The sequence below is a fragment of the Massilia sp. DWR3-1-1 genome (assembly GCF_049898325.1).
GTDB lineage: Bacteria > Pseudomonadota > Gammaproteobacteria > Burkholderiales > Burkholderiaceae_D > JAFCUW01.
Genome location: NZ_JAFCXL010000001.1, coordinates 1 through 56,384, shown reverse-complemented (window position 1 = coordinate 56,384; position 56,384 = coordinate 1). Strand labels below are relative to the sequence as shown.

General features: G+C 66.1%; 51 protein-coding genes and 1 pseudogene (1 of these 52 running past the window's edge). 26 read left to right on the top strand and 26 right to left on the bottom strand.

All coding sequences use genetic code 11. The features are described 5' to 3' along the window. A protein-coding gene (locus ACP7EY_RS00260) for a symmetrical bis(5'-nucleosyl)-tetraphosphatase (RefSeq protein WP_426189264.1) crosses the window boundary here: on the bottom strand, positions 1–835 show its 5' portion. Its footprint begins 23 nt before the window's first position; 835 of the gene's 858 nt are visible here — the first part of the coding sequence; it begins with the start codon at positions 833–835; the stop codon falls past the left edge of the window. 87 nt (positions 836–922) lie between these two features. Here ACP7EY_RS00260 and rfbC point away from each other — a divergent pair, with 87 nt between their 5' ends. From rfbC to ACP7EY_RS00225, 7 genes are all read left to right on the top strand, one after another. Then, positions 923–1,468 (top strand): dTDP-4-dehydrorhamnose 3,5-epimerase, encoded by a 546-nt coding sequence (gene rfbC / locus ACP7EY_RS00255; protein ID WP_426189262.1) that lies wholly within the window; start codon positions 923–925, stop codon positions 1,466–1,468. Positions 1,469–1,670: 202 nt separating this feature from the next. After that, entirely contained in the window at positions 1,671–2,765 is a 1,095-nt protein-coding gene (locus tag ACP7EY_RS00250) for an MraY family glycosyltransferase (RefSeq protein ID WP_426189260.1), read from the top strand. 160 nt (positions 2,766–2,925) lie between these two features. Further along, the gene (locus tag ACP7EY_RS00245; protein ID WP_426189258.1) at positions 2,926–3,237 is read left to right on the top strand and encodes an H-NS family nucleoid-associated regulatory protein; all 312 of its coding nucleotides are present in this window, start codon (positions 2,926–2,928) and stop codon (positions 3,235–3,237) included. A gap of 289 nt (positions 3,238–3,526) precedes the next feature. Beyond that, positions 3,527–4,906, top strand: coding sequence for a phosphomannomutase/phosphoglucomutase (locus tag ACP7EY_RS00240; RefSeq protein ID WP_426189256.1), 1,380 nt, complete (start codon positions 3,527–3,529; stop codon positions 4,904–4,906). Between the two features lie 11 nt (positions 4,907–4,917). After that, on the top strand, positions 4,918–5,898 hold the full coding sequence (gene waaC / locus ACP7EY_RS00235) for a lipopolysaccharide heptosyltransferase I (protein ID WP_426189254.1): 981 nt from the start codon (positions 4,918–4,920) through the stop codon (positions 5,896–5,898). Further along, positions 5,895–7,190 (top strand): lipid IV(A) 3-deoxy-D-manno-octulosonic acid transferase, encoded by a 1,296-nt coding sequence (gene waaA, locus ACP7EY_RS00230; protein ID WP_426189252.1) that lies wholly within the window; start codon positions 5,895–5,897, stop codon positions 7,188–7,190. Before waaC ends, waaA begins: the two co-directional genes overlap by 4 nt. 53 nt (positions 7,191–7,243) lie before the next feature. Next, positions 7,244–7,783: a YcxB family protein gene (locus ACP7EY_RS00225; RefSeq protein WP_426189250.1), complete on the top strand. Its 540-nt coding sequence runs from the start codon at positions 7,244–7,246 to the stop codon at positions 7,781–7,783. A 24-nt stretch (positions 7,784–7,807) separates the two neighbouring features. Here the strand turns inward: ACP7EY_RS00225 and ACP7EY_RS00220 are convergent, their stop codons facing one another. From ACP7EY_RS00220 to ACP7EY_RS00190, 7 genes are all read right to left on the bottom strand, one after another. Then, entirely contained in the window at positions 7,808–8,743 is a 936-nt protein-coding gene (locus ACP7EY_RS00220; protein ID WP_426190014.1) for a M48 family metallopeptidase, read from the bottom strand. A 14-nt stretch (positions 8,744–8,757) separates the two neighbouring features. Beyond that, positions 8,758–9,498, bottom strand: a complete 741-nt coding sequence (locus ACP7EY_RS00215) for a lysophospholipid acyltransferase family protein (RefSeq protein WP_426189248.1) — start codon at positions 9,496–9,498, stop codon at positions 8,758–8,760. 21 nt (positions 9,499–9,519) lie between these two features. Continuing rightward, the gene (gene gmhB, locus ACP7EY_RS00210) at positions 9,520–10,074 is read right to left on the bottom strand and encodes a D-glycero-beta-D-manno-heptose 1,7-bisphosphate 7-phosphatase (RefSeq protein ID WP_426189246.1); all 555 of its coding nucleotides are present in this window, start codon (positions 10,072–10,074) and stop codon (positions 9,520–9,522) included. Positions 10,075–10,096: 22 nt separating this feature from the next. Then, entirely contained in the window at positions 10,097–12,184 is a 2,088-nt protein-coding gene (glyS, locus tag ACP7EY_RS00205; protein ID WP_426189244.1) for a glycine--tRNA ligase subunit beta, read from the bottom strand. A 15-nt stretch (positions 12,185–12,199) separates the two neighbouring features. Then, the gene (gene glyQ / locus ACP7EY_RS00200) at positions 12,200–13,126 is read right to left on the bottom strand and encodes a glycine--tRNA ligase subunit alpha (RefSeq protein ID WP_426189242.1); all 927 of its coding nucleotides are present in this window, start codon (positions 13,124–13,126) and stop codon (positions 12,200–12,202) included. A gap of 98 nt (positions 13,127–13,224) precedes the next feature. Beyond that, a complete protein-coding gene (gene lnt / locus ACP7EY_RS00195) occupies positions 13,225–14,787 on the bottom strand; it encodes an apolipoprotein N-acyltransferase (RefSeq protein WP_426189240.1) in 1,563 nt (520 codons plus the stop codon). Next, complete coding sequence (locus tag ACP7EY_RS00190; protein WP_426189238.1) at positions 14,787–15,665, bottom strand: HlyC/CorC family transporter; 879 nt, start codon at positions 15,663–15,665, stop codon at positions 14,787–14,789. The genes lnt and ACP7EY_RS00190 overlap by 1 nt, the downstream gene beginning before the upstream one ends. Positions 15,666–15,807: 142 nt before the next feature. Between ACP7EY_RS00190 and ACP7EY_RS00185 the strand changes: the two genes are divergently transcribed. Further along, complete coding sequence (locus tag ACP7EY_RS00185) at positions 15,808–16,290, top strand: (2Fe-2S)-binding protein (protein ID WP_426189237.1); 483 nt, start codon at positions 15,808–15,810, stop codon at positions 16,288–16,290. Further along, complete coding sequence (locus tag ACP7EY_RS00180; protein WP_426189235.1) at positions 16,287–18,503, top strand: molybdopterin cofactor-binding domain-containing protein; 2,217 nt, start codon at positions 16,287–16,289, stop codon at positions 18,501–18,503. The genes ACP7EY_RS00185 and ACP7EY_RS00180 overlap by 4 nt, the downstream gene beginning before the upstream one ends. Before the next feature lie 4 nt (positions 18,504–18,507). Here ACP7EY_RS00180 and ACP7EY_RS00175 read toward each other — a convergent pair whose 3' ends face one another. The 4 genes from ACP7EY_RS00175 to miaB form a co-directional block, all read right to left on the bottom strand. Next, on the bottom strand, positions 18,508–19,116 hold the full coding sequence (locus tag ACP7EY_RS00175; protein ID WP_426189233.1) for an NAD(P)-binding protein: 609 nt from the start codon (positions 19,114–19,116) through the stop codon (positions 18,508–18,510). 147 nt (positions 19,117–19,263) lie between these two features. After that, complete coding sequence (gene ybeY / locus ACP7EY_RS00170; protein ID WP_426189231.1) at positions 19,264–19,737, bottom strand: rRNA maturation RNase YbeY; 474 nt, start codon at positions 19,735–19,737, stop codon at positions 19,264–19,266. Continuing rightward, a complete protein-coding gene (locus tag ACP7EY_RS00165; RefSeq protein WP_426189229.1) occupies positions 19,721–20,773 on the bottom strand; it encodes a PhoH family protein in 1,053 nt (350 codons plus the stop codon). Before ACP7EY_RS00165 ends, ybeY begins: the two co-directional genes overlap by 17 nt. Further along, the gene (miaB, locus tag ACP7EY_RS00160) at positions 20,770–22,137 is read right to left on the bottom strand and encodes a tRNA (N6-isopentenyl adenosine(37)-C2)-methylthiotransferase MiaB (RefSeq protein WP_426189227.1); all 1,368 of its coding nucleotides are present in this window, start codon (positions 22,135–22,137) and stop codon (positions 20,770–20,772) included. Before miaB ends, ACP7EY_RS00165 begins: the two co-directional genes overlap by 4 nt. 629 nt (positions 22,138–22,766) lie before the next feature. Between miaB and ACP7EY_RS00155 the strand changes: the two genes are divergently transcribed. Next, a complete protein-coding gene (locus ACP7EY_RS00155; protein ID WP_426189225.1) occupies positions 22,767–23,108 on the top strand; it encodes a hypothetical protein in 342 nt (113 codons plus the stop codon). A gap of 133 nt (positions 23,109–23,241) precedes the next feature. On the opposite strand, the gene ACP7EY_RS00150 is transcribed toward ACP7EY_RS00155, so the two are convergent. Next, positions 23,242–24,090, bottom strand: a complete 849-nt coding sequence (locus ACP7EY_RS00150) for an HDOD domain-containing protein (protein WP_426189223.1) — start codon at positions 24,088–24,090, stop codon at positions 23,242–23,244. Further along, entirely contained in the window at positions 24,087–24,428 is a 342-nt protein-coding gene (locus tag ACP7EY_RS00145; protein ID WP_426189222.1) for a hypothetical protein, read from the bottom strand. The genes ACP7EY_RS00150 and ACP7EY_RS00145 overlap by 4 nt, the downstream gene beginning before the upstream one ends. Positions 24,429–24,634: 206 nt before the next feature. Between ACP7EY_RS00145 and ACP7EY_RS00140 the strand changes: the two genes are divergently transcribed. The 7 genes from ACP7EY_RS00140 (at position 24,635) to ACP7EY_RS00110 (ending at position 33,453) form a co-directional block, all read left to right on the top strand. Beyond that, positions 24,635–26,221, top strand: coding sequence for a sensor histidine kinase (locus ACP7EY_RS00140; RefSeq protein WP_426189220.1), 1,587 nt, complete (start codon positions 24,635–24,637; stop codon positions 26,219–26,221). 133 nt (positions 26,222–26,354) lie between these two features. Continuing rightward, a complete protein-coding gene (gene gstA / locus ACP7EY_RS00135; protein ID WP_426189219.1) occupies positions 26,355–26,963 on the top strand; it encodes a glutathione transferase GstA in 609 nt (202 codons plus the stop codon). Positions 26,964–27,436: 473 nt separating this feature from the next. Then, positions 27,437–29,398, top strand: a complete 1,962-nt coding sequence (locus ACP7EY_RS00130) for an AAA family ATPase (RefSeq protein ID WP_426189217.1) — start codon at positions 27,437–27,439, stop codon at positions 29,396–29,398. Positions 29,399–29,468: 70 nt separating this feature from the next. Further along, positions 29,469–30,662: a lipid-transfer protein gene (locus ACP7EY_RS00125; RefSeq protein ID WP_426189215.1), complete on the top strand. Its 1,194-nt coding sequence runs from the start codon at positions 29,469–29,471 to the stop codon at positions 30,660–30,662. A 109-nt stretch (positions 30,663–30,771) separates the two neighbouring features. Then, positions 30,772–31,092, top strand: a complete 321-nt coding sequence (locus ACP7EY_RS00120) for a hypothetical protein (protein WP_426189213.1) — start codon at positions 30,772–30,774, stop codon at positions 31,090–31,092. After that, positions 31,058–32,380 (top strand): DUF445 domain-containing protein, encoded by a 1,323-nt coding sequence (locus tag ACP7EY_RS00115; RefSeq protein WP_426189211.1) that lies wholly within the window; start codon positions 31,058–31,060, stop codon positions 32,378–32,380. Before ACP7EY_RS00120 ends, ACP7EY_RS00115 begins: the two co-directional genes overlap by 35 nt. Before the next feature lie 176 nt (positions 32,381–32,556). Beyond that, a complete protein-coding gene (locus ACP7EY_RS00110; RefSeq protein WP_426189209.1) occupies positions 32,557–33,453 on the top strand; it encodes a PilZ domain-containing protein in 897 nt (298 codons plus the stop codon). 15 nt (positions 33,454–33,468) lie between these two features. Here ACP7EY_RS00110 and ACP7EY_RS00105 read toward each other — a convergent pair whose 3' ends face one another. The 6 genes from ACP7EY_RS00105 to ACP7EY_RS00080 form a co-directional block, all read right to left on the bottom strand. Continuing rightward, on the bottom strand, positions 33,469–35,007 hold the full coding sequence (locus ACP7EY_RS00105; protein ID WP_426189207.1) for a tetratricopeptide repeat protein: 1,539 nt from the start codon (positions 35,005–35,007) through the stop codon (positions 33,469–33,471). Between the two features lie 87 nt (positions 35,008–35,094). Next, entirely contained in the window at positions 35,095–36,099 is a 1,005-nt protein-coding gene (locus ACP7EY_RS00100) for a hypothetical protein (protein WP_426189205.1), read from the bottom strand. Positions 36,100–36,179: 80 nt separating this feature from the next. Then, positions 36,180–37,454, bottom strand: coding sequence for a glycerate kinase type-2 family protein (locus ACP7EY_RS00095; protein WP_426189203.1), 1,275 nt, complete (start codon positions 37,452–37,454; stop codon positions 36,180–36,182). Between the two features lie 76 nt (positions 37,455–37,530). Next, positions 37,531–38,613 (bottom strand): porin, encoded by a 1,083-nt coding sequence (locus ACP7EY_RS00090; RefSeq protein ID WP_426189201.1) that lies wholly within the window; start codon positions 38,611–38,613, stop codon positions 37,531–37,533. A 135-nt stretch (positions 38,614–38,748) separates the two neighbouring features. Continuing rightward, a complete protein-coding gene (locus ACP7EY_RS00085) occupies positions 38,749–39,903 on the bottom strand; it encodes a branched-chain amino acid ABC transporter substrate-binding protein (protein WP_426189199.1) in 1,155 nt (384 codons plus the stop codon). Positions 39,904–40,021: 118 nt separating this feature from the next. After that, positions 40,022–40,918 carry a LysR family transcriptional regulator ArgP gene (locus ACP7EY_RS00080; protein ID WP_426189197.1) on the bottom strand — a complete coding sequence of 299 codons (897 nt, stop codon included), beginning with the start codon at positions 40,916–40,918 and terminating at the stop codon, positions 40,022–40,024. A gap of 73 nt (positions 40,919–40,991) precedes the next feature. On the opposite strand from ACP7EY_RS00080, the gene ACP7EY_RS00075 reads away from it, so the two are divergent. The 5 genes from ACP7EY_RS00075 to ACP7EY_RS00055 all read left to right on the top strand — a co-directional run bounded on the left by ACP7EY_RS00075 (position 40,992) and on the right by ACP7EY_RS00055 (position 49,880). Next, positions 40,992–41,633 (top strand): LysE/ArgO family amino acid transporter, encoded by a 642-nt coding sequence (locus tag ACP7EY_RS00075; protein WP_426189195.1) that lies wholly within the window; start codon positions 40,992–40,994, stop codon positions 41,631–41,633. A gap of 212 nt (positions 41,634–41,845) precedes the next feature. After that, entirely contained in the window at positions 41,846–42,700 is an 855-nt protein-coding gene (locus tag ACP7EY_RS00070; protein WP_426189194.1) for a DUF3494 domain-containing protein, read from the top strand. 171 nt (positions 42,701–42,871) lie between these two features. Beyond that, a complete protein-coding gene (locus ACP7EY_RS00065; RefSeq protein WP_426189192.1) occupies positions 42,872–44,404 on the top strand; it encodes a CHAD domain-containing protein in 1,533 nt (510 codons plus the stop codon). 160 nt (positions 44,405–44,564) lie between these two features. Continuing rightward, a complete protein-coding gene (locus ACP7EY_RS00060; RefSeq protein WP_426189190.1) occupies positions 44,565–47,270 on the top strand; it encodes a bifunctional diguanylate cyclase/phosphodiesterase in 2,706 nt (901 codons plus the stop codon). Positions 47,271–47,603: 333 nt separating this feature from the next. Next, positions 47,604–49,880, top strand: coding sequence for a TonB-dependent receptor (locus tag ACP7EY_RS00055; protein WP_426189188.1), 2,277 nt, complete (start codon positions 47,604–47,606; stop codon positions 49,878–49,880). Here the strand turns inward: ACP7EY_RS00055 and ACP7EY_RS00050 are convergent. Beyond that, positions 49,877–50,077 carry a hypothetical protein gene (locus tag ACP7EY_RS00050; RefSeq protein WP_426189186.1) on the bottom strand — a complete coding sequence of 67 codons (201 nt, stop codon included), beginning with the start codon at positions 50,075–50,077 and terminating at the stop codon, positions 49,877–49,879. The genes ACP7EY_RS00055 and ACP7EY_RS00050 overlap by 4 nt on opposite strands. Between ACP7EY_RS00050 and ACP7EY_RS00045 the strand changes: the two genes are divergently transcribed. Then, positions 50,076–50,462 carry a hypothetical protein gene (locus tag ACP7EY_RS00045; RefSeq protein ID WP_426189185.1) on the top strand — a complete coding sequence of 129 codons (387 nt, stop codon included), beginning with the start codon at positions 50,076–50,078 and terminating at the stop codon, positions 50,460–50,462. The two genes, ACP7EY_RS00050 and ACP7EY_RS00045, sit on opposite strands and share 2 nt — an antisense overlap. On the opposite strand, the gene ACP7EY_RS00040 is transcribed toward ACP7EY_RS00045, so the two are convergent. Then, positions 50,393–51,316, bottom strand: a complete 924-nt coding sequence (locus ACP7EY_RS00040; RefSeq protein ID WP_426189183.1) for a CysB family HTH-type transcriptional regulator — start codon at positions 51,314–51,316, stop codon at positions 50,393–50,395. The two genes, ACP7EY_RS00045 and ACP7EY_RS00040, sit on opposite strands and share 70 nt — an antisense overlap. 343 nt (positions 51,317–51,659) lie before the next feature. Here ACP7EY_RS00040 and ACP7EY_RS00035 point away from each other — a divergent pair, with 343 nt between their 5' ends. From ACP7EY_RS00035 to ACP7EY_RS00025, 3 genes are all read left to right on the top strand, one after another. Continuing rightward, positions 51,660–51,830, top strand: a complete 171-nt coding sequence (locus tag ACP7EY_RS00035; RefSeq protein ID WP_426189181.1) for a hypothetical protein — start codon at positions 51,660–51,662, stop codon at positions 51,828–51,830. Positions 51,831–51,840: 10 nt separating this feature from the next. Further along, positions 51,841–52,236: a hypothetical protein gene (locus tag ACP7EY_RS00030; protein WP_426189179.1), complete on the top strand. Its 396-nt coding sequence runs from the start codon at positions 51,841–51,843 to the stop codon at positions 52,234–52,236. Positions 52,237–52,605: 369 nt separating this feature from the next. After that, a complete protein-coding gene (locus tag ACP7EY_RS00025) occupies positions 52,606–53,016 on the top strand; it encodes a hypothetical protein (RefSeq protein WP_426190046.1) in 411 nt (136 codons plus the stop codon). A 119-nt stretch (positions 53,017–53,135) separates the two neighbouring features. On the opposite strand, the pseudogene ACP7EY_RS00020 reads toward ACP7EY_RS00025, so the two are convergent. From ACP7EY_RS00020 to ACP7EY_RS00005, 4 genes and pseudogenes are all read right to left on the bottom strand, one after another. Further along, positions 53,136–53,456, bottom strand: a pseudogene (locus ACP7EY_RS00020) (carboxylesterase family protein); the annotation flags it as partial. 100 nt (positions 53,457–53,556) lie between these two features. Continuing rightward, positions 53,557–54,891, bottom strand: coding sequence for a hypothetical protein (locus ACP7EY_RS00015; RefSeq protein WP_426189178.1), 1,335 nt, complete (start codon positions 54,889–54,891; stop codon positions 53,557–53,559). Between the two features lie 76 nt (positions 54,892–54,967). Continuing rightward, a complete protein-coding gene (locus ACP7EY_RS00010) occupies positions 54,968–55,225 on the bottom strand; it encodes a hypothetical protein (RefSeq protein ID WP_426189176.1) in 258 nt (85 codons plus the stop codon). Positions 55,226–55,584: 359 nt separating this feature from the next. Continuing rightward, positions 55,585–55,881, bottom strand: a complete 297-nt coding sequence (locus ACP7EY_RS00005; protein ID WP_426189174.1) for a hypothetical protein — start codon at positions 55,879–55,881, stop codon at positions 55,585–55,587. Positions 55,882–56,384: the final 503 nt, after the last annotated feature.

Here is a 56,384-nt window from a genome sequence, read left to right as displayed (position 1 = left end):
CGTGCTGGTACTCGGGGCAATCGACCTGCAGCAGGCGGCGGTCCTCCAGGCACACCGCGCTCAGCTTGCCTCCCCACACGCAGCCGCTGTCGAGTCCCACCACATCCGCGCGCATCAGCAGGCCCAGCGCCGACCAGTGGCCGAACACCACCGTCACATCGCGCGTGCGCCGCTGCGCCAGTTCGAACCACGGCAGCAGGCCCGATCCGGCCGGCGCGCCGGCGCTTTCCTTGTGGCCGAACACCATGGCGCCATCGGGCGTGCAAAAGCGCATGCGGGTGAGGGCGTTGACGATGCAGCGCAGGCGCGCCTCGCCGCGCAGGGCGTCGTCCCAGCGCGCGGGGGTGTCGCCGTACATGTGCGCCAGCAAATCGCGCCAGAGCGGCCCCTGCAGCACCGCTTCGACTTCGCGCGACAGCGCGATGGTCTGTTCGGCACTCCATTCGGGAAGCACGCCCGCATGAAACAGCAAGTGGGCGCCGCGCCGCAGCGCCAGCGGGCGCCGGCGCAGCCAGTCCAGCAAGACCTCGCGGTCGGGCGCGCCGAGGATGGCGTCGAAGGTGTCGCCGCGCGACGCGCGCTGCACGCCGGCGGCCACCGCCAGCAGGTGCAGGTCGTGGTTGCCCAGCAGGGCCTCGACGCGGCCGCCGCTGGCCTCGCACAGGGCCATCACGCGGCGCAGCGCGCCCAGCGAATCGGGGCCGCGGTTGACCAGGTCGCCGACAAACACGATGGCGCGGTCCGGATCGCCGTCCTGCTCCTGGTCGATCCGTTCGAGCAGCACACCCATTTCATGCAGGCAACCTTGCAGGTCGCCAATTGCGAAAGTTTTCATTACATATTTAGTCAAAATGGGTCCCAAGTTTCACATAGAATTGCGCTATGGTTGGTGGTTTTTTTAACGTGCGTACAAGGAAAATACATGAAAGCGACTCCCACCGCGATCCCGGAAGTGTTGATCGTCGAGCCGAAGGTATATGGCGATGAGCGGGGCTTTTTCTACGAGAGTTTCAATGCGCGCCAGTTTGCCGAACTGGTCGGCCAGCCGGCGCTGTTTGTGCAGGACGACCATTTTCGCTCGGCGCGCGACGTCGTGCGCGGCTTGCACTACCAGGTCGGACTGGCGCAGGCGAAGCTCGTGCGGGTGATCGCCGGCGCGATTTACGCCGTGGTGGTCGATTTACGCAGGCAATCGCCGTTTTTCGGTCGCTGGGTGGCGGTTTCCCTGTCGGCGGAAAACCGGCGGCAACTGTGGATACCGGCCGGTTTTGCCTTCGGCTCGGTGGTGACGAGCGACTTTGCCGAATGCCTGGTGAAATCGACCGATTACTGGACGCCTCAAAATGAGCGCACTATTTTATGGAGCGATGCGGCGCTGGCGATCGAATGGCCGCTGCGCGGCGCGGCGGTGGTGTCGGCGAAGGATAATCAGGGCGTTGTTCTTGCCAATGCGGAAGTATTTCGCTGATTTCGCTTATATCTCCTCGTTGCACCCCTGTGCGGCGGCGTCGTTGCCGGCGCCAACCGTTCCGCGCGCGCCTCGCCGATGCCGCCACCCCTCCCATTGCGCCACCCGGTGGCGCTTCACCCTGGAATAGATCGACGGCAGCGCGCGCGGGCCGCGTTAATACACCGCTGCATCACTCACGTATTATCTTAGAAAAATAAAAATGTTTTCCTTCCTCGTCAGTTTTTTTTCATCGGCCTTGTTGACACTTCTGGTGATAAAACAATCGCGCTTGCATGGACCGGCACTCGATACCGATTTTAACGGTGTCCAGAAAGTCCACGCGCACCCTGTGGCGCGGATCGGCGGCCTGCCGATCTTTGTTGCTGTCTTGCTCAGCGCCGCCATTTCGATATGGCGGGTGCCGGCAATGACGATGACAATGTTGTCTTTATTGCTGTGTGCCTCGGTGGCATTTGCCGGCGGCATTATTGAAGACTACACGGGCGCCGTCAGTCCTGCCCGGCGCCTGTTGCTGACGGTGGTGGCGGCGGCGATGGCATGGTGGCTGGTCGATGCCCGCCTCGACCGGATCGACTTGCCCTTCGGTACGCTCCCCCTCTCTGCCGTCTGGCTGATGTTGCCGCTGACGGTGCTGGCGGTGGCGGGGATTGCCAATGCCGTCAATATCATCGACGGTTTCAATGGCCTGGCCAGCGTCGTCAGCATCTGCATGATGGTCTCGCTGGCGTATGTGGCGTTCCAGGTGAACGATGTATTCATCGTGGTGGCGGCGCTGACCATGGCGGGCGCCACCGCCGGATTTCTGATCTGGAATTATCCGGTGGGGCTGATCTTTCTGGGCGATGGCGGTGCGTATTTCATCGGCTTCATGCTGGGCGAACTGGCATTGCTGCTGGTAATTCGCAATCCCCAGGTGTCGACCTGGTATCCGGTGCTGCTGCTCATTTATCCCGCGTTTGAAACCCTGTTCTCCGCCTATCGCCGCATGTTCTTGCGGGGACAGTCGCCGGCGATGCCCGACGGAATTCATCTGCATAGCCTGATTTTTCGTCGCGTGGTGCAATGGGCGGTGGGGCGCAAAGAAGGGCGCGCGCTGATGCGCCGCAATGCCCTGACCTCGCCTTATCTGTGGGCCTTATCGCTGATGGCAGTTATTCCGGCGAGCCTGTTCTGGCGGCATACTGGACTGCTGATAATCTGCGCTTTATTGTTTATGGTCAGTTACATCTGGCTTTACGCGCGTATCGTTCGATTCAGGTCGCCGCGCTGGCTGATTCGGCGCAAGAAGGACTAATATAAAGACGTCGCCAGATTTCCAACAGTTCTGCTCGGGCGGAAGAATTATCATCGGGCGGCAGCGGATTTATTCGACATTCTAAATTAATATGTAGTATATTGCGACAATTGGTGAGAATTCACTTAATCGACCTCAACCCACAACCAAGGAAAAGACAATGGACCTGTCAAATATGTCAGTCGGCGATATGCGCAACCTGCAGGATCAAATCAAGCAGGAAATGAAGAAGCGCGAGCAATCGGACCTGGCCAAAGCCCGCGAACAGATTCTTGCGATCGCCCAAAGCGTTGGCGTGCCTTTGAAAGACCTGCTCGCGACCACCGGTCGTGGCGGCAAAACCGGCACCGTCGCCGTGCGCTTCCGCAATCCAGAAGATGCGGCCCAGCAATGGACCGGTCGTGGCCGTCAGCCGAAATGGGTCAAGGAATGGGTCGATAGCGGTAAATCGATCGACAAACTGCGCGTTTAAGCACGCGGCATGAGCGGGTCGGCCGGGGCATTGGCGCCGGCGATCAATGGCGGCGCCCCAGTCCGGGCCCGCCTGATGTCTTTCTCAGTTGCACGTTTTATGTAGTCCGCGCCCGTCTGCCGGCGCCGCTCGCACGGTCCTTCGTGCCAGTGCTCGTATCGCTTGATTCCCAAGCTCTCTGCTTGCCGCTACAATACCCTCCTGTTTACCGTCGGCGTGTTCACGCATGCTGCATGCGTTTACGCGAAACATTCGACGATGGACCAATACTAAGACAGGACCGATATTCATGGTGGCGCTCTCCAGATCAATCTTCAAAGCCTATGACATCCGCGGTGTCATCGACAAAACCCTCGACGCTGGCGTGGCCCATCAAATCGGCCAGGCGTTCGGCATGGCGGTGCTGGCCAAGGGCGAAACGGCGGTGGTGATCGGCCGCGACGGCCGCCTGTCCGGCCCCGAGCTTGCCCGTGCGCTGGCCGCCGGCCTGCAGGCCGCTGGCGTCGACGTCATCGATCTGGGTGTGGTCGCCACGCCGATGGTCTATTACGGCACCAAGGTGCTGGGCGCTGCCTCCGGCATCATGGTCACCGGCAGCCACAACCCGCCCGACTACAACGGCTTCAAGATGGTGCTGGCCGGCGACGCCATCCACGGCGCCACCATCTCGGCGCTGTACGACAGCATCGTCGCCCACGACGGCAGCGCGGCGGCGGTCCCCGGCAGCTATCGCAGCCACGATATCGGCGCGGCCTACCTGGCGCGCATCATCGGCGACGTCAAGATTGCACGGCCCATCAAGATCGCCGTCGATTGCGGCAACGGCGTCGCCGGCGCCTTCGCCGGCGACCTGTTTCGCGGCATGGGCTGCGAGGTCATCGAATTGTTCTGCGAGGTCGACGGCCACTTCCCGAACCACCACCCGGACCCGGCCCACCCTGAAAACCTGCAAGACCTGATCAAGTGCCTGCAGGAGAGCGACGCCGAGATCGGCATCGCTTTCGACGGCGACGGCGACCGCCTCGGCGTGGTGACCAAGGATGGCCAGATCATCTACCCCGATCGCCAGATGATGCTGTTCGCCGCCGACGTGCTCACGCGCCACCCGGGCGCCCAGATCCTCTACGACGTCAAGTGCACGCGCCACCTGGCGCCCTATATCGCCAGCCACGGCGGCGAGCCGCTGATGTGGAAAACCGGCCATTCGCTGGTGAAAGCGAAACTGAAGGAAACCGGCGCCCCGCTGGGTGGCGAGATGAGCGGCCATATCTTCTTCTCGGACCGCTGGTACGGCTTCGACGACGGCCTGTATTCGGGCGCCCGCCTGCTCGAACTGCTCACGCGCGTGGCTGACCCGTCGGCGCTGCTGAACGCGCTGCCGCAATCGGACAGCACCCCCGAACTGCACCTGGAACTGGCCGAAGGCGAAAACGTCGCCCTGATCGACCAGTTGCGCAACGACGCCTTTCCTGGCCATGAGCGCATCATCACCATCGACGGCCTGCGGGTGGAGTACGCCGACGGCTTCGGCCTGGCGCGCTCCTCCAACACCACCCCGGTGGTGGTGATGCGCTTCGAAGCGGAAGGCGCGGACGCGCTGGCGCGTATCCAGGCCGAGTTCAAGCGGGCCATCAGCGCCGTGCGGCCCGACGCCAAGCTGCCTTTCTGACGGACCGCGGTTTGAAAATTCTGCTGGTGCGCGTGTCATCGATGGGCGATGTGCTGCACAATCTGCCGATGGTGGCCGACCTGGCGCGCCAGTACCCGCACGCCGTCATCGACTGGGTGGTCGAAGAGGCCTACGTCAGCCTGGTGCGCCTCAATCCGCGCGTGCGCAAGATCGTGCCGTTCGCCCTGCGCCGCTGGCGAAAAAGCCTGACCAGCCCCGCCACCCGGCGCGAGCTGGGTCAATTCTGGCGCGACCTGCGCGAAGAGCGTTACGACCTGGTGTTCGACACCCAGGGCCTGCTCAAGACCGGCGTCATCATGGGCGCGGCCCGGCTCGCTCCCGGCGGACGCAAGATCGGCCTGGGCAACGGCAGCGAAGGCTCCGGCTACGAAGCGATCTCGCGTATTTTTCATACCGACAGCATCAAGCTCGATCCGCGCACCCATGCGGTGGCGCGCGGCCGGCTGGTGGCGGCCAGGGCGCTCGGCTACGCCGTTGACAGCGCGCCCGACTTCGGCCTGCCCGCCGTCGATGGCGCCGCGCGCCCCGACTGGATGCCGGCGGCCCCCTACGCGGTGTTCTTTCACGGCACCGCGCGCGCTGCCAAGCAATGGCCACGCGCCAGCTGGATCGCGCTCGGCGCCCGCCTGGCGCCGATGCCGGTGCTGCTGGCGTGGGGTTCGCCGGCCGAACAGGCCGAGGCCGAGGCGATCGCCGCCGCTGTGCCGCATGCCCGCGTACTGCCGAAGCTGTCAATGGACGGCGCCGTCACGCTGGCGCGCAATGCCGCCCTGGCGGTGGGCGTGGACACGGGGCTGACCCACATCGCCGCCGCCTTCCTGCGCCCGACCGTGGAAATCTATGCCGATTCGCCGCGCTGGAAGACCGAGGGCAACTGGTCGCCCCTGATCGTCAACCTGGGCGAGCAGGGTGCGCCGCCCTCGTTGGAGACGGTCAGCGCGGCCGCGCTGGCCTTGCTGGGTCGGGCATGAGGCGCGGCACCTACAGCCTGCTGTGGCGCCTGGCCATGCCCCTGGTGCTGGCGCGCCTGTGGTGGCGCGGGCTGCGTGAAAAGGGCTATCGCCAGCACTGGAACGAGCGGCGCGGCCATTACGGCCCGCGCGGGGCCGGCTGGCACACGCTGTGGATCCACGCCGTGTCGGTGGGCGAGACGCGCGCCGCCGAACCGCTGGTCGATGCCCTGATGGCGCTGTATCCGAACAGCCGCATCCTGATGACCCACATGACGCCGACCGGCCGCGCCGCCGGCCAGGCGCTGTACGCGCGCCACGGCGAGCGTTTCGTCCAGTCGTACATGCCCTACGACATGGTCACCAAGCTGACCCGCTTCATGCGCCACTTCACGCCCCGTGTCTGCATCCTGATGGAGACCGAGGTGTGGCCCAACCTGATCGCGGTGTGCAAGGCGCGTGGCATCACGGTGGCCTTGGTCAATGCGCGCCTGTCGGAGCGCTCGCTGCAGCGGGCGCGGCGCCTGGGCCCGTTGATGACGGAGGCGGCGTCGGCGATATCGCTGGTGGCGGCGCAGACCGAACTCGATGCCGCGCGCGTGCGCTCGCTGGGTGCGCGCCAGGTCGTCGTCACCGGCAACATCAAGTTCGATGTCGCCGTGCCGGCGGCGGCGCTGGCCAAGGGTGCCTTCCTGCGCCAGCGGATCGATGCGCTTGCCGAGGCCGGCCGTCCCGTGCTGCTGTGCGCCAGCACCCGCGAGGGCGAGGAGGCGCTCATTCTCGACGCCTTCAAGGCCATGCCGGGGCGCTTGCCTGGCATGCTGCTGTTGATCGTGCCGCGCCATCCGCAGCGCTTCGACGAAGTGGCGCAACTGGCGCACGCGCGCGGCTTCAAGGTGGCGCGCCGCTCCGCGCTGGGCCAGGACGGGGTCGAGCTCGATGCCGCCGTCGATGTGCTGGTGGGCGACTCGATGGGCGAGATGGTGGCGTATTATGCCGCCTGCGATTGCGCCTTCATCGGCGGCAGCCTGCTGCCGCTGGGCGGCCAGAACCTGATCGAGGCTTGCGCCACCGGCAAGCCGGTGCTGATCGGCGATCACACCTTCAATTTCGCCGTGGCCAGCGATGAAGCGGTTGCCATCGGCGCCGCCAGCCGGGTGCTTGATGCGGCCGACATGCTGGTCCAGGCACGCGCGCTGCTGCTCGACGAAACGGCCCGCCGCAGCATGGGCGAGGCGGGGTTTCGCTTCGCCCAAATGCACGGCGGCGCAACAACGCGCACGGTTGAATTATTGCAGGGGCTGATTTATTAAATTTGCTACCATGGTTTTTTTAAGCCCTGACAAAAGGGCGAACGGGGACGCGCATGTGGTTCAACCATCCGAAGCCTGTGGGTAGCCGTAAGCCAGTGGCCGCGCTGGTGCAGCAGCACAGCGACCCGGAGCCGCTGGTGCTTGTTCACTCGCAGCACCAGACGCCCTTCCTGCACGAGCAGGACGCCGCCACGCTGGCGCCGATCGAATTTTCCGTCCGCTACGGCTCGTGGGAATATGCCGCCTTCATGTGGCAGCACGCAGGCTACCTGATCCGCCGCCGCCGCATCGCCGCCCCGGCCAGCTGGTACATGCGCTGCAAAAGCACCTGGTCGGCCGCCTGGCACTTTTTCCTGCAAGGCCGCTCGCGCACCACCTATCAGTTCACCATCGACCGCCACGGCATCGTGCGCAGCGGGCCGGCCGGCGTCACCCTGATCGCCTGGGACGACGTCGTCGGCATGCGCAGCTATCCGCGCGGGCGCATGCTGCTGTTAAAACGGGGCACCCTGCCGTTGCCCGCCCGCTGTCTCGATGCGGCGCAGTCGGCCAGCCTGGCCGGCTACGCGACCTGGATCAGGACGCATCCGTAAATTATGCGCAATCGCGTATAATCTCTAGTCAGGAAAAATCACCGGCAATTCCTGCGACAGCTTGCGCAGCGCCGCCTTGGCGCCGTCGTAATCGGGATACACCGCGCCCACCGTCTCCCAGAAGCGCGCGCTGTGGTTCATCTCGCGCAGGTGCGCCAGTTCGTGGGCGACGACGTAATCGACCAGCGACAGGGGAAAATGAATCAAGCGCCAGTTCAGGCGGATGCTGCCGCCCACCGTGCACGAGCCCCAGCGGGTGCCGGCCGACGACAGCGTCAGTGAGCGGTAGTGCACGCCCAGGCGCGGCGCATACAGGGCCATGCGTTCGGCGAACAGGGTGCGCGCCTGGTCCTGCAGCCACAGCCTGACCCGTTCGCGCAGTTGCCATTCCTCGAGGCCGTCGACGACGCCCACGTGCAGTTCGCCTGCCGCCTCGTCGTAGCGGCAGTGACTGCGCGCTGCCGCTTGCAGGCGCAAGGTCAGCGCGCCGCCCAGGTAGGGCAGGGCGGCGCCGTCGACCCATTGCAGCGGCGGTTTCTTCTGGCGCAGCACGCGCCGTTCGCCCCGTTCTTCCAGCTTGGTGACGATCCAGCGCTGCTTGGCGCGGATGGCGCTGTCGATTTCAGCGAGATTGAGGCGCTTGGGCGCCGTCACGCGCAGGCCGTCGTCATCGATCATGAAGCCGATCGAGCGGCGCGCGGTGCGGCGCAGGACGTAGTCGATGGCGTGGGCGCCGAGCTCGATGCGGCGCAGCGGCGGCGCGCCGGGCGGTGCCGGCGGCGGGGTGGGCAGCGCCACCCGCGGTGGCGGTGGCGCCTTGAACAGCACCTGCGGCGGCGACGCCGGGGCGGCGGCCGGTTCGAGAGCGGCAAAGTACTCCTGGGCGAACAGCTCGAGCTGTTGCCCATCGAGTTTGCGCGGAGAGGTGGCAGCGGGCTGCGGCCCGCGGATGCCGATCAGCTCACCGGCACCACTCAGCCAGCGTTGTAGGCGTGGGGCGAAATGACGCGCATTTCTGACTCTATCCAATTTTCTACCTCTTGCATCATGCTGTCGGGCGTGTGTCCCACTGGCGAAATCGGTTTGCCGATCGAGACGGTAATGGTGCCGGGGCGCTTCAGAAACGAATTCTTCGGCCAGTATTCCCCCGAGTTATGGGCAATCGGCACCACCACCGCCTGCGTCTCGATGGCCAGGCGGGTGCCGCCGCTCTTGTACTTGCCGGCCTGGCCGACGGGAATCCGGGTCCCCTCGGGGAACATGATAATCCACTGGCCATCGGCGAGCCGGCGCTTGCCCTGCGCGACCACCTGGCGGAAGGCGTTCTTGCCCTGCTTGCGGTCGATCGGGATCATGCGCAGCAGCGCCATGCCCCAGCCAAAAAAGGGAATATACAGGATCTCTTTTTTGAACACGTACACCAGTGGCCGGGTCAGCGAGGGCAGCAGGAAAATCGTCTCCCATGCCGACTGGTGCTTCGACAGCACGATGGCGGGCGCGTCGGGCAGATTGTCGTAGCCCTTGAACTGGTAGTGGATGCCGCAGATGACCTTGGCGCACCAGATCACGAAAACGTTCCAGCGCGAGGTCACCCAGTAACGCTGGTTATACGGCAGGGGCGCCGCCAGCAGGCAGACGCACACCCAGATCACGGTGGCGAGGACCATCACAATGGTGAACAACAGGGAACGCAGGAACAGGCCGATATTACGCAATGGGGGTCTCCGGGAAAGCGGTCAGGTGGAAGTAGGGTGGGGAGATTTGAGCAGGTGGCTGACCATGCTGGCGAGGTCGTCGAAGACCTGGGTGCCGGGCGGCAGGCCGCCCGTTTCCATGGTCTTCTGGCCTTTGCCGGTGAGCACCAGGTAGGGCGTGCAGCCCGATTTGAAGCCGGCCTGCAGGTCGCGCAGCGAGTCGCCCACGGTGGGCACGCCGCGCAGGCTCACCTTGAAGCGCTTGCCGATTTCTTCGAACATGCCGGCCTTCGGCTTTCTGCAATCGCAGTTGTCGATGGCCGCATGGGGGCAGAAGAAGATGGCGTCGATCTGCGCGCCGGCCATCTGCGCGTGCGAATGGAGCTTCTGGTGGATCGTGTTGAGAATGTTCATGTCGAACAGTTCGCGCGCGATGCCGGACTGGTTCGACGCCACCACCACCCGGTAGCCGGCCTGATTCAGGCGCGCGATCGCTTCGAGCGAGCCGGGAATCGGCACCCACTCGGCGGGCGACTTGATGAAGTCGGGCGAATCGTGGTTGATCACGCCATCGCGGTCGAGGATGATCATTTTCATGGCGGCGGCTCCTGTCAAAAGCTTAAGCGGCCAGCTTGGAAATGTCGGCCACGCGGTTCATCATGCCATGCAATTGCGCCAGCAAGGCCAGGCGGTTGTGGCGCAGCGCCGGGTCCTCGGCGTTGACCATGACGTCATTGAAGAAGCCGTCGACGTCGTCGCGCAGTTGCGACAGCATCTTGAGCGTTCCCGTGAAGTCGCCGCGGGCGAACGCCGCCGCCACTTCCGGCTGCACCCGCGCCACGCTGGCGGCCAGGGTTTTTTCGGCCGCTTCCTGCAGCAGCGCTGCGTCGACCGTGCCGACGGCGCCTTCGGCTTTTTTCAGGATGTTGGTGATGCGCTTGTTGGCCGCGGCCAGCGAGGCCGCTTCCGGCATCGCCGCGAACGCCTTGACGGCGTCGAGCCGCTGGACGATGTCGTCGAGGCGGTCCGGCTGCTGCGCCAGCACCGCTTCGACTTCATTGCTGGAAAAGCCCCGTTCGCGCAGCACGCCGCGCAGGCGGTCGATGATGAAGCTGGCCACTTCAAACGACGGATCCTTGAAGCCGGCCTGGTCGTCGAACACGGCGGCGGCGTCCATCAGGAGGGCCGAGATCGACAGCGGCAGGCGTTTTTCCAGCAGCATGCGCAGCACCCCCAGCGCGTGGCGGCGCAGGGCGAACGGGTCCTTGTCGCCGGTGGGCGCCAGGCCGATCGACCAGATGCCCACCAGCGTTTCGAGCTTGTCGGCCAGCGCCACGGCGGTGCCGGTGGGCGTGGTCGGCAGGCTGTCGCCGGCAAAGCGGGGCTGATAGTGCTCGGAGGCGGCCAGCGCCACTTCTTCCGGCTCGCCGTCGTGGCGCGCGTAATAGGTGCCCATGATGCCTTGCAGCTCGGGGAATTCGCCGACCATGTCGGTGAGCAGGTCGGCCTTGGCCAGCGCCGCGCCCCGTTCGGCCAGCGCGACGTCGTAGCCGAGGCGGGCGGCGATGGCGCCGGCCAGGCGCGTCACGCGCGTGGTGCGCGCGGCCTGCGTGCCCAGCTTGTTGTGGTAGACCACGTTGGCCAGCAGCGGCAGGCGCGCGGCCAGGGTTTTTTTCTTGTCCTGCTCGAAAAAGAACTTGGCGTCCGACAGACGCGGGCGCACCACGCGCTCGTTGCCGCCGATGATGTGCTCGGGCGTGCTCGTGGCGATGTTCGAGACGATCAGGAAGCGCGAACGCAGCTTGCCGGCGCCGTCCGTGAGGGCGAAATACTTCTGGTTGGTCTGCATGGTCAGGATCAGGCATTCCTGCGGCACCGCCAGGAACGCTTCTTCGAACCGGCATTCGTACACCACCGGCCACTCGACCAGCGCGGCCACTTCGTCGAGCAGGGCCTCGGGCATGAGCACCAGGTCCGCGCCCGCTTTTTCCAGCAGGGCCGCGCGGATGACGTCCTTGCGGGCGGCCGTGCTGGCGATGACCTTGCCTTCGTTTTCCAGCATGCCGGCGTAGTTGACGGGGTGCGAAATCGAAATCGGCAGTCCGCTCGAGAGGAAGCGGTGGCCCAGGGTGACGCGGCCGGCGCTCAGGCCCAGTGCCGTCAAAGGCACGATGTCTTCGCCATGCAGGGCGATGAGCGAATGGGCGGGACGGACGAACTGCACGGTGGCGCCATCGGGGCGCTGGTAGCTCATCAGTTTAGGAATCGGCAGCTTGGCCAGCGCTTCGTCGAAGGCCGCCTGCAGGCCGCTGGCCAGGGCCACGCCGTCGGCGGTGTAGCTGTAAAAAAAGCTCTCGGCCTTGCCGTCGACGGCCCGTTCGAGCTGCGCCACGGTGACGTCGGCGCGGCCCATGGCGGCCAGTTTTTTCGCCAGCGGCGCGGTCGGATTGCCGGCAGCGTCGAGCGCCACCGACACCGGCAGCACTTTTTCGCGGATCGATTTGTCGGGCGAAGTGGGGCGCACGTCGGTGATCGACACGGCCAGGCGGCGCGGCGTGGAATACGCCGTCACGACGCTGTCGGCGCCCAGAAAATCGCGCGCGCGCAAGCCCTGTTCGATGCCGTTGGCAAAGGCGGCGCCCAGTTTGACGAGGGCTTTCGGTGGCAGTTCTTCGGTGCGCAATTCGACTAATAAAGTGTGGTTCATGTTGTTATTCTTTAATCAGGCAGTGGCGTCGGCGTCGGCGAGGGGCGCTTTCGGCGCCATGGGGAAGCCGAGCTTTTCGCGCGACTCGTAATAGGCCTGGGCGACCAGGCGCGAGAGCGTGCGCACGCGGCCGATATAGGCCGCCCGCTCGGTGACGGAAATGGCGCCGCGCGCGTCGAGCATATTGAAGCTGTGCGAGGCGCGCATGATCTGCTCGTAGGCGGGCAGGGTCAGTTGCAACTCGATCAGGCGCTTCGCTTCGGACTCGTGGTTGGCGAACTGGCCAAACAGCAGTTCCGTGTTGGCGTGCTCGAAATTGTAGGTCGACTGCTCGACCTCGTTCTGGTGGAACACGTCGCCGTAGGACAGCGACCTGGTTTCGCCGTTTTCCTGCCAGGTGGTCCACACCAGGTCGTAGACGTTTTCCACGCCCTGCAGGTACATGGCCAGGCGCTCGATGCCGTAGGTGATTTCGCCCAGCACGGGTTTGCAGTCGAGACCGCCAACTTGCTGGAAATAGGTGAACTGCGTCACTTCCATGCCATTGAGCCAGACTTCCCAGCCCAGGCCCCACGCGCCCAGGGTGGGGCTTTCCCAGTCGTCCTCGACGAAGCGGACGTCGTTCTGCTTCAAGTCGAGCCCCAGCGCTTCCAGCGAGCCCAGGTACAAATCGAGGATGTTTTCCGGCGCCGGCTTGAGTACCACCTGGTACTGGTAGTAATGCTGGAGGCGGTTCGGGTTTTCGCCGTAGCGGCCGTCTTTCGGGCGGCGCGACGGCTGCACGTAGGCGGCGCGCCATGGTTCCGGACCGATCGCGCGCAGGAAGGTGCCAGTGTGAAACGTACCGGCGCCCACTTCCAGATCGTAGGGCTGGAGCAGGGCGCAGCCTTGCTTGTCCCAGTAGGATTGCAAGGTCAAAATGATTTGTTGGAATGTGAGCATCGTGGCATGTGCCGCGCGTTTGACGGCGAGCAATAAAGTGAAAGTGCTAAATGGCTAATTTTAGCGGTTTTTAAGGGGCCGCTGGGAGCGGAACACGATTATTCGACGTTCTGGCGCGCCACCCGGCCGCGCCACCACGCGCAAGCGAGGGCGACGCCGGCCAGCGCCAGGAACAGCAGGTTGCCGCAGACGATGTACGGGGTGTTGCCGCGCATGCCCTGCACGGACGCGCTGAGCACGCCCCGCTGGTCTGCCGGCAGCGATGCCAGCACGGCGCCGTGCGGGTCGATGATGGCGGTGGCGCCGGTGTTGGTGGCGCGCAGCATGGGCCGGCCCGTTTCGATGGCGCGCATGCGCGAGATCTGCAAATGCTGGGGGATCGCCACCGACTGGCCGTACCAGGCCAGGTTGGAGGCGTTGAGCAGCATGGTGGCGGGGGTGGCGGACGCGCGCAGCTGCAGGGCGATTTCTTCGCCGAAGGCGTCTTCGTAGCAGACGTTCGGCAGCACGAACTGGTCCTTGACGGCGAACGGCGCCTGCACCGCGGCGCCCCGCTTGAAGTCGCCCAGCGGGATCGCCATCATGTCGACGAACCAGCGAAAACCGGTGGGCACGAACTCGCCAAACGGCACCAGGTGCTGCTTGTCGAAGCGGTAGCTGGCGCCGTCCGGGGCCATGCCGGCGATGGCGTTGGCGGCATTGTGCAGCGCGTCTTCCTGGCTGGCCGCCAGCGGCATGCCCACCAGCAGGGCGCTGCCGCTGGCGCGCGCGAAGCTGGCCAGCGACGGCAGGTAGTCGGGCGGCAGCTGGTAGGGGTAGAGCACGATCGCCGTTTCCGGCGTGGCGATCAGGTCGGCCGGGGCGGCGGTGATCAGGTCGTGGTACAGGTCGAGGGCGTCGCGCAGATGCAAGGGGTCGAATTTCTCGTCCTGGGCGACGTTACCTTGCAACAGGCGCACGGACAGCGGCTTGCCGTGGGGGCGCGTCCAGTCGAGCTGGCGCAGGCCCAGGCCCAGCGCGAGGATGGCCGCCAGCAGGCCGATCGCGGGCCAGCGCGCGCGCTGGGTCAGCATGGTCAGGCAGGCGCCGCACACGGCCACCAGCACGCCCACGCCATACACGCCGACGATGGGGGCGTAGCCGGCCAGCGCGCTGCCCGTGTGGGCGTAGCCGGACGAGGCCCACGGAAAGCCCGTAAACACCCAGCCGCGCAGCCATTCGGACAGGCCCCAGCAGGCCGGCAGCACCAGCAGCAGGTAGGCGGCCACGGGCAGCGACCAGCGCCGCCGCAGCCAGGCGGCCACGCCCATGGCCAGGCCGGCGAACAGGCCCATGTAGGCGCCCAGCAGCAGCAGCGCCAGCGCCGCGACCGGTCCCGGCAAGCCGCCGAAGCGGGTGATGGCGATATACAGCCAGTGCATGCCGGCCACCGACCAGCCCAGGCCGAAGGCCCAGCCGATCGCGCTGGCGCGGCGCACCGAGGTGTCCATGCCGACCTGGTAAAACACGAAGGCGAGCAGGGCGAACTGCAGCGGCCAGGCGCCGAACGGGGCGAACGAGAACAGCGACAGGCCGCCGGCAATGGCGGCGGCCAGCATCGGCCACAGCGTGCCGCGCGGCCGGGTGGCCAGGATGGGCGCTGCGCGGACCTTGCGCAGCATCAGTCGTGTTCGTCCTCGGCCAGCGGCATGCGCTCGACCAGCAGAACGTGGATCTGGCGGGCGTCGGCGCGCAGCACCTCGAAGCGCAGGTGGTCGATGTCGAACACATCGCCCTTGTGCGGCATGCGGCCCAGGTGATTGGCCACCAGGCCGCCAATGGTGTCGACGTCGTCGTCGACCAGGCTGGCGCCGACTTCCTCATTGAACTGGTCCAGTTCGGTCAGGGCCTTGACGCGCCAGCGCGGGCCGTGATGGCCTTCCTTGATCGACAGGACGTTGTCCTCTTCCTCGTCGAAGTCGTATTCGTCCTCGATGTCGCCGACGATCTGCTCGAGCACGTCCTCGATGGTGATCAGGCCGGCCACGCCGCTGTATTCATCGACCACGATGGCCATGTGATTGTGGTTGGCGCGGAAGTCGCGCAGCAGCACGTTCAGGCGTTTTGACTCGGGAATGAAGATGGCGGGGCGCAGCATGTCGCGCACGTCGAACGATTCTTCGGCGTAGTAGCGCAGCAGGTCCTTGGCCAGCAGGATGCCGATCACCTTGTCGCGCTCGCCCTCGACGGCGGGAAAGCGCGAGTGGGCGGTCGACAGGACCGATGGCATCCATTCTTCGATGGGTTTGCTGATGTCGATGACGTCCATCTGCGAGCGCGGCACCATGATGTCGCGGGCGGACAGGTCCGATACCTGGAAGACGCCCTCGATCATCGACAGCGCATCGGCGTCGATCAGGTTGCGGCTTTGCGCATCGTGCAGCACTTCAAGCAGTTCTGCGCGATTTTCAGGCTCGGGGGAGATCAAGGCAGTCAGGCGTTCAAACAGGGAACGCTGAGGTTTGGCGTCCAGGCGGACGTCCGTAGGGTGCTCTGGCATAGTTGGCGTGAGCCGTTGTTGCGATGGGCGTAGCATACATCAAAAGCGAGAGTGCCCGTTTTTTAAGCAAAATGGGGCGCCCCAATCGGGCGCCGCGCGATTGCCGTATATTGGCGATTTCGCCAACCAACCGGAGTAGCCCATGACCTCGCTGAACATCAATGGCACCGCCACCGACTTCGATGTGCCCGACGATATGCCGCTGCTGTGGGTGCTGCGCGACGTCGCCGGCCTGACCGGTACCAAGTTCGGCTGCGGCGTGTCGCTGTGCGGCGCCTGCACCATTCACCTCGACGGCCAGGCGGTGCGTTCGTGCGTGACGCCCGTGTCGGCCGCGGCCGGCAAAAAAATCGTCACCATCGAAGCGGTCGGCAACGATCCCGTGGGCGCGCGCGTGCAAAGCGCCTGGCGCCAGATCGACGTCGTCCAGTGCGGTTACTGCCAGTCCGGCCAGGTGATGGCCGCCACGGCCCTGCTGACGGCCACGCCGAAGCCCACCGACGCGCAGATCGACGACGCCATGTCGGGCAATATCTGCCGCTGCGGGACGTACGGGCGCATTCGCGCGGCCATCAAGATCGCCGCCGCCGCGCCGGCGCCGGTAGCGACGGGAGCGGCAGCATGAGCGCCGTCGTCAACCGCCGCCGCTTCCTGCAAGTGGGCGCGGCCGCCGGCGGCGGCCTGCTGGTGGGTTTTAATTTGTCCGGCTGCGACGCCAACAAGCCGGGCGACCGCAAGGATCCGCCGGCCGAAACGGCCGTCGGCGCGGCCGCCACGGCAGCCTCGAACCGCAGCGCCGGCCTGGCGCCGAACGCCTTCATCCGCATCGGCCGCGACGGCGTCGTCACGCTGGTCATGCACAAGGTGGAAATGGGGCAGGGCACATTTACATCGATGCCCATGCTGATCGCCGAGGAGCTCGGCGTCGACCTGGCCAAGGTCAAGCTGGAACAGGCGCCCGCCGACAACACCCTCTACAGTGACCCAATGCTGGGCGGCCAGGTCACCGGCGGTTCGACCTCCGTGCGCGCGGCCTGGAAGCCCCTGCGCGAAGCGGGCGCCACCGCCCGCAGCGTGCTGGTATCGGCGGCGGCGCAACAATGGGGCGTCGACGGCGCCACCTTGCACGTGAAAGACGGCGCCGTGATCGACCCGGCCGGCAAGCGCAGCCTGGGCTTCGGCGAACTGGTCGACGCCGCCGCCAGGCTGCCGGTACCAAAAACGATCACCTTGAAAAGCGCCGGCGGCTACACCCTGATCGGCAAGTCGCACCTGCGCCTGGACAGCGTCGAAAAAACCAACGGCACGGCGCTGTTCGGCATCGACGCCCGCCTGCCGGGGATGGCGATCGCCACGGTGGCGGCTTCGCCCGTCGTCGGCGGCAAGCTCAAGAGCGTGGACGAGGCCAAGGCGCTCGCCGTCAAGGGCGTGCGCCAGGTGCTCAAACTGGACAACGCGGTGGCGGTGGTGGCCGACCACATGTGGGCGGCCAGGCAGGGCCTGGCCGCGCTGGCGCCCACCTGGGACGATGGCCCGCATGGCGCCATGAGCAGCGCGAGCATGCGCGCCGACATGATGAAGGCGGCCGGGCAGCCCGGCGCGGTGGCGGAAAACCTGGGCGACGTCGCCCGCTCGCTGGGCGAAAAGGGGCGCCGCATCGACGCCGTCTACGAGCTGCCCTTCCTGGCCCATGCCACCATGGAGCCGATCAACTGCACGGTCGATCTGCGCGCCGACGGCTGCGACCTGTGGGTGGGCACCCAGGTGCCCAGCATGGCGCAAGGGGCGGCGGCCAGGCTGACCGGCCTGCCGCTGGAAAAAATCAAGGTGCACAATTTTTACCTGGGCGGCGGTTTCGGCCGCCGCCTGGAAGTCGACTACGTGGTGCAGGCGGTGTCGTTCGCCAAGCTCATGAAAGGGCCCGTCAAGTTCATCTGGAGCCGCGAGGAAGACATCCAGCACGACATGTTCCGCCCGTATTACGTCGACCGCCTGTCGGCCCGGCTCGACGCCAAGGGCATGCCGGCGGCCTGGTTGCACAAGGTCACCGGCTCGTCCATCATGGCGCGCTTCGCGCCGGGCGCGGTCAAGGACGGGGTCGATCCGGACGCCGTCGAAGGGGCCCGCGAGCTGCAATACACGATCGCCGACATGCGCGTCGAATACGTGCGCCACGAGCCGCCCGTGCCGACCGCGTTCTGGCGCGGCGTCGGCCCCACCCACAATGTGTTCGTCGTCGAGAGTTTCATGGACGAGCTGGCGGCCGCCGCCAGGCTCGACCCCGTCGGCTACCGCCGCGCGCTGCTCAGCAAGGCGCCGCGCATGCTGCGCGTGCTCGACCTGGTGGCCGAGAAGGCGCACTGGAAGCAGCCCTTGAAGGCGGTGGCGGGGCGGCGCGTGGGACGCGGCGTGTCGATGCAGTTCGCCTTCGGCAGCTACATGGCGCAGGTGGCCGAGGTGTCGGTGGGACCGGACGGCGACGTCAAGGTGCACCGAGTGGTGTGCGCGCTCGATTGTGGCCAGGTGATCAACCCGGACACGGTGGTGGCGCAAATGGAAGGGGGCATCGTGTTCGGCCTGAGCGCCGCCCTGTACGGCCAGATCACCTTCGACAAGGGCCGCGTGGTGCAGTCAAACTTCGGCGACTACCGCATGATGCGCATGAACGAGGCGCCGGTGGTGGAAGTGCACATCGTCGCCAGCACGGACGAGCCGGGCGGCATCGGCGAACCGGGCACGGCGGCCATCGCGCCGGCGCTGGCCAACGCCGTCTTCAACGCCACCGGCAAGCGCCTGCGCAAGCTGCCGCTGGACCCGGCGGCGCTGAAAAAGGCGTGATGGCTCAGGCGGCCCTGCGCTGGCCGAAGGGCTTGAACAGGGCGGCGATGTCCGGCGCGGGCGTGGTCAGTACCCGCAGGGCCGGGGTGTCTCCGGGCTTGCGCGGGGCGGCCCCGCCGCTGCGCAAGCCCGACCCCGGCATTGCCTGGTCTGTCGCCACCACCACCACGCGCGCCACGATGGCGCCCTGGTAGGTCGTCACCACCTGCATATTGTGCTCGGCGCTGATGTCGAGCACGCGGGTGGCGCCGTGAATGCGTCCGCCCAGTTGCACGATGGCGTAGGCCAGTTCGTTCGCCGAGGCCGGCGCGCGCTGAACGCCCGCCCGCACATCGTCGGCCCCGAGCAGATCGGCCAGCCGGGGGGCGCCTGTCACGGCGGCGGCGTCCAGGCCCGGCAGGGTCGGCGCGGATTCGATGACGACCACCGATTTTCCGTTTTGCAAAAGGTCGTAGGCGGTGCGCAAGCCGGCCAGCGAGGCGCCGACCACGCACACGTCGGCGCCCGTGTCGCCGTCGAGGGCCGGCATGGCGTGGCCGGGAAACGGGGCGAACGGGGCAAACTGCAGCGGGGCGAACGGCAGCGGGGCAGGGTTGGATTTGGTTTTACGCATGCACACACTCCTTGAATAAAATGGTCACAATCAAGTTTCCATTAGACCGCAAGGGGCGGTGCGCCAGTGTGGGCTGATTCACACAGGCCGGGTAAGCAATTGCAACATGTGTGAGGGAATATTATCCCCCTGTTGCAACTGTAACCGTCAGGCGGCCTGGTCTGCGTAGGGGTCGGCAAAACCCAGCGTTTCCAGGATATCCGTTTCGAACAATTCCATTTCGGTCGCTTCGTCGTCTTCCATGTGATCGTAGCCCTGGGCGTGCAGCACGCCGTGGACGATCAGGTGGGCGGCGTGTTCTTCCACCGTTTTATGCTGTTCGCCCGCTTCCCGCTCGAGCACGTCCGTGCACAGGATGATGTCGGCGCGCACCGGCTCGTCGTCGGCCAGCTCCTCGCCTTCGTTGTAGGCGAACGTGAGCACGTTGGTGGCGTAGTCCTTGTCGCGGTAGTCGCGGTTGAGGGCCTGGCCCTCGGCGGCGTCGACGAAGCGGATGGTCAGTTCGGCCGGTCCCAGCAAGGCGGCCTTGACCCATTTGCGGATTTTCGGCCGCGTCAGGCTCGCCTGCAGGCGCGTATCGGGGTACTGGACGGACAGGGCGAGTTTATTTTTTGCGGACATGCTTGGCAGCCGGTTGGGAGAGGGTGAGCAGGGCCGAGGCGGCATCGGCCGCGGCGGCCGATTCGTAGGCGTCGACGATGCGACCGACCAGCGGATGGCGCACCACGTCGGCGCTGGTGAACTGGGTAAACGCGATGCCGCGCACGTCCTTGAGCACCTGGACGGCGTCGACCAGGCCGCTTTTCTGGGTCTTGTGCAGGTCGACCTGGGTGACGTCGCCCGTCACCACGGCCTTGCTGCCGAAGCCGATCCGGGTGAGGAACATCTTCATCTGTTCGACCGTGGTGTTTTGCGCCTCATCGAGAATGACGAAGGCGTGATTGAGCGTGCGGCCCCGCATATAGGCCAGCGGGGCGATCTCGATGACCTGTTTTTCGAACATCTTCTGGGTGCGGTCGAAGCCCAGCAGGTCGTACAGCGCGTCGTACAGGGGGCGCAGATACGGGTCGACCTTCGAGGCCATGTCGCCGGGAAGGAAGCCGAGCCGCTCGCCCGCTTCCACGGCGGGGCGGGTGAGCACGATGCGCTTGACGGCGTCGCGCTCGAGGGCGTCGACGGCGCAGGCCACCGCCAGGTAGGTCTTGCCGGTGCCGGCCGGGCCCACGCCGAAGGCGATGTCGTGTTCGAGGATGTTGCGCAGGTAGGCGATCTGGTGCGGGGTGCGCCCGCGCAGGTCGTGGCGGCGGGTTTTCAGCACCGGCGTGGCGATGTCGATCTCGGCCAGTTGCGCGGCCGGCGCGGGGCTGCCGTCGGACGCCACCAGGCCGGTGCGCTGTTCGACCAGCGCCAGTTGCACTTCTTCGAGCGGCACGATCTTGTTGGCCACCGCATAGAACCGTTCGAGGATCGCCACCGCCTGGTCGGCATTGCTGCCGCTGACGATGAATTTTTCGCCGCGGCGGAAAATCGTCACGTCCAGCGCCGCCGAGATCTGCCGCAGGTTCTCATCGAGCGGTCCGCACAGGTGGGCCAGGCGGGTGTTGTCGAGCGGCTCGGGGACGAAATACGAGGGCTGCATGGGGGTTCGGTTTTTCAACGGGCGTTCGCAATCAAGGCGGCGCTGGTGAGGAGCTCACCGCGCAAGGTGTAATTAAAACTCTCGGTGATGCGCACCTCGACCATGCTGCCGGCCAGCGCGGCGGCGTCGACGCCGTCCGGCACGGCGAAGTTGACCACCCGGTTGTTCTCGCTGCGGCCCTGCAGTTCGGCGGCGTCCTTTTTCGACGCCCCTTCGACCAGGATGCGCTGCACGGTGCCGACCATGGCGGCGCTGAAGCGGCGCGTGTTGGCGTCGATCGCCGCCTGCAGGCGCTGCAATCGCGCCAGCTTGAGCTCGTGCGGCGTGTCGTCGGCCAGCGAAGCGGCCGGCGTGCCGGGGCGCTTGCTGAAGATGAAGCTGTAGCTGGTGTCGAAGCCGACGTCGGCGATCAGCTTCATCATGGCCTCAAAATCGGCCTCGCTCTCGCCGGGAAAACCGACGATGAAATCGGACGACACCGACATGTTCGGCCGCACCGCGCGGATGCGCCGCACGATCGACTTGTACTCGAGCGCCGTGTAGCCCCGCTTCATGGCGCCGAGCACCTTGTCGGAGCCGTGCTGGGCCGGCAGGTACAGGTGGTCGACCAGTTGCGGAATGCGGGCGTAGGCGTCGATCAGGCGCTGGGTGAACTCTTTCGGGTGGCTGGTGACGAAGCGGATCCGCTCGATGCCGTCGATGGCGGCGACGTATTCGAGCAACAGCGCGAAGTCGGCCATCTCGCCGCCCTCCATCTCGCCGCGGAAGGCATTCACGTTCTGGCCCAGCAGGGTGATTTCGTGCACACCCTGGGCGGCCAGGCCGGCCACTTCGGCCAGCACGTCCTCGAAGCGGCGGGAGACTTCTTCGCCGCGCGTGTAGGGCACCACGCAGTAACTGCAGTATTTGCTGCAGCCTTCCATGATCGAGACGAAGGCGCACGGGCCGTCCACCTTGGCCGGCGGCAGGTGGTCGAATTTTTCGATCTCGGGAAAGCTGATGTCGACCTGCGCGTTGCCGCTGCTGCGCCGCTCGCGCACCATCTGCGGCAGGCGGTGCAGGGTTTGCGGGCCGAACACCAGGTCGACATACGGCGCCCGCTTGACGATGGCGGCGCCTTCCTGCGACGCCACGCAGCCGCCCACGCCGATGATCAGGTCGGGCCGGGCGAGCTTGAGTTCGCGCAGCCGGCCCAGGTCGGAAAACACTTTTTCCTGCGCCTTTTCGCGCACCGAGCAGGTGTTCAGGAGGATCACGTCGGCGTCCTCCGGCGTGTCGGTACGGACCAGGCCATCGGAGGCGCCCAGCACGTCCGCCATCTTGTCCGAGTCGTACTCGTTCATCTGGCAGCCGAAGGTTTTGATGAAGACTTTTTTCTGCATGAAATCGCTTAATTGATTGACTGCCCGGGGTGACCGCCACCGGCGGCAGGACCGGCAAGTTTACCGTAAATCGGCGGCCGCGGTGCTGCGCACTTGGCGCTTGCGGCGGCACGGCTGTTTGTAACGTTTTGAAACAATGCTACCGGCGTCCTTATTCATGGCCAAAATGAATTAATGCAAGCTTGTCATCGGGCATATGCCGACCAAGCCCGATGCTGTTCCCATAGGCGAATTTGCGTGATCGCCATAAATATTTTTTTTAATAAACAATACATTCCAATAGGCATTTGATCCTATAAAACGTGCGAATGTTCTCTTGCGTGCGCCACACATTGCCCCCATGTGTTGAAATGACGATGTGACAAGCTTTCCTCGCGTTAGCTTGATTTCAAACAAGGGCCGCACGGCGAAGGTCGGATGTACTGAAGGCGTTCAGGTCCGTTAATTTGTTTGATTGGCAAGCGTGCGGGCAGTGCGTAGCGCTTAGCGCAATGGCGCCGGAGGGTAGTTGATCAGGGATAAAAAATCATCCCCGGCAGCAGCGATTTTCCGGGAACTAATTTAGCCGAAAGATAGTCTTTCATAAAGTTCTTCACCGAACTATTCATTTCACTCAGACGAGGTAAATCATGGCACACCATGCTCTGGCATCCCAAGAAAGTTACAACCCCAATCACCTGCTCGATATTTTGCTGGGTAAAATGCAGCTGAAGAACGATGCGGCCCTGTCGCGCATGCTCGAAGTGGCACCGCCCGTGATCAGCAAGATTCGTCACCACCGCTTGCCAGTGGGCGCCTCCCTGCTCATTCGCATGCACGAAGTGACGGGCATGAGCATCCGCGACCTGCGCGACCTGATGGGCGATCGCCGTACCAAGTACCGCCTGTCCGACGCCCAGGGCCGGCCGAAGGCGGACGACAAGGCGACGCCTGCCGAGCAGACTGGTACCGCTGGCAACTACGCGCACTGACAAGGCCCGGCGCCGGCGGCGCGCCTGCCTGCGCAGTGCCCCGTCGCGCCAGCTTCACAGGCCGCAGCGTCCACGCCGCGGCCCCGTTGGCGTGGCCGCCCGTGCTGGCGCCAGCGCCACCACGCCACCGGCATCACCCCATCAAGGCGGCGGCGATTTCATCGAATTGCACTTCCGTTTCGCGGAACACGTGCACGTACGCTTCTTCACTCAGGCCCATCGCGTGCCACGCAACCGGTGACAAGGTGGGCACCGCTTCGTTGGGGTTGCCCACCATGTCGAGCGCGTGGACGATGGCGTTGGCCACGTGAATGATGGTGGACAAAAAGCCCGCGCCGACCAGCTCCGGATGGTGATGGTGGGCCAGCGCCTGGCGGATCGTGTCGGAAAATTTCCAGTGATCGGCCAGCAACATGCCCGCGGTCACGTGGTCCACCCCCAGGATGATGCGCTCGGCCTCGAGCAGATCGATATCGTCGTCGGCCGCCTTGGCGATCACCCGCGCATAGGCGGCCGGATCGACGGTCACCAGTACCAGCCGGCCTATGTCGTGCAGCAAGCCGGCCGTGAAGGCGTAGTCCTGGTTAAAGCGCATGCGCCGCGCCAGAACCCGTGCGCACACGGCGGTGGCGATCGAATGGCGCCAGAAGCCCTTGTCATCGAAGCCCTTGCAGGCGCCCTGGGCGAAGCAGCCGGTGACGGCCGCCGCCGTGATCAGGTTGCGGGTGGTCTGAAAACCCAGGAAGGTAATCGCTTGCTGGATAGTGGTCACTTTCACTTGCAGGCCATAGGTCGACGAATTGGCCAGGCGCAGCGTTTTCGCCGTCAGCGCCTGGTCGTGCGACACTTTTTTCGCCAGCACCGAGATGTCGACGTCGTCCTGGTCGATGGCGGTGAGCAGTTCCATTACCACCACCGGCAAGGAAGGCAGGGCGTCGAGCTGACGCACGATGTCGTCGAGGTTCAGGGCAGTCGGGTTCATGCGGCAATCTCGCGGTCGAGGCGGTAGTCGAGCACGTAGTCGTGCAAGGTGGCGGTGGCGCTGTCCTCGTCGCGCGTGCGGTCGCAGTGGCGGAACAAGCGGGCCAGCCGCGCCGTCACGGCCGCCTCGTCGACACTGGCGGCGACGGGACCGGCCTGTTCCGTGCGCAGCACGGCCAGCCGTTCGATGCCGTGGCGGGGCAGCAGGGCGATGATGGCCTCCGTCAGAATGGCGCCCTCGGGCAGCAGGACCTGGCCCTGGCGGTCAAGCAATACATCGGATAACACCATGCCCGGCCGGACATCGGCCAGTGCCAGATTCTGAAAAGCTGTATTCATTGCATTTCCTGTGTGGTTCTTGCTCAGTCATTCTTTCGCATGTCGTGCGAGCTTACCATTGCTTCAGGCTCCAGCGAAAGAGCCCGCAGCTTGCAAAGCAACAGTGCATCCCGTACATTGGCTGCAGGCGGCGCCGCCCCCTGCAGGGACCAGTGCACGGGCGCACTGCAAACCACGGCGCTACAGCGATGCGAGGGCGGGACCGAATGTTCAGTATTCAAGGCCGACTGAAACTGCTGTTCGTCGTCATCGTCACCACCGTGCTGACGATTTCTGGCGCGTACGCCCAATATTCGCTGGGCAAGGACCTCGAAAGCAGCTACCAGCGCCTGTGCGAAGGGGTGCTGACGCGCTTGCAGATCAGCCTGCCGGCGGCCCTGTGGGACCTGGACAAGAGCAAGGTCGAGACCATCCTCGATGCCGAAATGCTGCCGCCGGAAGTGGTGTCGATTCGCGTCTACGACAGCGCAGTCGGGGTGTTCGCCGGCAAGATGCGCGGCGGCGACGGTCGCCTGATCGCCACCACCACCGCCCCGCCGGGCGGCGCCCCCGTCGAGGCCGACCTGGTGTTTCGCGACGCCAGCGCGGGCGGCGCCGCGATGCGCCCGCTGTCGGTGGGCAAGGTGGTCGTGCATTTCAGCCGCGCGCGCATCGACGCCGCCCTGGCCTCGCAACTGGCGCGCAAGGTGGCCGAGGTACTGCTGCTCGATATCATCCTGGTACTGGCCTTGTCGTCGTCGTTGCGCGTGGTGTTTCGCCCGCTCAGGCAATTGCGCGACGGCCTGTTCGAACTGGCCACCCGCGGCGCCGAGGTGGAAGAATTGCCGGAAGTGCGGCAAGACGAGTTGGGCGAGGTCATTCGCGGCTTCAACCAGATCCAGCGGCGCTTGAAATCGACCATCGAGCGCGCCCGCGATGCCGAGGAGGCGGCGCGCCAGTCGGCGCGCCAGACCGCCGCCGCGCTGGCCGACCTGCGCCTGACCCAGGAATCGCTGCTGCAAGCGGAGCGGCTGGCCTCGCTGGGCAGCCTGGTGGCCGGCGTCGCCCACGAAATCAACACGCCCGTCGGCATTGTCCTGACCAGCGCCTCGGTGCTCAAAGGCGCCACCGACGCGTTGCAGGCGGCGGTGGCCGCCGACGGCCTGAAAAAATCGACCGTGCTGCGCTACCTGGAAACGGCGGCGGAAAGCGCGCGCCTGATCATGAACAATGCCTGTCGGGCCGCCCACCTGATCCACAGCTTCAAGCAGATCGCCGTCGACCAGACCAGCGAGGCGCGCCGGCCGTTCGCCCTGATGGCCTACGTCGATGAAATCGTCACCAGCCTGCGGCCCAAGCTCAAGGGCATCGACATCGTGCTGCACGAGGAAGAGGGCGGGCCGATCGCGCTCGACTCCTACCCCGGCGCGTTCGCCCAGGTGCTGACGAACTTGCTGGTCAACTGCGTCGAACATGCCTTCGCCCCCGGGCAGGGCGGCCGCATCGAGGTGCGCGCCCGCCTGCGCGGCGAGATGGTGGAAATGGACGTGGCCGACAACGGCCGCGGCATCGCCGTCGACGTCATCGACCATGTCTTCGACCCCTTCTTCACCACCCGGCGCGGGCAGGGCGGTACCGGCCTGGGCTTGAACATCGTCTACAACCTGATCGTCAAACAATTTAATGGCGTCATCAGCGCCCGCAGCACGGTGGGTCAGGGCACGCAATTTCAGATTCGCATCCCGCGCGTGACACCCCAGCCCGGTGGCGCCGGGGCCGCTTCCGGCGAAGGCGCGATCAGCCTGAGCGAGTGAGGCCGGGGCGACGCCTGCGCTTGCGCTTGCCCAAGGACGGGCGGTGGGCTTGCTCTATTCTCGCCATCTGATTCGCCATCTGCTTCGCCAGCGCGGCCAGCCTGGCGCCCCCACTGTCACCACCGAGGATTCCATGAAACTGTATTACACCCCTGGCGCCTGCTCGCTGTCGCCCCATATTGCCTTGCTCGAAGCGGGGCTCGCCTTCACCACCGAGCAGGTCGACCTGCGCACCAGGACCACCGCCAGCGGCGCCGATTACACCACCGTCAATCCGCGCGGCTACGTGCCTGCGCTCGAACTCGACAATGGTGTGGTGCTCACGGAGGGCCCCGCCATCGTGCAATATATTGCCGCCCAGGCGCCCGCCAGGCAGTTGGTGCCGGCCCCCCACAGCATCGAGCACTACCGCTTGCTCGAGCGCCTCAATTTCATCGCGACCGAAATCCACAAGGGCTTTGGCCCCCTGTTCAATCCCGCCAGCAGTGAGCCCGCCAGGCAGATGGCGCGCGCCCACCTCGACCAGCGTTTCGGCCAGGCCGCCCGCCTGCTCGACGGCCACGACTACCTGGTGGGCGAGCGCTTCAGCGTGGCCGACGGCTACCTGTTCGTGATGCTCACCTGGGCCGACAGCGTGCACATCGACCTGGCCAAGTGGCCCGCCCTGCAAGCGTTCAAGGCGCGCATTGCCGCCCGCCCCGCCGTGCAGCAAGCGCTGGCGGACGAAGCTCTGCTGCAATAAACCACGCCAGACCGCCAGGCCAGGGCCGCCGCGCCCTGGCCGTGTCCCCCTTCCGCCCGCCCTCGGCCCTCCGCACGCCCCGGCGCCTTGATGCTGCATTTTTAGCAAGTATCGAAGCGTACGATTTTCACCACTTTTTTCATTGATCGCATGCTCGTTTTGACAACAGGGGATGCCCGCGCGGCGCGCTTTTTATCAAACCGACCATCCATGGTGGCAGCCTCACAACGCCGGTTTGGTCAGGGCTGCAACACTTATTGCGATACACGATGTTTTACACAAATTTATTTGCACCAAGGTTTTTTTTGCCGGTATAGTCTCTCCATAGTTATTGCTCCATAGCACTAATTTGATGGCAAATAATCACTCACAGCCGCGGCCGATGCCTCGCATCCCCGCCTGCGCCGCGCCCCGACTTTGCCGGCTCCACGATTGTTTGCTGCCGCCCCGCGCCCATTCATCAACGAGTTCATATGCCCAATCTTGCCAAACTCCAGATCGCTTTCAGGAACCTGTATGTCCGCATCGCGGCCGGCCTGGCCGTCGCCGGGCTGACCGCGATGTTCATGGTGCGCGCCGATGTGGTCCAGGACGCCCGCCCGCTGGTCTACTCGCAAAACATCGCCGAGATCACCGGCCTGGCCGCGCGCAAGGACCAGCTCGAGTTCCTGCTGGTGGCCAAGCCCCTGTCGGAGTCGCCCCGCTACGTGTTCAAATTCAACAACGAGCCCGCCTTGCACGTGGTGAAGGTGCCCAGCACCTCGCACCTGTCGCTCGAGCGTGAAGTGCTGCTCAAGAACGCCATTCCGTATTCGATCGCGCGCGACGACTTCCTCGCCTCGCACAAGGCGGTGCTGCTCGACGAAGGCGAAAACAGCGCCAGCGCGCAAGCGGCCGCTTTCCTCAAGCGCCATGCGCTCGACATCCTGCTGATCGGCCTGATCCTCTACGCGCTCAAATTCGGCATCCCCGGCATGGGCATGAACGCGGCCGTGATCACCCCGGACAAGCTCAAGGGCAGCATGGATGACCTGATCGGCATGGACGACATCAAGCAGGAAGTGCTGCACCTGGAACAGATGATCCGCAACCGCGCCGAGTACAAGTCGCACAACATCGACAAGCCTTTCAATGTCATGCTGACGGGGCCCGCCGGCACCGGTAAAACCAAGCTGGTCGGTTATCTGGCCAAGCAGCTCAACGTGCCGCTGATCCAGGCCTCCGGCTCGGCACTCGAATCGGGCTTTGTCGGCGGCGGCTCGAAGGCCTTGAACGCCCTGTACCGCAAGGCGTGTGCGCACGGCAGCTGCATGATTTTTCTCGACGAGGCGCAGACCCTGTTCATGCCGCGCGGCCGCGGCGAAAAAAAATGGGAAGACGACACGGCCAATACCCTGCTCGGCTTGCTCGACGGGGTGAAAAGCGACAAGGGCGCCGGCGTCATCTGGGTGGTCGCCTCGAATTTCGACGACGCCTCGTCGACGATGGACGAAGCGATGTTGCGGCGCTTTTCCGTGAAAATCAATTTCCGCCTGCCCAACAAGGCCGAGCGGGGCGAACTGCTGAAGAATTTCCTCTCGCGCAAGAAAGACGGCCTGGTCGACTGGAACGACCTCGACCTGGGGCAGGTCGCCGAGATGACGGCCAACCTCAGTCCGGCCTTGCTGGAAACGGTCGTCGAGCGCGCCTCGATGATCTCGATCCAGGAAAAAACCATTATCAACACCGATGTGATGTTCCGCGCCTTCGAGCGCGCCACCATCGGCCTGACCGACCGCGCCACCACGGCCGAAAAACACAAGCAGAGAGAGCGCATCGCCCTGCATGAACTGGGCCATTTTTTCATGCAGATCGACCCCTACCTGCGCCAGGGCCTGTCGCTTGAAGAGGTCAAGGGCAAGTCGCACCTGCTCAAGATCAGCACGGAGTCGGTGTCGAAAATCGGCGCGCTCGGCTACGTGCTGCAGTCGGGCGACGACGTCTCGCTGCGCACCCTGGAGGAACTCGAGCGCGACGTCATCGAACTGTATGGCGGGGTCGCCGCCGAAGAGCTGTTTTATGGCGCGCGCGGCATTTCCGTGGGCAGCCAGAACGACATCGAGAAGGCCACCAGGATGCTCAATCTGATGGTCAACCGCCTGTCGATGTACTCGCGCTCGAAGATCGACTACACCCAGTTGGGCCAGGACCAGACGGGCGACCATGCGATCCGCCAGGTCGAGGAAAAATCCGATGAACTCTATAGCTACACCCTGGACGCCATCGGCGACTACAAGGCCGTGATCGAGTCGATCAAGGACACCCTGCTCGAGCAGTACGTGCTGTCGAAGGATGCCGTGTTCGCCTTGCTGGAAGAGCGCCGTGAATTGCTGATGGCGCAACTGGCCCGCTCGCGCGGCGCCGGCCTGGCCCGCTGCGAGGGCGCGGTGGTCTGAGCGGCCGCCGGATTTTTCGTGCGACCGCTTGCGCTTTGCCTATAATGGCCTGAACAAACAGGAGAGCGCAATGGGCCATCAGCGCCATCGGGTATGGATCGCCGGCGTGGGCATGATCCCGTTCGCCAAGCCGGGCGCGTCTGCCCCGTACGACCAGATGGGCGCCCAGGCGGCGCGCCAGGCCCTGCAGGACGCCGGCATCGACTACGCCGACATCGAACAGGCCTATGCCGGCTACGTCTACGGCGACTCCACCAGCGGCCAGAAGGCGCTGTACCAGGTGGGCATGAGCGGCATCCCGATTTTCAATGTCAACAACAACTGCTCGACCGGTTCCACCGCCCTGTTCCTGGCGCGCCAGGCGATCGCCAGCGGCGCCGCCGACTGCGTGCTGGTGGTGGGCTTCGAGCAGATGAGCCCCGGCGCGCTTGGGTCCGTCTTCAGCGACCGTCCCAGCCCGTTTGCGCCGTTCGACGAGGCCACCGACGCGCTCGTGGGCATGCCGGACTTGCCGCTGGCGCTGCGCTATTTCGGCGGCGCCGGCCTGTCCCACATGAAGCAGTACGGCACGCCCCTGTCGGCCTTCGCCAGCATCCGCGCCAAGGCCAGTCGCCACGCCGTCAACAATCCGCTGGCGCTGTTTCGCAAGGAGCTGAGCACCCAGGACGTGCTCGACGCCCCCGTGCTGTGGCCGGGCGTGATGACGCGCCTGATGGCCTGCGCGCCCACCTGCGGCGCCGCCGCCGCCGTGCTGGTGTCGGAATCGTTCGCCCGCAAGCGCGCTCTGCGCCGCGATGTGTATATCGCCGCCCAGGCCATGACGACCGACCGCCCCTCGACCTTCGCCGCCAACGACATGATGCGCGTGGTCGGCTACGACATGAGCCGGGCGGCGGCCGGCCAGGCCTACGAGGAAGCGGGCCTGGGGCCGCAGGACCTCGATGTCGTCGAACTGCACGACTGCTTCGCCCACAACGAACTGATCACCTACGAGGCGCTGGGCCTGTGCCCGGAAGGGGGCGCCGACAAATTCATCCGCGCGGGCGACAACACCTACGGCGGGCGCATCGTCACCAATCCGTCCGGCGGCCTGCTCTCGAAAGGCCATCCGCTGGGCGCCACCGGCCTGGCCCAGTGCTATGAACTGACCCACCAGCTGCGCGGCAGCGCCGCCGCGCGCCAGGTCGACGGCGCCCGCGTGGCGCTGCAGCACAACCTGGGCCTGGGCGGTGCCTGCGTGGTGACCATCTACCGCAGCGCCTGAGCCGTGCCCGTGCCCGTGCGCTACCCTGCGCACGGCAGCGGTGGTCGGGAACACGGCGGCGCCGGCCGCGGTAGTAAGATGACCCCGATCACATACCGGGAGAATGGCGATGGACGAGGTGTCAGGGGCGGTTGCCGCGCCGTTTGCGAGTCTGCAGCTGGAAGGGCGCGACCTGTTCGTCGTCGCCAGGTGCATGGTGCCCACCGACGCCTGGCTGCTGCGCGGGGTGCTGGTGGCCGGCGGCGTGCCGGCAGTGGTGGCCGACGCCAATCACGTGCAGGCCGACCTGCTGATCGCGCCGGCGCTGGGCGGGGTGCGCATCCTGGCGCCGGGCAGCTACCTGGCGCAGGCCGCTGACATCATCGCCGCCTTCGAACGGGGCGAGTTCGCCCTCGATGACGACGCCGACGTCGGCGCCCCGCTTGTCTAGCGCCGCCGCCAAGCTGGGCGAGCTGCGCGACACCAAGCGGCTCGCGCTGCTGTTTTTCGGCGCCGCCGCGCTGCTGTTCGTCATCAGCCTGTTCCTGCCGCCCGTGTGGTGGGCGCAGCTGCTCAAGGCGTTTTCGGAGGCGGCCATGGTGGGCGCGCTGGCCGACTGGTTCGCCGTCGTCGCCCTGTTCAAGCGGGTGCCGATTCCCTTCATTGCGCGCCACACCGCCATCATCCCCAAGAACAAGGACAAGATCGCCGACAACCTGGCGCTGTTCGTGCGCGAAAAATTTCTCGACACCGATTCGGTGCTGGCGCTGATTCGCCGCCACGATCCGGCCCGGATGGTGGCCGACTGGCTGCGCCAGGAAGACAATGCGCGCCAGCTGGGCCACTACCTGGTCAAGCTGGGCGCGGGCGCGCTCGATTTCATCGAGGACGAGCCGGTGCAGCGCTTCATCACCAGGGCCGTGCACAAGCTGGTGGGCAGCATCGACCTGTCGCAATCGGCCGGCGCCATCGTCGACGCCATGACGCAGAACGGTCGCCACCAGGAGCTGCTTGACGAGGGCATCGCCCAGCTGGCCAAGCTGCTGCACGGCGAAGAGACGCAAGCGTTCATCGCCCAGGGCATCGTCGACTGGCTCAAGGAAGAATACGCCGTGTTCGAGAAAATGCTGCCCACCGAAACCATCGGCCGCAAGGGCGCCGACGTCGCCGTGCGCATGGCGGCGAGCATCCTGGCGCGCGTGAACGACGACCCGGACCACCCGCTGCGGAAAAACTTCGACCAGTTCACCCGCGACTTCGTCGAACGCCTCAAGGCCGACCCGGCGTTTCACGCCAAGGGCGAAGAAATCAAGCAGTACCTGCTGCAGGATGCAGCCCTGAACGGCTATCTCAAATCGCTGTGGGACGACCTGAAGGCCTGGCTGAAAAACGATCTGCAGCAGGTCGACTCGGTGCTGCACCAGCGCGTGGTGGCCGCCGGCCTGTGGATCGGCCGCACCCTGGCCGACGATGCGCGCCTGCGCGCCTCGCTCAACACGCACCTGGAAGCGGCCGTGCGCAGCGCCGCCCCCGAGTTCGCCCAGTTCCTCACCGGCCACATCGCCGACACCGTCAAACGCTGGGACAGCACGGAGATGTCCGAGCAGATCGAACTGAATATTGGCAAGGACTTGCAGTTCATCCGCATCAACGGCACCCTGGTGGGGGGCATGATCGGCGTCGTCCTGTATCTTTTGGGTCAAGTGCCCGGCTGGCTGGGAATGCTGCGGCAAGGGTAATATAGGGGCAAGGCGCGCACGCAGGGGGGATGTGCGGGACGCCATTCGTGACTTTTGGAAACTTTTCTACCGATGCGGTAGTCTTCTGCGCCATAAGCCGCTATGATTGAAGTTGATGTAAAAACAAGCTGCATCGCTCCGCCCACCGTCTCGCCCTGTATTTATTCTTGATTCACATGACCAAGCAACAGTACGTTTACTTGTCGGGCCAGGATTTGCCAGTGGGCGCACCGCTACCATGGTCGATCTACCTGCGTTCCGGCGAACTGCTCGCCCCTGCCGGTTTCATGGTGACCGACGCCGTCGTCCATGAGCGCCTGATGTCGGCCATGCCGGTGCGCGCGGCCCGCGAGGGCGAAACGGGGCGCCAGGTGGTCGACGCCGAAACCTCGTCGGCGGACGACAAGGGGCCGGCGCAGACGCACGATCCCCTCAAGTACCTCAAGCACAATGCGGAAGGGGTGATCCTCACCTTCAAGCTGCCCAGCGACTACGAGCCGCGCAATGTGCCGGTCGAGTTCTACGGCCGCATTCCCCTGCAGTCGGTGATCGTGTCGGCGCCCGCGCTGGGCCTGGGCACGGCGCAGACCTGGCAGACCTTTGAGGGTATCGGCTTGACGGTACAGGTTATTTTCGGGCGCAGCCTGTGCATGTTCAAGACCACCGTGATGCGCTACGCGCCGCTGCCCAGCGGCCACCTGTTCCTGCGCTATCCCACCGATGCCGTCACCAAGTCGTTCCGCCAGGCGCTGCGCGTCGACGCGCAGATTCCCGCGTCGATCACCATGCAGGACAACTACACGGTGCCGGCGGTGATCACCAACCTGTCCGGCAGCGGCTGCGCGGTGGCCACCGGCTTCATTCTGGGCCAGCCGGGCACCCGCCTGAAAGTGTCATTCCGCCTCAAGATGTCGGACAAGGCGCGCGTCGTCAGCGTGCCCTGCGTGATCCGCAGCATCAAGGGCAAACTGTCCCAGCAGATGCGCTACGGTATCGAGTTCGACGAGCAGGTCGACGAGGCGGTGCTGCTGACCCTGAAGTCCTTCGTCTACGAGCACCTGGCCGAACGCTGACCTGGCATCGCCCGGTTATGCGCAATCGCGCATCACTGGCGCGTCGCGGCCCTTGGCCAGCACGAACACCACGCCATCCACATCGGCGCCGCGCTCGCGTCGCAGCGGCGCGCCGGCCGCCTCGATCACGGCCAGTCCGTTCGCCGCCGCCAGCGCGCCGATGTACGCGGCGCTGTGCGCATAGCGACGCGATGGCGTGAGCACAAAGTCTGCCTGGTCCGCCAGCTCCACCGAAAAGCAGAAGCGCCCGCCTGGCCGCAGCGCCTGGCGCGCCGCCCGGAACAGCGCATCGAGCGCGCCGATATAGACCAGTACATCGGCCGCCACCAGCAAGTCGAACGCTGCCACCCGTCCCGCCAGGAAGGCGGCGATATCGGCGCACACGAGCGTGTCGTACAGGCCGCGCGCGCGCGCCCGCTCGAGCATGGCGGGCGACAGGTCGACCCCGGCCAGGCTGGTCGCCAGCGGCCGCAGCAGCGCGCCGCACAAGCCGGTGCCGCAGCCCAGGTCGGCCACGTCGAGGGCGGCGCCGGCACTGACCCCGCTGCGCTCGAGCGCCGCCGCCACCAGTTGCGGCGTGCGGTAGGCCAGTTGGTCCACCAGGTGGGCGTCGAAGTGGTCGGCGTACTGGTCGAACAGCGCCGTCACGTAGGCGGCCGGCGCGGCGGCCGGCGCCGGCAAGCGGCCCAGCGCGGCCAGCGCGAAATGCACCTGGCCGCGATCGGCGCCCAGCGCCAGCGCGTCGTCGAAGACGGCCGCCGCGGCGTCGTGGCGGCCCAGCGCGTCGAGCGCGTGGGCGCGCCGCAGCGCGCTGCCGGCGTGGTCGGGCCGCAGCGCCAGCGCGGCCTCGAAGCTGGCCAGTGCCGCCTCGAACTGGCCCAGCTTGAACTGGGCGCCGCCGCGCCAGCCCAGCACATCGGCGCGTGGGCCGCCCAGCGCGATGGCGCGTTCGAAGCTGGCCAGCGCTTCCGTAAAATCGCCCTGCGCGTGCAGCGCATTGCCGCGCGCGCTCCACGCCTGCGGCTGCGCGGGCCGCAAGCGCAGCGCGTATTCGGCGCCGTCTTGCGCCTGCTGGTGGCGGCCCTGGTCGTGCAGGGCGATGGCGCGCTGGCAGGCGGCGTCGTACGAGGCCGGCTGCAGGCGCAGCGCGCATTCGTAGCTGGCGATGGCGTCGTCGAGGCGACCCAGGGTGCGCAGCGCGTTACCGCGGTTGCTGTGGGCCAGGGCATAGCCGCCGTCGAGGGCGATCGCCCGCTCGTAGCTGGCCAGCGCCTCCCCGCTGCGACCGAGGTCGGCCAGCGCCGCCCCCAGGTTGCAGTGGGCGCGGGCGTGGCTGCCATCGACGGCGATGGCTTGCCCGATCAGCGTCACCGCGGCGCCGGCGTCGCCCTGCTGGCGGGCGATCACGCCGGCCAGGTGCAGGGCGTCGAACTGGCGCGGCTCGCGCGCCAGCACCTGCTGATACAGGGCGCTGGCGGCGTCGAAGCTGCCCTGCTGGTGCAGGGCGACGGCGCGTTGCAGCAGCGCTGCGGTCGATGGCGGGGAATCACTCACGGGGCGGGCACTTTCGACGAAACTGCCACGCTGCCATACATCGCCGTCGCATGCAAGGCGCTGGCGCCTGCGCCAGCGGCGGCCCCGCTACAGATCGAGCGCCGTGCACGGCACGGCCACCACGAAGCGGGCGCCGAACACCTCGGCGTTGGCCGAATTGGACTGGTCCAGGGTCAGCGCCTTGAGCCAGTCCATGAAGGGCTCGCGTGCGGCCATCGCGCTGTCGAGCTGCTCGACGTTGTTGGGGCTGAACGGCTGGTGGTAGGTCAGGCGCAGTTCGAACGGGCAGCCCATGGTGCGGAAATCGAAGCGCGCCGGCGTTTTCAGGTCGCGCGCGGCGGCCAGCACCTCGAGCAGCGGGCTGTCGCGCAGCAGCACCCGATCGCCATTGTGGTAGACGTATTTGTAGGCGATCAGCGTCTCGAGCGGGCGCTCGCCCAGGCAAGGCACGCGCAAGCCGGCCACGTACGCCGTTACCGCCCGGCGCAGGGAGCGCGAGGGCAGCGTCTGCACCACCGTCATGGTGGGCTGCTCGGTGGGGCCGGCGAAGCGCACGCGCACGATCATGGTGCCTTTCTCGCCGAGGCGGAGGGCGTCTTTGGGGAACTCGGGCCGCACGATGCCGTCCTTGTGGGCCATGCATTTGAGCTGCTCGGCGCGGGCCGGATCGGCGTTGTCGCGCGGCGCCGCGGCGATCACCCGGCTTTGCTGGTCGGTGTCGAACACATAGTCCTGGGTCAGCTGGACCGGCGCGTCGCCCGGCTGCATGCACGGCACGCGCAGGCGCTTGACGTGGCGTGTCACGGTGTCGTCGAACTCGCCCATCAGCGGCCGCGACAGGATTTTCACGCTCGGCGCCGCGTCGGCCGCACTAAAATCGAGCTGCACGCGCACGGTGCCGCCTTCCTTGCGCAGCAAGGCCGGCTCCGGATACGCCGGCGGCGCGTCCACGCCGTCAACGCTGACCAGGCAGGCCAGCGCGGGCGAGGTGGCCAGGCTGCTCTGGGCGGCGGCGGGGAGGGCGCCGCCGGCCAGGGCGATGGCCGCCAGCAGGGTCGACAAACAGTGACGGAACAGGGGAGTGGGGCGCATGGAATTCTCTGAGGAAAGAGCGCCAGTGTAACGCGCCGGCAGTGCCGCAAAACTCTCCAATTGTCACAAATGCATGATTTTTATGCCACTGGGTCCGCGTCGATATAAATTGCCCGGAAATCGTTGACGTTGGTGAGGGTGGGCCCGCACACGACGGAATCGCCCAGCGCCTGGAAGAAGCCGTGGCCGTCGTTGTTGGCCAGGCTGGCGCGCGGCTTGATGCCCAGCGCCCAGGCGCGTGCCAGCGTGTCGGGGGCCAGCAGGGCGCCGGCGATGTCTGCCTGGCCGTCGACGCCGTCGGTGTCGCAGGCGATCGCGTGCACGCCCGCCAGGCCATTCAAGGCCACGCCAAGAGAGAGCAGGAATTCGACGTTGCGCCCGCCCTGGCCGTCGCCGCGCACGGTGACGGTGGTTTCGCCGCCCGAGAGCACGATGCAGGGCGGCGTGAACGGTTGATGGTGCGTGCGCACCTGGCGGGCGATGCCGGCCATGACGATGCCCACTTCACGCGCTTCTCCCTCGATGCTGTCGCCGAGGATGTGGACCGGAACGCCCGCGGCGCGGGCGACGGCGGCGGCCGCTTCGAGCGCCATCTGCGGCGTGGCGATCATGCGAATGGCGTTACCGGCCAGGCGGGCGTCGCCCGGCTTGAGCGATTCGCCGGCGCCCGTCTCAAGCAATGTGCGGATGGCGGGCGGCACGCCGATGGCGTAGCGCTGCAGGATGTCGAGGGCATCGGCGCAGGTGCTGGGGTCGGCGCTGGTGGGGCCGCTGGCGATGTCGGCCGGATCGTCGCCCGGCACGTCGGAAATGAGCAGTGTGAGCACGCGCGCCGGGTGGCAGGCGGCGGCCAGGCGGCCGCCCTTGACGGCCGACAGGTGGCGCCGCACGCAGTTCATTTCGCCGATGGTGGCACCGCTTTTGAGCAGCGCGCGGTTGAGGTCCTGCTTGTCGGCCAGGGTCACGCCGTCCAGCGGCAGCGCCAGCAGGGACGAGCCGCCGCCGGAAATGAGGCAGATCACCAGGTCGTCGGCGCGCAAGCCTTGCACCAGCGCGAGGATGCGCCGGGCCGCCGTCATGCCGGCCTGGTCGGGCACGGGGTGGGCCGCTTCGACGATCTCGATGCGCTCGCACGGCACCGCGTAGCCGTAGCGCGTGACGACCAGGCCGGCCAGTTCGCCCGGCCAGTGCTGCTCGAGCGCGCGCGCCATCTCGGCCGAGGCCTTGCCGGCGCCGATGACGATGGTGCGCCCGCGCGGCGCGGCCGGCAGGTGGGGCGGCAGGCAGTCGCGGGGTTGGGCGGCGCTGACCGCGGCGTCGAACATCTGGCGCAACAGGGCGCGGGGATCGGGCATGCCATCTCCATCAAGGGAAAGTCGGATGGCTATTCTGCCTGATTTGCCCGGCCCTGTCCCGCCTGCCGCCGCGCGCTCAAAAACTGTGGCGCACCCCCAGGTTGAAGGCCCGGTCGCCCGAGCCCGCTTCCGTGTTGTTGGCCACCGTGTAGCCGGCGCCATTGCGGTTGCTGATGGCACCGTAGGCGGCATAAAAATTGGTGCGCTTCGACACCGGATAGACATAGCCGATGGCCCAGGAATGGGCGTCCTGGTTGAACGTGGTCTTGTCGTTCTTGCGCATCAGCGAAGCGAGGACGGTGCCGGGCCCGAACGGCGCCGTGATCCCCAGCAGCAGGTCGGTGCTGTCGGTCGACGGCACGGGCGCCACGCCGCCGAAGGGGTTGCTGGTGTTGCCCAGCGGCGCGCTGTTGAAACCGTGGTCGCGGCCGTAGGCGAAGTGCGCCTTGACGACCTGGAAGTCGTAGCTGGCCACCAGCAGGGTATTGGTGGCGATGGTGCGGCTGATGGGCGTCACGCCGGGGGCGGCGGCGACGTCGCTGTTGCGGTTGTTGTAGGCCAGTCGCACGGCCAGCGGCCCGGCGCTGTAGCCGACGGCGCCGCCGAACTGGCGGCCGGCGTCGTTGCTGCCGGCCTGCTCGCCGGGGCTGTAGGCCAGTTCGCCCGTGAAGCCTTCCAGCACGGGCGCGCTGTACAGGATGGTATTGCTGGAGCGGACGTTGGCGCCGTAGTCGGGGAACAGGCTGCGCGCGGTGCCGGCGGTGCCCGTGTTGAACGGGTCGCCCACCTGGGTGAGCGCCTGGTGCCACGGCGTGTACTGGCGCCCCAGCGTGAGCGTGCCGGCGCTGCTGCGCAGGCCCACATAGGCCTGGCGATTGAAGATGGTGCCGCTGGCATCGACTTCGCCCGTATCGACGCGAAAGCCGTTTTCCAGGGTGAACAGGGCGGTGATGCCGCCGCCCAGGTCTTCGGTGCCGCGAAAGCCGATGCGCGAGGCGGCGGCGGCGCCGCTGGTGATTTTATTGTTGGTGCCGGCGGCGCCGCCGCTTTCACGCACGTAGGCGGCATCGACAATGCCGTAGATGGTGACGTTGGTCTGCGCGTGGGCGGCGCCGGCACCGGCCGTCATGACGGCGGCGGCAAACAAGCTCTTTTGCATACATCCTCCTGATCAATAGTGGCGAAGTTGTATTGATCATGCTCACCGCATAAGCGGGACGCTGTTTGCGCAAACGCAGAAGATGCGGCGATACGGGGGAGGCGGGGGCGCCGCTGTGGCAAACCCCCCACAGCGTTATTTCGTCACCGCCACCAGGCTGCGGTGGCCGCCCTTGAAGGTGTACAGGGTCAGGGTGCCGTCGCGGATGTCGCCCGCCTTGTCGAAGGCGATCATGCCGGTGATGCCCGGATAGCGGATCGCCGCCAGCGTCGGCAGGTATTTCGCCGGCGCGCTCGAGCCCGCCTTGACCATGGCCTCGGCCAGCGTCATCACCGCATCGTAGGTGTACGGGGAATAGATCTGCACGGGGATGCCGAAGCGTTTTTTGTAGGCGGCGTGAAACTGCGCGATGGCCGCCTTGCCTTTCTCTTCGACGCCGCCCGCCTCCGCGCACACCACCTGGCCGTCGGCCAGCGCGCCCTGCGCCAGTTTGACGATCTCGTCGGAGCAGATGCCGTCGCCGCCGACCAGCTTGGTGTTGCCGAACCCGAGCTGTTTCATCTGGCGCAGCATGGGGCCGGCCACTGCGCTCATGCCGCCGAAAAACACCAGGTCCGGCTTGCTGGCGCGCACCTTGGTGAGAATGGCGCTGAACTCGCTCGATTTGTCGGTGGTAAATTCCTTGCCGACGATCGTGCCGCCCGCTTCCTTGAAGCCCTTGATGAACTCGGCGGCCACGCCCTGGCCGTAGGCGGTGCGGTCGTCGATCACGGCCACCCGGCGGACGGCCAGCCCGGTGACGGCGTAGCGGCCCAGCACGCGGCCCAGCTGCTGGTCGTTGCTGACCACCCGGAACGTGGTGTTGAATCCTTGCGCCGTGTACTGGGGGCTGGTGGCCGAGGGTGAAATTTGCGGGATGCCGTTGTCAAAATATATTTTCGAGGCGGGAATGCTGGTGCCCGAGGTCTGGTGGCCGATCACCGCGTTGACCTTCGCATCGACCAGTTTCTGGGCGGCGGCGGTGGCCTGTTTCGGGTCGCCCGCGTCGTCTTCGGCCAGCAGTTCGAAGCGCACCGGCTTGCCGCCGATCTTGATGGCGCGCGCGTTGAGCGCTTCGACGGCCATGCGGGCGCCGTTTTCATTGTCCTTGCCAAAATAGGCGACGGCGCCGGAGGTGGCGGCGACGTGGCCGATCCGGACCACCTCGGTGGCCCCGGCGGCGGCGGCGACGGCGAGGGCGGGCAGGGACAGGGCCGCGGCGGCCAGCAACAGGGAACGGCGAACCAGCATGACAACTCCGATTGATTGAATAACCCGTCACTATAGAGGCCGGCTGGCGCGCGGCGAACGATCAAGTCGCTATAAGATCATGCCCTGCCGGTATATACGATGGCCGCGGCGGCGCCGTTCAGGGCGGCAGCAGGGCGGCAGCGGCGGCGGCGATGACGGCGCCGCTGAGGCGCTCGAGCAGGCCCGAGGCGGCGCGCGCGCTGTGCCAGTACAGGGGCACATCGAGGGGCGTGCCGGCGACCAGTTCGACCAGCGTGCCCGCGGCCAGGTGGGCCTTGATCAGCGACTGTGCGTGCATGCCCCAGCCCATGCCGGCCAGCGCGGCCGTCACGAACGCCTCGCTCGACGGCAGCACGTGACGGGGCAAGTCGACGTGGCGCCCGCACACGGCAAGCACCCAGCGGGACTGCAGCGCATCCCTGGCATTGAACAGCAGGCTGGGCGCCTGCGCCAGGCTGGCGCCATCGACGCCGGCGCTGAAATGGCGCGCCACGAACGCCGGGCTGGCCGCCGCCACGTAGCGCATCGCCCCCAGCGCACGGCTGTTGCAGCCGGCGCTGGCGTGCGCGCTGGCGCTCACGGCGGCCAGCACGGCGCCGCTGCGCAGCCATTCGGCGGTGTGGTCCTGGTCATCGACGGCCACCTCGATCAGCAGGGGCGCCGTCAGCGTCAAGGCGGCCAGGGCCGGCGTCAGCCAGGTCGCCAGGCTGTCCGCATTGACGGCGATCGGCACGCCGACGCGGGCGCCGTCGGCGCCGCCCACCCCGGGCACCGCCTCGCGCAACTGCTGTTCGAGCAGGCGTACCTGGTCGACGTGGCGGCACAAGTGCTGCCCCGTCGGCGTGGCCCGGCACGGCTGTTCGCGCACCACCAGCGCGCAGCCGATCCGCTCCTCGAGCAGGCGGATGCGCTGCGACACGGCCGACGGCGTCACGTGCAGGGCGCGCGCGGCGGCCTCGAAACTGCCTTCGCGGATCACGGCGGCCAGGGCCGACAGGGCGTTGTAGTCCAACATGAATGTAGTTTGGCTAATGTAGGTTCAATAAAGGTAGTTTGCCTTCATCGCCACCCCTTGGCAAGATGGCGCCATGACACCTTCCATGCCCACCTTGCCCCTCCTTGCCGTGTTCTCGCACGGCCTGTTCCTCAGCCTTGGCCTGATCGTCGCCATCGGTGCCCAGAACGCCTTCGTGCTGCGCCAGGGCTTGCGCCGCGAGCACGTGGGCGCCATCGTGCTGTTCTGCGCCATCGCCGACGGCGTGCTGATCACGGCGGGCGTGTTCGGCATGGCCCGCCTCCTGGGCCGGCATGGCGCGCTGGCGTCGGCGCTGGCGCTGGTGGGCGCGCTCTTTCTTGCCTCGTATGGCTACCAGGCCCTGCGCCGCGCGCGCCGGCCGCAGCAACTGACGGCGAGCGCCGCCGGCGTCGGCCTGGGGCGCGGCGCCGCCCTGGCCCAGGCGGCGGCGTTTACATTGCTCAATCCCCACGTCTACCTCGATACGGTTTTGCTGATCGGCAGCATCGGCGCGCAGCAACCGGCGCCCGTGCAAGGCTGGTTTGTGGCCGGCGCCTGCGCCGCCAGCATCACCTGGTTCAGCCTGCTTGGCTACGGCGCGCGCGCGCTGGCGCCGTGGTTCGCCCACCCGCGCGCCTGGCAGTTGCTCGACGGCCTGATCGGGTTGAGCATGTTCGTGCTGTCGGGCTTGCTGCTGCGGCACGTGCTGGCGTAAGCGCGCCGGGGCCAGTCGCGCCCGATATTTATAACTGGAAATATTATATTGCCGGTTTTATTTACATTATTCTCGAAGGTTATATTTAGTTGATTCTATTTTTTATATTAATCAAGCACTTAGATTGCTAGCATATTTCTTGCTTATTCAATTTGAATTCAAGTCATTATCGAAAGATATTTACTTCCGTACATAATTAATGAGTATATGCAATGAAATTACTGATCCACTGCTTGCCCTGCACCACCGCCTTGTTATTGTGCATGGCAATGCCTGCGCCCGCGCTGGCCGCGCCCATCCTGGCCAGCGCCCAATCGTTCAGTGTGCTCGCCGGCGCTGCCGTCAGCAGTACCGGCGCCACCGCCATCAACGGTGCGGTGGGCGTCGCCCCCGGCACGGCCCTGACGGGACTGGTCCTGTCGAGCATCGACGGCACGGTCCATGGCGGCGACGCGCTGGCCCTGCAAGCGCAGGCCGACGCCGACGCCGCCAGCGGCTTACTGGCGGGACTGGCATTTACCCGCGACCTGAGCGGGCAGGACCTGGGCGGCCTGACCCTCACCTCGGGCATCTTCCTGCTGTCCTCGTTCGCCCAGCTGACCGGCACGCTGGTCCTCGATGCGCAGCACCAGGCCAACGCCCTGTTCGTGTTTCAGATCGGCACGACGCTGACCACCTCGACCGCGTCGATGGTGGAAATCATCAACGGCGGCGCCGACACGGGGGTGTTCTTTGACGTGGGCACTTCGGCCACGCTGGGGGCAGGGACGATTTTTGCGGGAAATATCATCGCCGCCCAAAGTGTCACGCTCAACGTCGGCGCCAGTGTGTTGTGCGGGCGCGTGATTGCGCGCCATGCCGCCATCAGCCTCGACAACAACCTGATCTCGAACGACTGCGCCGACGGCGGCGCGTTTGGCCTGGGCCGCACCGATTTCGGCAGCGCCGGCTTCAGCGGCAACGCCGTGGCCACCACGCCACCGGCCAGTGTGCCCGAGCCCAGCAGCCTGGGCCTGGTGATGGCGGCCTTGCTGGGGCTGGGCTACCGGCGCGCCCGGCCAGCCTGAGCGGACGCGCCGCTGGGTGGCCCCCCCGTCGCCGGTCCCCTCATTGCGCGGCCTGATTGCACGCCGTTTGCGTGCGCGCAAACGGCGCGCCATTGTCGTCATCGGCGCCGCACTTTGTCGCGCGGGCCCGGTCGAACCAGGACACGACGCGGCTTGGCCGACGGGGGCAGCATGGAAATCGAACTCAAATTACTGGTTGACGCACAATTCGAAGAGGCCGTCTTGCGGCATCCTTTGCTCAGTTCGCCAGACGGCGTCCAGGCGCGCGAACTGGACCAGCAGGACACCTATTTCGACACCCCCGAACTCAAACTGCGCAAGCGCCATATCGGCTTGCGCATCAGGCGCAGCCGGGGCCGCTGGATCCAGAATATCAAGGGCAATGGCAGCGCAGCCGGGGGCTTGCACAGCCGTCAAGAATGGGAGCGCTCCGTTGCCGGGCCCGTACCCGAGCTCGACCATTTGCGCGCGCTGATCGACGACAAGGCGGTGCGGCGCGACCTGGGCCGGGCGCCCGCGCTGAAAAAACGCCTGGCGCCCGTGTTCGCCACCAAGGTCCGGCGCACCGCCTGGGAAGTGCAATTGCGCAACGGCGGCCAGGTCGAATGCGCGCTCGATCGGGGCACGCTCGAATGCGGCGACAAAACCATCCCCATCAGCGAACTCGAACTGGAGCTCAAATCCGGTGACGCGGGCCAGTTGTTCGACCTGGCGCTGGCACTGCAGAACGACATCCCCGTGCGCGTTGGCCAGGACAGCAAGGCCGACCGGGGCTACGCCTTGCTGCAGGCGCAGGCGGAAGGCGCCGTCAAGGCGACCCGGCCGGCCCTGTCGCGCAGCATGACGACCGAGCAGGCGTTTGTCGACATCGCCGCCAGCTGCCTGGCCCACATCCAGGGCAACGATCAGCGGGTGGCCGAAGGCATCGACGTGGAAAGCCTGCACCAGATGCGGGTCGGCATGCGGCGCCTGCGTTCGGCCGTGAGCATGTTCAACGGCCTGCTCCACTTGCCGGCCGACCTGCAGGCGGAGCTCGACTGGCTTGCCGCCGAACTGGGCGAGGCGCGCGACTGGGACGTGCTGTCCGGCTCGACCTTGCCGGCGCTGGCCCGGCAGGCAGCCGACACGGTCCATATCGACAACGTGCAGCAGACGGCGGACGACGAAGCCGAAGCGCAGCGCCGGCGCACGGCCGCCGCGGTCGCCTCACCGCGCTACACCCGCCTGGTGCTGGGCCTGGGCCGCTGGGTGCACGCCATGGGCTGGCGCGACGACCAGGACAACACCCACGCTGGCAAGCTGGCCCAACCGGTCGTGCGTTTCGCCCGCGACGTGCTCAGGCGCGATCAAAAACGGCTGCGCCAGCGCGCCCGCAATCTGGCCACCGCCACGCCGGAAATGCGGCACCGCTTGCGGATCGCGGCGAAAAAAACACGTTACGCCACGGAGTTTTTCGGCGCCCTGTTTGCGCCAGGCACCGTGCGGCCTTACCTGCAAGGCTTGACGCACTTGCAGGACGAGCTGGGCTTGCTCAACGACTACGCCGTCGCCGAGCAGCTGCTGACGGGCTTGTCCACCGCCCACCCCCAGCTCGAGGGCGATGTCGGCTTCGTCAAGGGCTTCCTGGCCGCGCACATGCACCGCAACGACAAAAAAGTCGTCCGCTTGTGGAAGCAGTTTGCGCCGCTGGCGCCGCCCTGTTGATGGCGCAACAAGAGAGTGGGCAGACCGGCGCCGGCCGCACCGGCGGCGCGGCCCATGTCATGCGCCTGTAGCATTGCGTGCCCATAATTGCTGTAATTCAACATCCCGCCTGCGCGGGCGGGTTCCAGGCGCGCGACGACTGTCCTTACTCTTGCCACCCATGCCCACCTTCAAGTCGATCAATCTGTTTCACCGCCTGTTCTGGCCCGTGCTGGCGCTGCTCGTTTGCGCCGTGATGTGGTACTTCACCTTGTCACGCGGCGACACCGAGCTCGTTCGCGCGGAGCAGGTGGTCCAGCGCGAAGCGGCTGCCCTGGCCGAAGCCTACGAGCAGTACATCACCCGCTCGGTGGGGCAGATGGACCAGATCACCATGCAGCTCAAGCATAGCGCCGAGCACGCCGACAGCCCGCACCTGCTCGAGCGGCTCAAGCGCGACGGCATGTTCACCGATGAAGCCTTCGTCGCCGTCAGCATCATCGGCGCCGATGGCGTGCTGCGCTCATCGACCCAGGACAACCCCACGGCCATCAACCTGGCCAGCACGGGGTTTTTTATCGACCACCGCAACAATATATCGAGTGCGCTGCGCATCGGCGCGGTGCCGCCCGAGCTGTCGCTGCGCCACGACGCCCTGCTGTTTACGCGCCGGCTCGACACCAGCAGCGACGAGTTCGCCGGCGTGGTGCTGATGGCGGTCAATGCCCGCTACTTCACCGGCTTCGTCGGCGCCGACACCCTGGGCGCGCGCGGCATGGTGGCCATGGCCGCGCGCGATGGTGGCCTGCGCGTGGAACAGCGTGGCGACGGCGCCGCCCGCGTGCCGTCGGCCGCCGTCTCCCTGCTGCCCGTCGATGACGCCCTCTGGTCGGCCGACCGGGGCGTGCGCCTGGCGCCGGCGCAGGGCGAGGGCGCGTTCAGCGATGGTGTCGCCCGCGTGCTGGCCTGGCGCCACTCCTCGGCCTATCCGCTCGTCGCGCTGGTCGGCCTGGGACGTGACGACGCCCTGGCGGCGGTGCACCAGTCGTCGCGCGACGGCCGCGCGACGGCCATGCTCAGTAGTGTGCTGCTGTTCGTGCTGGCGGTGCTGGCAAGCGTGCTGGCGGCGCGCGCGGCGGCCCGCATGCGGGAGCAGGAAGAAGTGCGCAGCGCCTACCGCACGGCCACCGAAAGCGCCAACGACGGCTTTTACATGGTCGCCGCCGTGCGCGACCGCCACGGCATCATCCTCGACTTCGAGATCGTCGATTGCAACGAGCGGGGCGCTTTTTTCTATGGCATGCCGCGCACCGATTTGCTGGGCCGGCGCCTGTCCCATATCGACCGCGGCCGCTTCGGCGACGACCTCGTGGGCACCTACCGCGAAGCGATGGAGAACGGCTTCTACGAAGACGACCGGCGCATGCCGACCGACAACCGGCTCAATATCCGCTGGGGCCACCGGCGCCTGGTGCGGGTCGGTAACGGCCTGGCCGTGACGTTGCAGGATGTCAGCGAGCGCAAGGCCCACGAGGCCGAGCTGGAGCGCCTGGCCAACGAGGACAGCCTGACCGGCTTGCGCAATCGCCACTGGTTCCTGGGCTATATCGAAGCGGCCATCGCCCTCGCGCGCACGGACGAGGTCGAATTTGCCGTGCTGTTCATCGACCTCGACGACTTCAAGCATGTCAACGACACCCAGGGCCACGCCGTGGGCGATCAGTTACTCAAGGCGGTGGCCCGTCGCCTGGGGGCGCTGCTGCGCCCGGGCGACCATGTGGTGCGTTTCGGCGGCGACGAGTTCATCGTCCTGCTCGCCCCCACCGGCGGCGACCTGCAGATCGCCGCCGTCGCCGGCCGCATCGTCGACGCCCTGTCGGCGCCGTTTTCGATTGCCGACGACGTGCAGGTGGTGGGCGCCTCGATTGGCATCAGCGTGTTCCCCCGCGACGGCGGCGATGCCGGCACCCTGATCAAGCACAGCGACATCGCCATGTATGCCGGCAAGAGCGAAGGCAAGGGGCAGTTCCGCTTCTTCGATCCGGCCCTGTCGGCCACCATCAAGACCCGGGCCCGCCTGAAGCACGGTTTGCTGGCGGCAATTTCCGAGGACCAGTTCCTGCTGTACTACCAGCCCAGGGTTGACACGCACACGGGCGAACTGGTCAGCATGGAAGCACTGCTGCGCTGGCGCCATCCGCTGCTGGGCATGGTGGCGCCGGGCGACTTCATTCCATTGGCCGAGCAGAGCGGCTTGATCCTGCCGATCGGCGCCATGGTGATCGACAAGGCCTGTGCCCAGCTGGCCGCCTGGCGCGCCGCCGGCCACGCCCCGGTGCCCGTCTCGATCAACGTCTCGCCCAGCCAGTTCCAGCGCGGCGGCGTGCGCCAGCAACTCGAAGACGCCCTGCAGCGCCACCGTGTGGCGCCGGACCTGCTCGAAGTGGAAATCACCGAATCGGCCATGATAGGCGACCAGGACGCCATCGTCGCCGAACTGGCCGCCATCCGCGCACTGGGCATCAAGCTGCACATCGACGATTTCGGCACCGGCTATTCGTCCCTGTCGCAGTTGCAGCGCCTGAAAATGGATGTGCTCAAGGTCGACCGCGCCTTCACCGCCGCGTTGGGCACCTCGCGCGAAGGCAAGGTGTTTTTCCGCGCCATCGTCTCGATGGCGCACGCGCTGGGCATGGCGGTGGTGGCAGAAGGCGTCGAAACTGCCGCCCAGCTCAAGATCTTGCAACAACTGGGCTGCAACGAGGTGCAGGGGTATTTCGTGGCGCGGCCGATGCCGGCCGACGACATCGCACCACTACTGACGCGGCGCTACCTGTTTGCCACACCGGCCCTGGTGCCCGAGCTGGTCGTACCGGCCCAGCCGTGACGGGGGCGGTGCGGCGCGCCATGCGCCGCGCCGCAGGGGCAAAAAAAAAGCCAGCCGTAATGGCTGGCAAAAAAGGGAGTTCGAGGAGAACACACGTTTAGAGCCCTGATCATAGCGGCCTTCGATGACGGGGTGATGACAGCGCGGACGTAAAGTGTCGTGGCTGTTTTGCTAAAGACACAATTGTCAAGCCATTTGGCCGCTCACGCCGACTACTCAAAATAACAACAGCGCCTTTCCCCGCAATGTTGATCTTGTTATGCTGCATAGCAGTATTCCCATCGGTGCCGGCGCCAGCCGCGCGTTGCCCTCGTCATATCACAGGATTCGATAATGAAAAAACCTCACGGACTCCGTCTCGCCAGCCCCAGCGCGCTGTGCCTGGCAATTGCTGCTGCTTTCCCCATGCATGCCGCCCTGGCGCAGGAAACCACGGGGGCCGACGCACGCCCGTCCGCCGGCCAGCTTGAGACCGTGATCGTGACCGCCCAACGCCGTTCGGAAAACATCAAGGATGTGCCGATGTCGATCACCACGCTCAAGGGCGAAAAGCTCGACACCCTGGTCGCCGGCGGCCAGGACATCCGCTTCCTGTCGAGCCGCGCGCCCAGCCTGTCCGTTGAATCGGACTACGGCCGCTCGTTCCCCCGCTTTTATATTCGCGGCCAGGGCAATACCGATTTCGATTTGAACGCCTCGCAGCCGGTCGGCCTCGTGGTGGACGATATCGTCCAGGAAAGCCCGATGCTCAAGGGCTTTCCCGTGTTCGACGTCGACCAGGTCGAAGTGCTGCGCGGCCCGCAGGGCACCTTGTTCGGCCGCAATTCGCCGGCCGGCGTGATCAAGTTCGATTCGGCCAAGCCCGTCTTCAAGACCGAGGGCTATGCCACGGTTGGCCTGGGCAACTACGGCGCCAAGAATGCCGAGGGCGCCTATAACGTGCCGCTGAGCGACACCGTCGCCCTGCGCGTGTCGCTGCAGTCGCAAAACCGCGACGACCGCGTGCACAATTCCCGTCCTACCGGCACCCGCGACTTCGAAGGCTACAAGGACAACGCGGGCCGCGTACAACTGCTGGTCCAGCCGAGCAAGGCCTTCAGCGCCTTGTTCAACCTGCATGCGCGCGACCTCGACAACAACGCCACCCTGTTCCGCGCCAATATCATCAAAAAGGGCAGCAACGAACTGGTCGACGGTTTTGATTACGGCAGCTATCCCACCGATGGCGTCAACCTGCAAACCCTGAAAACCAAGGGCGGCAGCCTGCGCCTGCGCTGGAACCTCGACAACGTCACCCTGCACTCGATCACCGGCTACGAAAAGGCGGAGTTCTACAGCCGCGCCGACGTCGACGGCGGCTACGGCGCCGTGTACGCGCAGCCGATGGGGCCGGGCTTCATTCCGTTTGTCGTCGAAACAGCCGACCTGTTGCCGAACCACAAGCAGCTGACCCAGGAATTCCGCGCCGAATCGAACATCGCCGGCCCCCTGCAGTGGATTGGCGGCCTGTTCTATTTCAAGGAAAACATCCAGATCGACAGCATCAGCTTCAACTCGCTCGCGCCTGGCAATCCGCAAAGCCCGTTCTACGCCACCCAGACCCAGGACGCCAAGTCGTGGGCCGCGTTTGGCTCGCTCAACTACACCGTCAGCGAGCAGCTCAAATTGCGTGGCGGCGTGCGTTACACCAAGGACAGCAAGGATTTCTCCGCCAAGCGGGTCGAAGCGACCACGGCCGGTCCATTCCTGATCAGCAAGGATTCGAACAACGTCAGCTGGGACCTGTCCGGTACCTACGCCCTGGCGGCCGACACCAACCTGTTCGCCCGCATTGCCACCGGCTACCGCGCACCGAGTGTCCAGGGTCGCCTGAACGGCCTGGCCGACCGGCCGTCGGTCGCCAACGCCGAGAAGGCGCTGTCATATGAAGCGGGCATCAAGCAGGACCTGTTCGACAAGCGCGCGCGCCTGTCGGCCAGCGTCTACCAGTACCGCGTCAAGGACAAGCAGTTGACCGCCGGCAGTGGCGTGATCAATATGAACCAGCTGATCAACGCCGAGAAAGTCACCGGCCAGGGCGTCGAGCTCGATTTCCAGGCCAACCTGTCGGACTCGCTGCGCCTGACCCTGGGCGGCAGCTACAACGACACCGAGATCAAGGACAGCAAGCTGTTCGTGCAACAGTGCGGCAACTTCGCCAACACCGCCGGCGTGGCCGGATGCACGGTCACCAATGCGGCTGGTCCGTTCGCCGGCACCGTGCTGATCAATGGCAACCCCTTGCCGCGCGCGCCCAAATGGCAGGGCAATGTCACGCTGCGTTACAGCGTCCCGCTGGCCAACGGCGAGTTCTTCGCGCTGACCGACTGGGCTTACCGCAGCACCTACAATATGTTCCTGTACGAAGCGAAGGAATACAAGGCCAAGTCCATGCTCGAAGGTGGCTTGCGCCTTGGCTACAAGTGGGCCGATTCGAAGTATGAAGTGGCAGCCTTCGCGCGCAACATCACCGACCGCGTGCAGGTGGTGGGGGCGATCGATTTCGACAACCTGACCGGTATCCTCAACGAGCCGCGCACCCTGGGCGCGCAGTTCAAGGTCAATTTCTAAGACTTGCCACGGGCACGCCGGTAACGGCGTTCCCTCGCGATCATCGCCAGCACCGGCAACGGTGCCTGGCGATTTTTTTTGGCGCTTTCACCGTTGCCGTGAAAGCGCCATTTTTTTGCGGCGTTTGCCCCCTTCTGCGCTGCGGCGCCGCCTGAGGCATGCTGGCGATTCCCATCACTGAGCAAGCAGGCCGCCATGCGCTCCACCGCACTGTTTCACCTGGCATTTCCCGTCCACGACCTCGATGCCGCCCGCCGCTTCTACGGCGGCCTGATCGGTTGTGCGGAAGGGCGCAGTTCGGCCCACTGGATCGACTTCGACTTCTTTGGTCACCAGCGGCTGGCGCACCTGGCGCCGGACGAGTGCGACCACGTCGCCACCAGCACCGTCGACGGCCACCAGGTGCCGGCCCGCCCACCATCGGCGTCGCCGGGCTGCCGGGCAGTTGAACGGGCGGGCCGGCATGTACGGGGCGCGGCAAGCGGCCACCACGTGAGCGGCGGCGTGGCCGCTCACGCCGGCGGCGTCGTCGCCAGCGGATCGAGTTTCAGTCCCGGCGCGAACATGTCAATGAAGCGGTAGGCGAAGGCGGGCAGGAAGCTGCCATTGCGCACGCCCAGCGAGGTGGTGCAACTGCCGAACAAATCGCCTTGCGTTTCCAGCACCACCAGGCCATCGCGCTCGGTCTCCTCGAGTGCCATCTCGGCCACGATGCCCACCCCGAGGCCGCGCCGCACATACGTCTTGATGACGTCGGCGTCCATGGCCGTCAGGCGCAAGTCGGGCGTCAGGCCGGCCTGGCTGAAGGCGGCATCGACGCATTTGCGGCCGGTGAACTGCTCGTTGTAGGTCACCAGGGGATAGGCGGCGATGTCTTCCAGCGTGGCCGGCGCCTGCGCCAGCAGCGGATGGCCGGCCGGCACCACCACCTGGTGGCGCCAGCTGAAGCAGGAATACGCACGCACGTCGGCGGCGTCGTTGAGCGCTTCGCTGGCGATGCCGATATCGGCCTCGCCATTGCAGATCATCGCGCTGATCTGGCGCGGCGTGCCCTGGTGCAGTTCCAGGCGCACTTTCGGGAACACGCGGTTGAACTCCTCGATCACCTTGGGCAGGGTGTAGCGCGCCTGGGTATGGGTGGCGGCGATCACCAGGCGGCCGCTGTCGACGTCGGCATACTGGCTGGCGTAGCGCCGCAGGTTTTCCGTCTCCTGCAGGATGCGATGGACGATCTGCACGGCGCCATCGCCCGCCCGCGTCACCGAGGTAAGCCGCTTGCCGGAGCGGACGAACAGCTCGATGCCCAGTTCGTCCTCGAGGTCCTTGATTTGCTTGCTCACGCCCGACTGCGAGGTGTACAGCACCGCCGCCACCTCGGTGAGGTTCAGATTGTTGCGTACCGCTTCGCGAACAAAGCGCAATTGCTGAAAATTCATTTGATACTCCGTGGATGCGCATGACCGCCAACCGCGCCGGCAGCTTGCGCAGCGCACCATCATAAGTATTCGTGACGACATCGCAACGAATCGTTCCAACTATGGATATCCATACTTTGTTCGCCGCCCAGGCACGGCGCCGCGCGCGGGACAGCATCGGCAGGTGGAGGCGATGACCTGCTGCGCCACTGCCTGCAAAGCATATATCGCCGTCGCGGGAATGGTTCGCAGTTTTGATTGTTTGTACGCCGCCCCGCTGGCCGGTACCTTGCAAGGCTCCATCGACATTGCGGCAGACGCAGGAAGGCAGGGCATGGCTGCAGGCAGGAAAATGAACATCGGCATGAACAGACTGGGACCGGGCCACCACGCCAGCATCGGCGCCGACCATCTTTCGCAGGGCCGCCGGGTGCCCCTCGACCTGCGCCACTCGGCCGTCACCTTGCGCAGCGCCGACGATTATCCCAACGGCACCGCGTGCGGCGTCGCCGCGGCACCGGGAGCACGGCCGTGAAGGGGGCGCCATGAGGCCGTCGAGCGCCTTGCGCATCGGCCGCCTCGACGCCCTGTTGACGGCGCTGCAGACGCGCGACATGACGCAGGCCGAGGCAGCCACCCTGCTGCAGTGTTCGGCCACCTGCGCGCGCGGCTACGTGAGCGAGCTGGTGGCGGCCGACCTGATCGTGCTGGCGCGCGGCCCGGGACCACGGCGCATCCCCAAACCGCGCTATCGGCTCGACGCCGACCCGTGCGCCCACGCGTCCTATCTGGCCTTGCTGCGCGCCCGCGCCGGCCTTGACCTTGCCCCGCCGGCGCCGGCAGCGCCGAGCATGCCGCTGGTGGGGCGGCGCGATCCGCTGGTGGCGGCGTTATTCGGCACACCGCGCCACGGCGCCGCGCAGGCCTCGGCGATGGCCTGACCCCCGGCGCCGTGCCGGCTGGCCCCGCGCTGCTCCCTCCTCTTGCGGGCCGTGGCAGCGAGGATGCCCAAGGCGCCGAGCGCTCCACTGTCCCTGTATTGACACGCTTATAAGGCCACATGGCGGCCGTATAATCTTGTTCGCGTTGCATGTTCTCCCTTCTTTGTTAGAATTCACTGTAATTTCCTGTAACAATAACGGTGTCATTGGTTGGTAATATCGACCACGTTGGTCGAGAGCGGCGCGGGCAGCCGCAGGCCGTGGAACGCGAGTGGGGGCGACCTGCGCAGGGTCGTCGCGCGGGCGGCACGGTGGCGGAAAACGCGTGCCGACACAGGCGAACCGGCCGGGAGACTGTGACAATATTTCATGAATAAATCGAAAAACACCGACACACCCGTGTCGAGGGAGCGAAGCGGATTTACCGGTCGATTGTCCGACGCGTTCATTGCCGCTGGCTACCCGGATATCGGCGCCACCGGCGCGGCGCGCATGTTCAACGAGCGCTCCCCGGTCAACGTCACCACGCATGCCGTGCGCAAGTGGCTGCGCGGCGACTGCATCCCGTCGCAGCCCCATATCCAGACGCTCGCCTGCTGGTTGCTGTGCGACCCCGGCTGGCTGCGCTACGGCCAGCCGGGCGACCCGGTGCAATTCGATCCGTCGGCGGACCTCCAGGACGCCGTTCTCGTCAATGAACTAGCCTCGCTCGATGCCGATACCAGGGCGCTGGTGTATGACTTTGTTGCATTGCTTCTGAAAAATAGGAAAGCCAGGTAGTCAGGCTGGCAGGGCACGCCATCGCGCCACCGGCGGCCAGCAGGGCGCTGTTCATGAAGCCGAGCGCGCCCGGCCGGTAGTTGATGGTGATGACGATGATGTCGCCCTCGCGCCAGGGCGCTGCCGTCATGGTCGTTGGCGCCGCCGCTGGTGGCGCCACCGCCGTGCACATACACCAGCATCGCGCGCGGCGCGCGCGCCGGCGTCGATGGCCGGTAGACGTTGAGGAACAGGCAGTCCTCCGGCTCATGGCGGGCGGCCAGGCCGGTCGCGCTTTGGGGACAGCGCGGCGCCGGTACCGTGCCGTCGTGCACGCGGTTCGCAGGCAGGGGGGCCGGCGCCGCCGGCAGCGACCAGCGCGCCGCGCCGGTCGGCGCATCGCCGTAGTGCAGGCCCAGAAAGCGGTCGACGCCCTCGCTGCGCAGACCGCTGACGGCCACCGACGACCATGGCACCAGCGGCCGCTGCGCTGCGCCGTGCCGGCCGGGCAGGCCAGCGACAGCGATGCCAGCAGCGCGGCGGCGAGCACCTGCGCGTCCCTCATGGCGCCAGCGCCGGCTTGCGCCGTGCGGGAACGCGCGTCTCGAGGGGACGCGGCACGTAGCCGGGATTGAAGTGACATGGCTCGCCGTAGGTCGGGCTAAACCGCTCGCAGGCGCTGGCCAGCGCCGCCGGCGTGGGGCGTCGGCCCTGCTCGATCCAGTCCATCAGCGCGTGCAGGACGGTCGCATATTCGGGCGTGGCCAGCTTGCTGTGCTCACGCTCGTTGCTGAAGCTTTGCACCAGCAGGTCGTCGGCGCCGGCCTTGCGCACGGTGTCGCGAAATGCCGCCTGCACTTCCACGTACACGGTGGGATCGTCGATGCCGTGCAGGGTCAGGGTGGGCACTTCCAGCTTGCCGCTGAGATCGCTATCGAAGGCCAGCCGGCGCAGTCCCTCCGGCGAGGCGGCAAAGCGCGCCACGCCCGCGTTGAGCGCCATGTCGTCATCGGAGCCGCGGTAGCTGACGCCGATATTGCTGAACGGGTTCAGGCCGCCCAGCATGCGCATGGTCAGATCGCGGAAGTGGCCGGTGGCCCAGTTCAGGTGGCCGGCCAGCGCCGGTTCGGCGATGCCGCTCACGGCAACCAGGTTGCGCAGGGCCGCCTGCTGCTGCGCCGAGCGGGCGGCGGGCGCCAGCTTGACGCCCGTGCAGGCGTTCAGGCGCGCCTCGACCTCTTTCGCGCTGGTGGGGTGCTCGAGCGCCAGGCCCTGCCACAGGGGATAGGCAGGCTCGCCGGCGGCCGGCAGATTGTTGCAGTAATACTGGTACAGGGCGCGCAGGTCGGCGCGGAAATCGTAGGCGCGCGAGCCGCCCGAGACGATCGCGCTGGTCAACAGCACGCCGTCGTAGTTGAGGGTGCCGGCGCTGTCGCGCGCATACAGTTCGGCCGCCTTGGCCGCCACATTGCCGCCCCACGACTGGCCGTGCAAGATGGTGCGCCGGGGGCGCCCGAACGCACTCCAGAATGCCTGGCGCGCCAAGTCGGTGTCTTCGGCGGCATCGCGCACGCCCAGGCCCGCATGGCGGTAGCTCGAACCGGTCCAGGCAAAGCCTTCGCGCACCATCACCGCGAAGCGCTTCAGGTCGGCCAGCGCGTCGTCCGGCGTCGGGGTTTTGAGGCTGGGGCCGCCGTGGCTGTGGACCACCAGCACGCCGTTCCAGGCCGGCGGAATCACGCTCGTGTAGAACGCGCCGTGCGCGTCCTGGCCGCTGTAGCAGCGCGACTGGGCCGGCACGAAGTCCGGACAGGGCTGCGCCTGCCGGGCCTGGGCCGGCGCGGCCAGGCCCAGCGTCAGGGCCAGCGCTGCGCCAGCGCTGAGCAAGTCAAACATGGTCTACTCCTGAAAAAAACCGGCCACGTCATGCGCGGCCAGGCCAAGGGATCCATCGACAAACCAGCAGCGAAGGCTAAACGGTCTTGCTCAGGTTCAGGTACAGATAACGGCCATATAAATTGTAAAGGCCACCGTTATACCCGCTCTGGGCCGTCGGCGGCAACTTGTTGAACAGATTGCGTCCGCCGATCTTGCTGCGCGCATCCTTGAGCACGCCGCCGTCGAGCTGGTACTGCAATTGGCCGCTCCACAAGTTCAGCGCTTCTTCATGCCACCTCTGGCCATTGCTGCTGAAACATCCCGTGTCGCGCACCGAAACGATGTAGTTCATCGACCCGCCCAGCGGCCACGCACGCGAGTCGGCGGAAATGGCATACGAAGACAGCAGGCCGGTGGCTAAGTGTCTATTGCCGTAGGTTGGAGTCGCCGCTTGCCGGTGCGCCGCTGCGACGCCTGGCAAGCGATGGCGGGCCTTCATATATATATATGACTTGCCTCGTCTTCGCATGGCTCGCCATGCGTCATCCTCGCGCCTTGCCCTCGGCTGCCATTCATCGCGTACGCGCACGTCGCCTACGCGCACGTCGCCTACGCGCATGTCGCAATCCGCTTCCTCCTACCTACCGGGATAGGTTCTAAGTCGAAGCCGTCCTTGCGCCCTTTCAGGCCGACCAGGTAGCGAGTCCAATGCTAAAAAAGCAAGAAGCCGGCAATCAGCGACATGGTGGGAACGGTGCCGCGAAATACCCCATTCTTGAAGAATGCGGTATTTGCGTTAAAGAAATTCGGGTCCAGTTGTGATGGCATGTCCGATATGCCGGACGTGTGAACGAATACCACGCCGATAATTAACAGCGGACGAAGCAGCGCAATCCGTTTCGACACATCCTCTTGAAGAAGGCCGATGCGTTCTCTGGGCATAAAATACCGTCTTTTCTTGTTGATGCAGGGCAATTTCGCAGCATATGTGTAGCGGGAAGGGCTCATGACACATGCGCTTGCACGGAAATAATATAGTTGAAAATGCTCACTAATCTCCCGTAAAACAATTATTTTTCCAACAATAAATGTGTCATCTTTTGCGTTTAAATATGACATCAATATATTAAATAATGAATCGAATTCAGTATTCTACTTAAAGTAAATTTTTGTCAACTTTGGCGTACTCGTGGCGCGCGCTGGCCGATGCAGGGGCGGGCGCTTGCGAGGCCGCGATGGGGCAAGCGTTGCGGGACGGGGCCATCAAGGAAGGCGAATGTTGCTTATGGATGTAGCGTATTTTTGGTGCTTTCATCGTTACCGTGAAAGCCCATTAGCGTAAGCACGCACCATCCAAGCCCACCCCGCGATGGGTTCGAGGCGAGCGCCGGGTCCGACCCCTCGTTTCGGCGCTTGTATCAGGCGTTAGCCGGTGGCGCGCTCTGTCCGGGCCACTGACCGATCACTTTGAGTTGCCGGATCCAGCGCGGTGCATTTTTCCTGGCACTCAT

Bases quoted from the DNA above. Each gene is read 5' to 3' on its own strand.
- ACP7EY_RS00130 (WP_426189217.1), top strand. From the start codon at position 27,437: ATGCCCAATCTTGCCAAACTCCAGATCGCTTTCAGGAACCTGTATGTC.
- ACP7EY_RS00060 (WP_426189190.1), top strand. From the start codon at position 44,565: ATGCCCACCTTCAAGTCGATCAATCTGTTTCACCGCCTGTTCTGGCCC.
- ACP7EY_RS00150 (WP_426189223.1), bottom strand. From the start codon at position 24,090: ATGAACCCGACTGCCCTGAACCTCGACGACATCGTGCGTCAGCTCGAC.
- miaB (WP_426189227.1), bottom strand. From the start codon at position 22,137: ATGCAGAAAAAAGTCTTCATCAAAACCTTCGGCTGCCAGATGAACGAG.
- ACP7EY_RS00250 (WP_426189260.1), top strand. From the start codon at position 1,671: ATGTTTTCCTTCCTCGTCAGTTTTTTTTCATCGGCCTTGTTGACACTT.
- ACP7EY_RS00010 (WP_426189176.1), bottom strand. From the start codon at position 55,225: ATGAACTACATCGTTTCGGTGCGCGACACGGGATGTTTCAGCAGCAAT.
- ACP7EY_RS00065 (WP_426189192.1), top strand. From the start codon at position 42,872: ATGGAAATCGAACTCAAATTACTGGTTGACGCACAATTCGAAGAGGCC.
- ACP7EY_RS00155 (WP_426189225.1), top strand. From the start codon at position 22,767: ATGGCACACCATGCTCTGGCATCCCAAGAAAGTTACAACCCCAATCAC.
- ACP7EY_RS00095 (WP_426189203.1), bottom strand. From the start codon at position 37,454: ATGCCCGATCCCCGCGCCCTGTTGCGCCAGATGTTCGACGCCGCGGTC.
- ACP7EY_RS00070 (WP_426189194.1), top strand. From the start codon at position 41,846: ATGAAATTACTGATCCACTGCTTGCCCTGCACCACCGCCTTGTTATTG.
- gstA (WP_426189219.1), top strand. From the start codon at position 26,355: ATGAAACTGTATTACACCCCTGGCGCCTGCTCGCTGTCGCCCCATATT.
- ACP7EY_RS00035 (WP_426189181.1), top strand. From the start codon at position 51,660: ATGAACAGACTGGGACCGGGCCACCACGCCAGCATCGGCGCCGACCAT.
- ACP7EY_RS00115 (WP_426189211.1), top strand. From the start codon at position 31,058: ATGACGACGCCGACGTCGGCGCCCCGCTTGTCTAGCGCCGCCGCCAAG.
- ACP7EY_RS00180 (WP_426189235.1), top strand. From the start codon at position 16,287: ATGAGCGCCGTCGTCAACCGCCGCCGCTTCCTGCAAGTGGGCGCGGCC.
- waaA (WP_426189252.1), top strand. From the start codon at position 5,895: ATGAGGCGCGGCACCTACAGCCTGCTGTGGCGCCTGGCCATGCCCCTG.
- ACP7EY_RS00040 (WP_426189183.1), bottom strand. From the start codon at position 51,316: ATGAATTTTCAGCAATTGCGCTTTGTTCGCGAAGCGGTACGCAACAAT.
- ACP7EY_RS00050 (WP_426189186.1), bottom strand. From the start codon at position 50,077: ATGGCGGCCTGCTTGCTCAGTGATGGGAATCGCCAGCATGCCTCAGGC.
- ACP7EY_RS00055 (WP_426189188.1), top strand. From the start codon at position 47,604: ATGAAAAAACCTCACGGACTCCGTCTCGCCAGCCCCAGCGCGCTGTGC.
- ACP7EY_RS00120 (WP_426189213.1), top strand. From the start codon at position 30,772: ATGGACGAGGTGTCAGGGGCGGTTGCCGCGCCGTTTGCGAGTCTGCAG.
- ACP7EY_RS00185 (WP_426189237.1), top strand. From the start codon at position 15,808: ATGACCTCGCTGAACATCAATGGCACCGCCACCGACTTCGATGTGCCC.
- ACP7EY_RS00245 (WP_426189258.1), top strand. From the start codon at position 2,926: ATGGACCTGTCAAATATGTCAGTCGGCGATATGCGCAACCTGCAGGAT.
- ybeY (WP_426189231.1), bottom strand. From the start codon at position 19,737: ATGTCCGCAAAAAATAAACTCGCCCTGTCCGTCCAGTACCCCGATACG.
- gmhB (WP_426189246.1), bottom strand. From the start codon at position 10,074: ATGAAAATGATCATCCTCGACCGCGATGGCGTGATCAACCACGATTCG.
- ACP7EY_RS00045 (WP_426189185.1), top strand. From the start codon at position 50,076: ATGCGCTCCACCGCACTGTTTCACCTGGCATTTCCCGTCCACGACCTC.
- ACP7EY_RS00240 (WP_426189256.1), top strand. From the start codon at position 3,527: ATGGTGGCGCTCTCCAGATCAATCTTCAAAGCCTATGACATCCGCGGT.
- ACP7EY_RS00090 (WP_426189201.1), bottom strand. From the start codon at position 38,613: ATGCAAAAGAGCTTGTTTGCCGCCGCCGTCATGACGGCCGGTGCCGGC.
- ACP7EY_RS00125 (WP_426189215.1), top strand. From the start codon at position 29,469: ATGGGCCATCAGCGCCATCGGGTATGGATCGCCGGCGTGGGCATGATC.
- ACP7EY_RS00225 (WP_426189250.1), top strand. From the start codon at position 7,244: ATGTGGTTCAACCATCCGAAGCCTGTGGGTAGCCGTAAGCCAGTGGCC.
- ACP7EY_RS00110 (WP_426189209.1), top strand. From the start codon at position 32,557: ATGACCAAGCAACAGTACGTTTACTTGTCGGGCCAGGATTTGCCAGTG.
- ACP7EY_RS00145 (WP_426189222.1), bottom strand. From the start codon at position 24,428: ATGAATACAGCTTTTCAGAATCTGGCACTGGCCGATGTCCGGCCGGGC.
- ACP7EY_RS00085 (WP_426189199.1), bottom strand. From the start codon at position 39,903: ATGCTGGTTCGCCGTTCCCTGTTGCTGGCCGCCGCGGCCCTGTCCCTG.
- glyQ (WP_426189242.1), bottom strand. From the start codon at position 13,126: ATGCTCACATTCCAACAAATCATTTTGACCTTGCAATCCTACTGGGAC.
- ACP7EY_RS00140 (WP_426189220.1), top strand. From the start codon at position 24,635: ATGTTCAGTATTCAAGGCCGACTGAAACTGCTGTTCGTCGTCATCGTC.
- ACP7EY_RS00075 (WP_426189195.1), top strand. From the start codon at position 40,992: ATGACACCTTCCATGCCCACCTTGCCCCTCCTTGCCGTGTTCTCGCAC.
- ACP7EY_RS00030 (WP_426189179.1), top strand. From the start codon at position 51,841: ATGAGGCCGTCGAGCGCCTTGCGCATCGGCCGCCTCGACGCCCTGTTG.
- ACP7EY_RS00175 (WP_426189233.1), bottom strand. From the start codon at position 19,116: ATGCGTAAAACCAAATCCAACCCTGCCCCGCTGCCGTTCGCCCCGCTG.
- ACP7EY_RS00100 (WP_426189205.1), bottom strand. From the start codon at position 36,099: ATGCGCCCCACTCCCCTGTTCCGTCACTGTTTGTCGACCCTGCTGGCG.
- rfbC (WP_426189262.1), top strand. From the start codon at position 923: ATGAAAGCGACTCCCACCGCGATCCCGGAAGTGTTGATCGTCGAGCCG.
- lnt (WP_426189240.1), bottom strand. From the start codon at position 14,787: ATGCTGCGCAAGGTCCGCGCAGCGCCCATCCTGGCCACCCGGCCGCGC.
- ACP7EY_RS00015 (WP_426189178.1), bottom strand. From the start codon at position 54,891: ATGTTTGACTTGCTCAGCGCTGGCGCAGCGCTGGCCCTGACGCTGGGC.
- ACP7EY_RS00080 (WP_426189197.1), bottom strand. From the start codon at position 40,918: ATGTTGGACTACAACGCCCTGTCGGCCCTGGCCGCCGTGATCCGCGAA.
- ACP7EY_RS00005 (WP_426189174.1), bottom strand. From the start codon at position 55,881: ATGAGCCCTTCCCGCTACACATATGCTGCGAAATTGCCCTGCATCAAC.
- glyS (WP_426189244.1), bottom strand. From the start codon at position 12,184: ATGAACCACACTTTATTAGTCGAATTGCGCACCGAAGAACTGCCACCG.
- ACP7EY_RS00190 (WP_426189238.1), bottom strand. From the start codon at position 15,665: ATGCCAGAGCACCCTACGGACGTCCGCCTGGACGCCAAACCTCAGCGT.
- ACP7EY_RS00025 (WP_426190046.1), top strand. From the start codon at position 52,606: ATGAATAAATCGAAAAACACCGACACACCCGTGTCGAGGGAGCGAAGC.